Below are 56,471 nucleotides of genomic sequence, written 5' to 3' on the forward strand. Positions count from 1 at the left end.
CGACCGTCTCGCCTACCGTCTCATCGACGGTTTCGCTCACCGTCTCCTCGACTGTTTCACCCACCGTCTCTTCGACCGTTTTCTCGACCGTCTCGTCGACCGTCTCGCTCACCGTCTCCTCGACGGTTTCACCCACAGTCTCTTCCACCGTTTTCTCGACAGTCTCGCCAACCGTCTCATCGACCGTCTCGCTCACGGTTTGTTCGACAGTCTCGCCAACCGTCTCGTCGACCGTCTTCTCGAGCGTCTCGCCGACGGTCTTTTCGACAGTCTCGCCGACGGTCTTCTCAACCGTCTCTCCAACCGTCTCGTCAACGGTTTGTTCGACCGTCTCACCGACAGTTTTCTCGACCGTTTCGTCGACCGTCTCGCCAACCGTCTTCTCGACGGACTCCTCGACGGCTCTGGTCATCCAGTCGGGATCGAACCGAGCCATCTTCCAGACCACGTGGACGACGTACGAGGCAAAGACCCCCAGCCCGAACGCCAGTCCGGTCTGGCTATCGAGCACCATAATCAAGCCGATCGAGATAAAGATCAACGCACCATACGCGAAGTCAGTAATCGCGTCGACACGAGCCGGTCTCATCGGTGGTCGATAGCGATCTCTCTGCCGGTTAGCGTACTTTGCGACAACCCACTGGTGTTCGAGAGACGGCGCGTCCATCGACTCGAGGACATACGTATCGACATGTTATCTTATCGTAGGAGGCCGGCGGGCGAAGTTCTTTGGCATTTCGTGCTAGACGAATGCCGCCAAAAACAGTGACCCACGACGCAAACGGACAGCGATCGCCGAGTGGCGTCAGCCGGTCATCGACGTATCCTACATGAACCGAAATACACGCGCTTTTACGACTTGCCCCTGTGAGTACTACTTGTGACGGAAGTACTGCTCATCGTGGGGATCCTGGTCGCAATGTTCGTCGGGTATAACATCGGTGGGGCGACGACCGGTCCCGCGTTCGGCCCGGCCGTCGGTGCGAACGTCATCACGAAACTGATGGCCGCCGCGCTGATGTCGGTTTTCTTCTTCATCGGCGCGATTACGATCGGTCCACAGGTCGTCGACACGCTGGGGACGGAGCTCGTTCATGACCCCGGAATCTTCACCATGCGATCGAACGTCGCCGTCCTCTTCTTTATCGGTGGCGCGCTGTTCGTCGGGAACTACGCCGGCGTTCCAGCATCGACATCGATGACCGCCGTCGGGGCGATCGCCGCACTCGGCTTCGCAACCGGCGAACTCAATTTCGCAGTCCTCGGCGAAATCGTCGTCTGGTGGATCGTTGCGCCGATCATCGGCTTCTGGGTCGCCGGGGTCGTCGGTCGGTACTTCTATCCGCAGATCAACGCGTGGGTCGCCATCGAAGAGAGCGACGGCGACCAACCGATGGTATCGGTGAACCGCTCGGGACTCATTCCGCGGCTCCAGTTCGGTGAGAACGCCGATCGGCGGGAGATCACCGGCGCGCTGGTCGTCGTCGCCATCGGCTGTCTCATGGCCTTCTCCTCGGGAACGAGCAACATCGCGAACGCCATCGCCCCGATCTACGGCACCGGCGACGTGGACATGATTACGCTGATCCTGATCGGTTCGGTCGCGGTAACGATCGGCTGTTTCACGATCGCTCGTCGAACCCTCGACACGCTCGGCAACGACATCACGAACCTGCCGCTGACGGCCGCCATCGTCGTCGCCGTCATCAGTTCGGGGATCGTCATCGGGCTCTCGTGGATCGGGATTCCCGCCAGTTTCGTCGTCATCGCGACGATGAGCATCGTCGGCCTCGGCTGGGGACGAGCCACCCGAACGACCAAACTCTCTGACGCTGCCCGCGGTGAGAAGGAAACCCGCGTCTCCGTCGGCGCGCTGACCGCCGAAGAGGAAGGCGAGCGATCGCCGAAGATCGGTGAAGAGGAGCCGACGGACATCCCCAAGGCGTCCGACCTGTTCGATCCCTCGACGACGGCTCGAGTCATCCTCATGCAGAACGTCGTCCCCATCATCTCGACGGTCGGCGCCTTCCTCACGTTCCGGTTCGTCCCGATCTTCGGCTTCTGAACCGCACTTCGGCATCGACTCGAGTTCCGGATCGACCGGCCGTCGAACGCTCGAGATCTCGAACCGAGACGTCGAACGCACGTCCCCACAGTCGATCGACGCGTACTCACAACCGATCCTCGAGACGACTACGGTGTCACATCCGCTGTCGGCCACGATGGGGTTGTGATGTTTCGTTTTCTCCTCGCTTCCCCGACCCGTTATTCGACGGATGACGATATTCTTTGCTTCGAATTGGTCAATTCCGATTGAAAGACAATTTAGGACTGAACAGCAAGCTATACCAGTGCGGGACGTGAACCGTGAAACGATGCCCACGGTAGAATACCTCAACTACGAAGTGCTGGACGACCAGGGATGGGAGATGGACGACGACGACCTCTTCGACAAGGCCGCCGACGCCGGGTTCGACGAGGAGGACTACGGCTCCCTCGACGTCGCCGAAGGTGAGTACATCCTCGAGGCCGCCGAGGCCCAGGGCTACGACTGGCCCTTCTCCTGCCGTGCAGGCGCCTGTGCGAACTGTGCGGCCATCGTCTACGAGGGCGAGATCGAGATGGACATGCAGCAGATCCTCTCGGACGAGGAAGTCGAGGACAAGAACGTCCGTCTGACCTGCATCGGCTCCGCAGAGACCGACGAGGTGCAGATCGTCTACAACGCAAAGCACCTCGACTACCTGCAGAACCGCGTCATTTAAACGACAACGCACAGTTCGACGGATGCACCCCAGTTCGGGGCCGCATTTTCATCAGTCGCCGCGAGAGCGACGGAGAGCCGCCGCTCTGAAACGGAGCCACGGCACCGTCGCTGCCGGCTGACCCGGGTCGAGAGCCACCACCGATACCGCATACGACAACAGTTTGATCCGCAGGGGCGATCGAAATCGACCGCTCGCTCGAGCGCTACCGCGGAGCCTAACGGGTAGCAACTCGCAACCAGTCCGAACTGAGCCGAAAGGATAACACTCCCCCGCTTCGCACGAAACCCTGTGACACTCGCTGGTGCCGTCGCGACGACCCCGGATCTCCTGCGGCTCGTCGCCGTTCCCGTCTTCGCCTGGGTCGCCGTTCGCGACATCAAGACCAGACGCGTCTCGAGCACCGTCTGGATCCCCCTCTCCCTCCTCGGCGCCGTTCTGCTGGTCTGGGACGGCTGGCTCGCCTGGAACGCCGGCGGCTACGCCTGGACCCACGAGTTCCTGCTTCCGGCCGCGGTGAGTATCGGCTTCGTCGTGCCTATCGCCTACCTGTTCTGGTGGTTCGGCGGCTTCGGCGGTGCCGACGCGAAGGCGTTGCTCGTGTTGGCGTTGTTGTTTCCGACCTTTCCGCAGTACGCCGTGGGTTCGTCGACGTTCCCCCTGACGACCACGCCGATCGAAACGTTCTCGTTTACGATCCTGACGAACGCCGTCATCATCGGCGTCGCCATCCCGGTCATCCTCGCGCTCCGAAACGCCGCCGCCGGCCGGATCAACAGCGTGATGGTCATCGGTTGGCCCGTCTCGTGGGACAGCGTTCCCGACACCCACGGTCGACTCCTCGAGACCCCCGAGGGCCGCTCTCGAGGCGGCCTCGATCTCGACGCCCTGCGGATGTACCTCCGCTGGCGCGGGCTGACGTTGGCCGACGTCCGCGACGCTCCCGACCGCTATCGCGATCCGGCGACGCTTCCCGACGAGCCGAACCCGCCGACCGACGGCGCGGTGACGGCAGCGGTTCGAAGCGACGGTGGGACGGCACTCGAGGACGACTCCGACGGCGACAGCCCCGAGACCAATACAGAAACGACACCCACCGCCATTCCCGAGTACGACGATCCGTGGGGTGCAGAGGCGTTCCTCGCGGACATCGACGGCACGGCCTACGGCACCTCGCCCGAGGAGTTGCGGGAGGGGCTCGAGGTGCTCGCTACGAAAGAGACGGTCTGGATCTCGCCGGGGACGCCGTTTCTCGTGCCGGTGTTTCTCGGACTGGCGATCGCGTTGGTCTACGGCGACCTGCTCGTCGGAACGCTCATTTGAGACGGGGCCGGAGAATCACAGTCCGGTCTCGTTGCCGAATCGAGTCAGTGAACGGCGGCTCTATCGTCGTGATACGCTTCGGCGTACGCGACGAAGTTCTCGAGGAGCCGGAGTCCGATCGGGCCGCTCTTTTCGGGGTGAAACTGCGTCCCCATCACGTTGCCCGCCTCGTTCGTCGCGATGGCCGCGGAGTCGAATCCGTAGTCACAGGACGCGACGGTGTGGCTATCGACGGTCGATGCGTAGGAGTGGACGAAGTAGACGTACGCGCCGTCGTCGACGGATGCGACCGTTCGTCGCGTCGCCGACGCAGCGCCGTCGATACCCGCGACGATCGGATGCTCCCGCTCGATCGTGAGCTGATTCCAGCCCATGTGTGGCACTTTGACCGCGGTGGTCGGGAGGCGTTCGACCCGCCCCGGAATGAGATCGAGCCCGTCGATCGTTTCGCCGTCCGGGACGCCCTCGGTACTCTCGGTAAACAGGAGCTGAAGTCCCACACAGATACCGAGAATCGGCGTATCCTCGGCCGCCTCGACGAGAACGTCGTGGAACGGTCTGGAGTTGCGAACGCACTCCCCGAACGCGCCCACGCCGGGAAGGACGAGCGCCTCGGCCGTGGCAATCTGCTGTGGATCGTCCGAGATCTCTACCGTGGCGTCGGCCTGCTCCAGACCGCGCCGGAGACTCCGGAGGTTACCAACCCCGTAGTCGATGATCGTTACCTTCACGACCCGAGTTCGAAGCGCACTCACAAATGGGTACGCTTCCGTGCCGATTTCGCGAACGGTCGAACGACGACGTCCGCTACGCGTACAAAAATCGTTCGTACAACGGCACCAGCGCCGTCCAGAAGACGACGAACGCAGCCCCGATTCCGACGAGAACGAGCCACGGGTCGCCCCGGCCGGTCGGCGGGCCGCTCGAGAGCAGCGCGAGCGTCCCCACGAACAGCAGGAGACAGACGACGACGCTGCCGAGTTCGAGGACCGTGGCGACGGGGTGGGCTCGGAACTGGGCGACGAGACCGGCGAGCATACCCGAGGCTCACGCGCAAGTGAGAAAAGTGTCACGGCGCGTCGTCGCGCCAAGGGTCGGCCTCCAAAACCGCTGAATCGACGCCGAGAGTACTCAGGCTCGAGACTCGATATCGGCCGCGATGTCGTCGAGTTCGTCGTCCGCGAGCTCCGGCCGGTCACCGGCAATGGCGTGTATCGGGCCGCCGCCGTCGCCCTCGAAGCGAGGGACGATGTGGCAGTGGACGTGGGGGACCTCCTGGCCGGCCTCTTCGCCGTTGTTGAACGCGACGGTGGACGCATCGGCGTCGACGCTCTCCTCGACGGCGGGGATCAGTCGGTGGATCGTCGCGTACAGATCCGTCGCGACGTCGTCCGGGATATCGTTCAGCCGTTCGTACTCGTCTTTCGGGATGACCAGCGTGTGGCCCGGGGCCAGCGGGTTGGCGTCCAGGAAGGCCATCGTCGTCTCGTCTTCGTACACGACTCGGGCGGGAATCTCTCCCTCCACGATCTGGCTGAAGATCGTACTCATACGCGAGTGTGTGTTGGCCCACTGTAAGAAGCTTACCCGCCCGAACGCTGCGAGACGGCGAAGGTGTGTGAAATCGAAACAGTACCGGATCGGCGATCGTCACGCCCGAGACACCGATTAAACTGGGATAAAGTCAGGAAAAGTGGGAGAGACGGTCACGGCCCTTCAATAGCGACGCCGGCCTCGAGTCGATTGCCCACCTGGGCGCGGTGTCGTATCGCACCTGTACCACGTCACGTATCCTGACCAACCACCACTTCCACCACCGTCGCTTTTCTGTCGGTGGTGGGTTTCAACCGACGAGTAGCGTCGAGCATCGGCACGGTTCGCTCGAGCCACGTCGCGACTCGGCGACCGGCGCGGAGTCGAGACGGTTAACACGGTGCACTGAGTAGCCTCATCGAAGCGATGAGTGATTCAGGACCCGACGGGGGACTCGTTCGCGCACTGTTGCGCGCCGAGCAGCGACTCCACGAGACGGCACCGATCAAGGAGAGCCACAGCAAACTCCTCGTGAGATCGGTCTTCTGGTTTCTGCTCTTTTCAGGGGTTTATACCGTCGTTTCGTCGGTTCTGTAGGTCGCTCGAGGCCGAAATCGTCGACTCGACCGGACAGCCAGGAGACGGCACTCAGCGACGGACGGTTACGCACCGGAAGCTACGGACCGATGGGCCGGCAGCGACGGACGGTTACGCACCGACCGTCTTGCAGCAGTCGTCGAGCGTCTCCCGAATCGCCTCGAGATATTCCTCGGGTTCGTAGCCCAGCCGACCGATCCAGACATCCTGATACGATGGGTGAAGGATCGGGACGAGCTGCGTCTCGAGGCGATCACACCGAACGGGCGTCAGGACGCTATCGATGAAGCCGTCGATCTCGCGGTTCTCCGCCGCGAGCACTGACTTCGTCGCGTGTTTTCCGGTCGCGAGAACGACGTCGGGATCGACCGTCTCGACTTCGTTAACGAGGTGGCCCCGACAGTTCGTGCGCTCATCGTCGGTGGGTTCGCGGTTGGTCGTGGGGTCGTCGGGATCCGGTGGAAAACACTTCACCGCGTTCGTGTAGTACGCTTCGTCACCGTAGCCGATTTCAGCGAGCATGCGACGGATCCGTCGTCCCGAATGTCTCGAGGTGTAGGCCATTCCGGTCCAGTTACCGCCCTGCCAGCGGTCGGCGTCGGGGTTGCCCGCACCGGGGGCTTCGCCGACGACCAGGACGGTCGCGTCGAGCGGGCCGGTGCCCCACGAGATGCACTCGCGGTGCTTGGTGAGGGCCGGGCAGCGCTCGCAGCCGGGTTCGATAACGTTTCGCGTGGTCGGGTAGGCGGGATCTCGATCGGCGGCGGGCACACTCGAGTCGAGGGTCCGGAGCGGTTATATCCCGACCGGTTCGGTAGGTCACGAGAGCCGACCGATTGGGAGGTTTATCACTGTGTTCGTGGCCAGTTGCACCGATGTCAACGAGTAAGCAACAGACAGAACGAGTTGCAGTCATCGGTGCCTCGATGACCCAGTTCGGCCAACGCGAGGGCTGGATCCTGGATCTCCTCGCCGAGGCCGGACTCGAGTGTCTCGAGGATGCAGCGGTCGATGCGACGGACGTCGATCATCTGTACGTCTCGAACATGGCCAGCGGCGAGTTCGAAGGAATGACCGGCGTGATGAACGCGCTGGTACACGACCTGGGCATGATGCCGGCGTACACTCAACGCGTCGATCAGACGAGTTCCAGCGGCGGCGCGGGGATCTACGCCGCCTGGCAATCGATCGCCAGCGGCGCCAGTGACATGACGCTGCTCGTCGGCGGCGAGAAGATGAGCCACCGGTCGACGCCCGAGACGACCGACATCATCGCCTCGGTTACCCACCCAGTCGAGTACAAGACGGGCGTGACGCTGCCCTCGTTTGCCGGACTCACGGCACGACACTACCTCGAGCGCTTCGATGCTCCCCGCGAAAGTCTCGGGAAGGTGGCCGCCAAGAACCACGAGAACGGCGTCGACAATCCGAACGCTCAGTTCCAGAAAGCCGTCGATCTCGAGACGATCCTCGAGTCGCCGATCGTCGCCGACCCGCTGCGGCTGTACGACTTCTGTCCGATTTCGGACGGCTCGGCCGCGTTGCTGTTCTGTCCCGAAGACGTCGCCCGGGAGTACGCGGACGAGTACGCCGTTATCGCGGGCGTCGACGGCGCGACGGACACACACGTCGTCCACGAGCGCGAGGATCCCACGGTCATGGACGGCGTCGTCGAGAGCGGAAAGGGAGCCTACGAGATGAGCGGCTACGAACCCGACGACATCGACGTCGCGGAACTCCACGACATGTTCACGATACTCGAGTTTCTGCAGATGGAAGGACTCGGGTTCGCAGCGCAGGGCGAAGCCTGGGAGTTAGTCGAGGAGGGCTATACCGAGCGCGACACCGGCGAACTACCGGTCAACACGTCGGGTGGGCTCAAATCGAAGGGGCACCCACTCGGTGCGAGCGGCGTCGCTCAGGGCGTCGAAATCTACGAACAACTCGTCGGTGAAGCCGGTCCGCGTCAGGTCGACGCTGACGTCGGACTCGCCTGTAACGTCGGCGGCTTCGGCAACTGCGTTATCACGACCATCATGGAGGCGGCACGATGACGATGGACGCGACGCAGTACGAAGACGGATCGATCAGCTATCCCGGCCATCCGCGCGGTCCCGACGGCGCGAAACCGGTGGGGACGATTGATCTGAGCGAGTACACGGCGGAAGTGATTACGTGGACGACGAGCACGGCGACGCCGCCCGGCGTGCGCGAACCGAACACGCTCGCGATCCTCGAGTTCGATGTTGAGGGCGAGACGGTACGCGCAATCGGACAGGTGACGACTGACGACGTCGAAACCGGCGACGAGGTCGAGCCAGTTCCCGTCGAGGAACTGCGCGAACCCGGGGCCGGCATCCGCGAACCCGAGAGCCAAGACTGGGACGGCTATCGGTTCGAACCGGTCTGATCTGTCGCGAACACTCGTGAGCGACAGACGCAGACGTGAAGCCGGTTCGAATCAGGGAGGAGCGTCGCTCCGACCGTGGTTCGAACCGGTATAGGATGAAACGGACGACGGAATCGGTCCCGTTACCCCTCTGACGGACCCGTTCGCGACGCTAGAACCGTTGGAAAACTCGCGACCCGTGCGAGGGGATAGGTTTACCTTCGTCGGGTGGCTCTCCACTGGCAATGGGATCGGCAACCCCGGAACTCCTCGCAGAACTGCTCCCGCTGGTCGTCTACACCGTTCTCGCCGGCGTGTTGACGGCGGGCGGTATCGCCGCGGAATACGCGAGTCTCCAGTACCTCGGCTCGGGCGAGACGATGGTCGCGCTCTGGCTGGCCGCGATCGGCTGTGTGATGCTCTACGCGGGCGTCTACGGCATCGCCTATCAGAAAGTACTCGCACGGGTACTCGTCGCGAGACAGTAAGACGCCCGCAGTCGTCCTCCAGCCCACCCGCGCCGACGCCGGCGTCCGCAATACCGATTCCCCTTTACTCTCGGAGTGAGATTGGACCCACATGAGCAGGTTCGGCGAGGTCGACGACCAGTACGATCCCCACGCCCTCGAGCAACGGGTGTTCGACTACTGGGACGACGTCGACGCCTACCAGCAGACGGTCGAGCACCGCGAGGACGGCGAATCGTTCTTCTTCGTCGACGGCCCGCCGTACACGTCGGGCTCGGCGCACATGGGAACCACCTGGAACAAGTCCCTGAAGGACGTCTACATCCGATTCATGCGGATGCAGGGGTACGACGTGACCGACCGCCCGGGCTACGACATGCACGGGCTCCCCATCGAGACGAAAGTCGAGGAGAAACTCGGTTTCGAGAACAAGAAGGACATCGAGGAGTTCGGCGAGGAGAACTTCATTCAGGAGTGTAAGGACTACGCCGACGAGCAACTCGAGGGACTTCAAGACGACTTCAAGTCCTTCGGCGTCTGGATGGACTGGGACAACCCCTATCGAACTGTGAGTCCCGAGTACATGGAGGCCGCCTGGTGGGGCTTTTCGAAGGCCGCCGAACGCGGACTCGTCGAGAAAGGCCACCGATCCATCTCGCAGTGTCCGCGCTGTGAGACCGCCATCGCGAACAACGAGGTCGAGTACGAGGACGTCGAGGACCCCTCGATCTACGTCAAATTCGACCTGACCGATCGCAAAGGCAAACTCGTCATCTGGACGACCACGCCGTGGACGGTCCCCGCGAACACGTTCACCGCCGTCGACGAGGAGGGCGACTACGTCGGCGTCCGGGCCGAGAAGGACGGCGAGGAAGAACTGCTGTACCTCGCCGACGCCAAGCACGAAGAGGTCCTCAAGGAAGGGCGCTACGAGGAGTACGAGGTCGTCGAAGAGCTCACCGGCGAGGAGTTGATCGGCTGGTCGTACGAACATCCGCTCGCCGAGGAGGTTCCGGACCACGTCGACGCCGACGGCGTTTTCGAGGTGTACGCCGCGGACTACGTCGACACCCACGGCGACGGCACCGGGCTCGTCCACTCCGCGCCCGGACACGGTGAGGTCGACTTCGAGCGCGGCCGCGAACTCGGCTTCCCCATCTTCTGTCCCGTCGGCGGCGACGGCGTCTACACCGAGGAAGCGGGCAAGTACGAGGGCCAGTTCGTCAAGGAGGCCGATCCGGAGATCACGGCCGACCTCGAGGACAACGGCGCGCTCCTCGCGTCGGGGAGTGTCCACCACAGTTACGGCCACTGTTGGCGCTGTGATACGGGTATCCTCCAGATCGTCACCGACCAGTGGTTCATCACGATCACGGACGTCAAAGACGAGTTGCTCGACAACATCGAGGACAGCGAGTGGTACCCCGGTTGGGCTCGCGACAACCGCTTCCGCGACTTCGTCGAGGAGGCCCCCGACTGGAACGTCTCCCGACAGCGCTACTGGGGCATCCCGCTGCCCGTCTGGACCCCCGAGGATCGCGACGACGACGAGGATCGAATCGTCATCAGCGACCGCGAGGAGCTCGCCGAGCGCGTCGATCAGGAGATCGACCCCGAAGATGTCGACCTCCACAAGGACACCGTCGACGACCTCACCATCACCGAGGACGGGACCACCTACACGCGCGTCCCCGACGTCTTCGACGTCTGGCTCGACTCCTCGGTCGCCTCGTGGGGCACCCTCGACTTCCCCTCCGACGACAGCCGGTTCGACGAACTCTGGCCCGCCGACTTCATCCTCGAGGCCCACGACCAGACGCGGGGCTGGTTCTGGTCCCAACTCGGGATGGGCACCGCCGCGATGGGCGAGGTGCCCTACGACAAGGTGCTCATGCACGGCCACGCCCTGGACGAGGACGGCCGCAAGATGTCCAAATCCGTCGGCAACGTCGTCGAACCCGACGAGGCCATCGAGCGCCACGGCTCCGACGCGATGCGGATGTTCCTGCTCTCGGCGAACCCGCAGGGCGACGACATGCGCTTCTCGTGGGACGAGATGGGCACGATGGAGAACCACCTCCGGACGCTCTGGAACGTGTTCCGGTTCCCGCTACCGTACATGCGCCTCGATGGATTCGATCCGGAGGAGGCGACGCTCGAGGACGTCGATTCGGACCTCGAGCTGATCGACGAGTGGATCCTCGCCCGCCTGCAGTCCACGAAAGCCGAGATGACCGAGCATCTCGAGGAGTTCCGTCAGGACCGCGCGCTCGAAGCGCTCATCGAGTTCGTCGTCGAGGACGTCTCGCGGTTCTACATTCAGGCCGTCCGCGAGCGGATGTGGGACGAGACGGACAGCGGGTCCAAAGACGCGGCGTACGCGACGATCTACCGCGTCCTCCGCGAGAGCGTCGCGCTCCTCGCACCCTACGCACCGTTCGTCAGCGAGGAGATCTACGGCACGCTCACCGGCGACGCCGGCCACGACACCGTTCACATGGAAGACTGGCCCGCCGTCGAGGAGTACTGGGCCGACGAACAGCTCGAGGAGGACGTCGCCATCCTCCGTGCGATCGAGGAAGCCGGCGCGAACGCGCGCCAGCAGGCCGGTCGCAAGCTCCGCTGGCCCGTCCCGCGAGTCGTCGTCGCGGCCGACGACGGACGCGTCGTCGAGGCCGTCGAGCGCCACACCGAACTGCTCGAGGATCGACTCAACGCCCGCGACATCGAACTCGTCTCGCCCGACGACCGCTGGGGCGAACTGAACTACAGCGCCGAGGCCGACATGAGCGAACTCGGCCCGGCCTTCGGCGACCGCGCCGGGCAGGTCATGAACGCGCTCAACGAGGCTCGAATCGACGAGCCGGGGCTCGAGGCGATCGAAGCAGCTGTCGCGGAGGTGCTCGAGGACGACGAGGAGATCACCGAGGAGATGGTCTCGTTCGTCACCCAGACGCCCGACGGCGTCGCCGGCACCGCCTTCTCCCTCGACGGCGACGACCGCGGCGTCGCCTACGTCGACGCCTCGCTGACCGACGATATCGAGAGCGAGGGCTACGCCCGCGAGGTCATCCGCCGCGTCCAGGAGATGCGAAAGGACCTCGAGCTCGACGTCGAAGAACGGATCGCGCTGGACCTCGAGATCGACGACGACCGCGTCGCCTCGCTGGTCGACGAGCGTACGGACCTCATCCGCGAAGAGGTCCGTGCGGACGAAATCGGGGCTCTCGAGGTCGACAACGGCAACCGAAAGGAGTGGGAGGTTGAAGGCGTGACGATGGAGATCGCGGTCGAGCCGTTGGCGGCCGCTGAGGCGTCGGACTAGCACCGCAAATCCCCGAGCGGGAGGCGAAGCCGACCGTCCGGTCTTTTTTGGTCCAGATTTTTTGCGTGAGAGGTGACGACCGGAGGGAGTCACCCGAACGGAAAAAAGGTGGATGCCGAGATCGCGATCGAGCCGTTGGCGGCCGCTGAGGCGTCCGACTGAGGTGGGTTGAACGACTCGACGCGTATCTCTCGAGTCTCCGTTCTGCAGTAATTCTCGTCGAAGGGACAGTATCTGCGCCACAAAAGTCTTAATCTCGGACTTGCCAGAGAGGGGTAGTGAACTCTCGGCTCGCCGTCTGTGTTATCGTTCTCCTCCTGATAGCGAGCCTCCCAGCCGGTATCGCCGGGGCGGGCGGATTTTCGTCCGCACCCGACACGTTCGGAGCCTCCGATCCGGCAATCGCGAGCGGTGTGAGCGACGGGTCACCGGGTTCGATGGCCAACGAAGACGACGTGCTCCACCAGCGAACCGAACTGCGCCACCTCCCGGAACGACCGGGCGAGTTCGAAGTCGAGACAACCTTCGAACCGCCGGAGCCGCTGCGCGGGCTCGAGGTCGATCTCTCGGACGACGCAGTTGTCGCGTCCCTCGAGGGCTTCGAGGAGACCGGCGACGGGACGTACCGCTGGGACGAGGCGACCGGGGAGCCGTCGATCCGATACGAGATGCCGGCCGATCGAACGGGTACCGTCCGTCACGACCACGACGATCGAGACGGCTACACGTTCGTCGACACAGGCGAGTGGGGTGTCGTTCAGGTCCCCTCGGTCGGGCTCTCCCTCCGAACGCCGCAATCAGTCACGTTGGGCATCGAGGAGACGGTCGCCGTCGACGGCGAGGGCGCGGCCGGCGACGATATCGCCTTCTTCGGCCCGGTCGAGGAGTACGAACGAACCGTCGACGGCGAGACGATCAGGCTGGTCGTCCCCGAAGCGGCCGACCTGGCGGAGACGCCCGACGACATCCTCGAGTCGATCGCGGCGGCCAGCGAGCGACTCGACGTCGGCTCGAGCAGCGACGAGGTGTTCGTCGTCGCGGTCCCGACCGACGTCGACTGGGGACCGCGGGGCGTCCAGTACGGCGACGCGGACGCGTGGGTCGCCGCCGACGCCGAACTCGACGTTGCAGCGAACGTCTGGCTCCACGAGTACGTCCACGTTCGCCAGGGGTTCGCCAGCGGCGAGACGACGGCCGACGCACGGTGGCTCGTCGAAGCGCAAGCGGAGTACTACGCCGCCTTGCTGGGCTACGAGGAAGGGGCGATCCGCTTCGGCGAGTTCGGTGACCACCTGGAACGGGGCGAGCGCTCGCCGTACGCGGACGGCACGCTTAACGACCCCTCGAGCTGGGCCGATAGCGACACGGACTACGTGAAAGGGCCGCTGGTCTACGGCGAGATCGATCGACAGCTCCGACTGGCGACCGACGGCGACCGGACGCTCGAGGACGTCTTCCGACAGTTGAACGCCCAAGACGGCGCGGTGAGCGAGGCCGACTTCCTGACGGCACTCGAGGACGCCGGCGGGAGCGAGGTCCGAAGCATCGCCGAGCGGTACACACAGACCGACGAAACGCCCGAGATGTGGAACCGCTGGGACCACGGCGACGCGTTCGACCAGCCGTCAGCGACCGTCGAGTACCGACTCGGCTCGGAGCCGGTCGAGGTCGCGGGCCAGTCCTGGGAGCGCTGGGACTCGAGCGACCTGGACGGCGTGGAAACCCGCAACGACGCCGGCACCGACGGCGGAGACGTGATGGCCGTGCCGGCCGGCGAAACCGTCACCGTTCCGGTCGCGATGGCGAATGTCGACGACCGGGCCGGCACCGCCGACGCGACCCTCGAGGCGAACGGCGAGATCGTCGCGATCGAACAGCGCTCCCTCGAGCCCGGCGAGCGGGCGACGACGCGCCTTTCGTGGGAGCCGACGTCACCCGGCGTCTACGACCTGCGCGTCGGGGACGACCGGCTGACGGTGTTCGTTCGCTCGAGTCCGAGCCTGACCGTCACCGACCTGCGGGTCGACCCCGATAGCGTCGATCCCGGCGAGACGGTGACGGCGACCGCGACGGTCACCGCGGGTGGCACACTTCCCGCCGCGGGGACGCTACCGTTCCAGAGCGCGAACGGAGTCGTGACTGCCGATCCGGTCGCGCTTGCGTCCGGTGAGACGGGAACCACGGCGGTCGACCTGACGTTCGACGACGACGGACGCTACGAGGTGACGGCCGGCGAGCAGTCGACGACGGTTACCGTCGGCGGCGGTCTCTCGACGGTCGTCTCGGCCGTCGATTCGATAGCTGGCTTCGGCAGCGTCGCCGGAATCGTCGCGCTGACCGTCGCGCTCACGATTGCGATGCTCGGTCGGCGGCGGTGAGACCTCTCCCCGTCGAGCGGCTATCGGCAAAAAAACCGTTTTAGGGGCGTTCCACCAGGAACACGCACGCCCCCTCGCCGTCGTCGACGCAGCGCTGTTCCGTGACGGTCGCGTCGGCATCGAAGGACCGAGTGATCCCCTCGAGAATCCCGTGAGCCAGCCCGCAGTAGGTCGGCTCCCGATGGGTTCGATACGTCACGCGCACGCTACCGTCCCCGTCGCGGGTACCCGAAACCGACGGGAGCGCGGTGTCGTCGGTCGCCGCGTCGACGTCGTTGACGATCGTCTCGAGGCGCTCGAGGAGATCGAACAGGTCGTCCTCGCGCACGTGAGCGTTGAACGTCGACAGGAGTTCGGGCGCGAGCGTTCGGCCGAAGTCGCGTTCGATCTGGCGTCTGTTCTGGGTCGCCATCGACGCCAGCGTCGAGAGGATAGCGTCGATCTCGTGATCGTCGTAGGTCGAGACGGGGAGGTACAGCGCCGGCTCGAGGTCGGCGCGGCCGAGAATCGTCTCCCATGTCTCCTCGTCGGTTCGGTCGACGACGTACTCCTTGAGCGTCTTGTGAACGATTCCGTGCATCTGAGGTGGGTGGTAACTCGGTGGCTCGCGGTCGAGGGCGAACCGCCCGCGACCTGTACGAATTCCGACTAGCTAAGTCACGGGATGGTATCTACTTAACAGTTATAGTACGGGTCGCAGGTGGGAGACTCTGCACACTACATCGACGGCGGTTCGTCCCGTTTCGCGTCCGACTACGACTCCTCCATCTCCACGTCCTCCAGCACGGCCGTATCGTCGCTCATGATGCGGAGTTTGCCGTCTCCGCACGTACAGCCGGACCCCTGTCCGGTCCCGATCGGTCGAATCTTTCCGTCGGGGCCGAGACGGACCGCGTGGGCAGTTCCGCAGTTATCACACACTGCCGCCGCCCGCTGGTTGTCGTCTTCCCCGGCCATCTCTACTGAACAGTGTGTGATGATACGGGTTAATGGGTATCCAACCGGAGAGAGAGTTACTCCTCGCACGATCTATTCGCGACTTGAACTCGAGCGCGTGAGTCGCCACGTGACGGACATGCACCACCGGTTTCCGGGTGTTCGTGGGTCAGGTGGAACCGATTACAGCTCCGCCGCGAGCGCCGGCGCGACCGAGACCGCACTCGCCCCCCGCTCGATCGTGTCGGTGCCGTAGATCGCCTCGACCCCCGCTCGAGAGAGCTTCGTCACGGCGTTTCGCGCGAGCAGCGGGTGGACGCAGGTGACGAACACGCGGCCGACGCCGCGGTTTCGGAGGACGCCGACGGCCTCGCTCATCGTCGATCCCGTCGCGATAATATCGTCGGTGACGACGACGTCGCGGCCGGCCACGTCGACGTCGCTGGGCGTGATTTCGACCTCCGTCCCGGAGTGGCGAGTCTTCTCGAAGTAGTCCGTCTCGCCGTCGCCGTAGGCGTCGCGGACCGTCTCGGCGAGGTCGATCGCGCCCGCGTCGGGAGAGAGAAAGACCGGGTCCTCGAGATCGGCTGGGAGGGGTTCGGCCAGTCGGCCGGCCGCGTCGACGGGCGTCGCCGTGGGCTCGAAGAACTCACAGACCGCTTTCTCGTGCGGGTTGACCGTAAGCACGCGATCGGTGCCGGTCGAGACGGCGCGGGCGACCGCCCGCGCGGAGACGGGGTGGCCCGCCTCGAAGGCCGCGTCCTGCCGGCCGTAGCCCATGTAGGGCAGGACGGTGACGACCTCCTCGGCGCCGGCCTCGCGGACGGCGTCCTGCAGCTGCAGCAGTTCGAGGTGGGCGTCGCTCGAGACCGTCGAGGCGACGACGATAGCGCGGTCGTCGTCGAAGTCGGGGACGCCGGCGAGCAGTTCGCCGTCCGGAAAGCGGTCGTACTCGACGGTGGCGAGCGGTTTCTCGAGTTCGCGTGCGAGGGCAGCGGCCAGCGTCTGCGACGCGGACCCGCTGACGATCGTGGTCATACTCGAGTGGACAGGACGGGGGCTAAACCCGTTTTCGTTCTCCCGCGGCACGAGCGTTCGAACTCGGCGGCGTTCCCATCGCGACCGAAAACGGAAGACGGCTCGGCGGAACCGATGCGGCCGACCAGACGGCCAAGTGACGCTCAGCGGGGTGCTACGTGTCGACGTCCTCGCCGTTGTCGCCGTCGTCCTCGCGATCCTCGGCGCCGCCGCAGTCGCCATCGGTGGCGTTGCTCGAGTACGTCATGCTGTCGCCGCCCGTGATCCGGACGAAGATGCTGAGGCAGTCGGCAGCGTTCCAGTTCGACGGCGTGATGTCGACCGGTTCGCCCTCGTTGAGCCGGGCCGTGACGCGGAACTGGCCGGCGTCGGCCGCCCAGTCGCGTTCGATCGAGGCGGTCCGGCCGGCCTCGATCGTCTCCGTCTCCCAGACGGCGATTCCGTCGTCGAGCTGGACCAGCAGGTCGATCTGCTGGTCGCTATCCGAGAGGTTGTCGACGATGATCGCCCCGGAAACCGAATCCGAGGAGTCGGTCGAGCTGTCGGTCTCTTCCTCCTCGGGCGTCTCCTCGTCTTCAGTACTGTCGTCGTCCCCGTTCTCGTCATCGGCGCTGCCTGAGCAGCCGGCGATGGCCCCGGCGAGACCAACCCCGGTCGCGCCCAGTAATCGGCGGCGTGATATCCCACTCATATTGGAAGGGGAAAGTATCGAAGATAGTTAAATCTCCGTCAGACGATCCGTTCGTCGAGAACGAGAGTTGGGAACGAGACCACCCTGAAGCCGGCGGGGGATCGCGGTTCGCCTCCGAGCGAGACGGGTCGTTACTCGTCTCGAGGAACGGCGAGTCCCGTCACGTCCCCGACACCGATCGTTTGCGAACGCCACGGGCCGCCACTATCGTCGGGCGTCGCCGAGAGAAACGTTCCCCGTTCCGTGACGGCGTAGACCGTCTCCCCGTAGCCGATACCGACGATCGATCTCCGAGAGCGATCGTACTCCCGCCACGTCTCCGCGTCGGCGCCGTAGGCGTAGACGGCGTCTCCCGAGACGGCGTGAGCGCGCGTGAGACGACCCGGATCGGTGTGCGGATCCGCCGCGACGGTCTCGAACGATCCCTCGAGCGCCTCCATCCAGCCGTTCCCGAGTTTGTAGAGGCCGTCGGCGGTCGCAGCGAGCGGGACGCCAGCCGCGGAGACGTCCCGAACGTCCGAGAGGCCGGCGTGATCGAGTTCACCCTCGTGGACGCGGTAGACGCCGCTGTCGGTGCCGACGAGGTCGCCGTCGATCGCGCGAACCGTCGCGACGCCGTTGTGCTCGAGGAACTCCCACTCGCGGGGGTCCGAGTTCGCGTCGGCCCCGCCCGACAGCCGCGCCACGTCACCGTCGGGACTGGCGGCGATCAGGTCCGAACCGTGGGTGCCGACGGCGACGGCGGGGCCGAAGCCGGTGTCGACGAACGTCTCCTCGGACTCGTTCGCATCGGCTTCCGCTGCGCGGGCCTCCCGATCCCCGCGCTCGAGCCCGAGCACCTGCACGTCCTCGTCGGTCGCGATAGCAACGGTCTCGCCGGTCGCGGCGATGTCGCGAGCGGGAGTGCGGTCACAGAGCCCGAACTCGCCGACGGTGTCGCCGGCGACGCGGACGCGAACGACGCCGATGGCACTCGCCACGTAGACCTCGAGCGCCCCCTCGCGGCCGCCGTAGACGCGTTTCTCCTCGATAGCATCCATACGTGGACGGTCGTGGCCGCGCGCCGAAAGCGTTCTGTCTGCTTCGGAATCCCTTTGGGGAGTCCGCCCCGACTAGGACCCATGCAAGTATTCGGATCGAGCGGGACACGCGGCGTCGCCAACGAGGAGCTGACGCCCGCGTTCGTCCTCCGCGTCGCGAAAGCGGCGGGGACGGCCTGGGGAGCCGAGCGGGTTGCTATCGCGCGGGACACGCGCTACACCGGGCGGATGCTGGCCGACGCGGCCGCGAGCGGACTCGCCAGCACGGGAACGGACGTCGATCGCCTCGGGGTGCTACCGACGCCGGGCGCACAGTTTTACGCCGAACGGGAGGGGGTCCCCGTCATCGTGATCACGGCTTCACACAACCCGCCGCAGTACAACGGCGTCAAACTCGTCGGCCGCGACGGGATCGAACTCGTCGTCTCGGACTTAGAGGACATCGAACAGGTGTTGCTCGCCGAGTCGGCCACCGTCGCTCCCTGGGACGAGACAGGCCGCGTTCGCGAGATCGAGGGGATCACTCGAGAGTACGTCGAGGAACTGCTCGCCGCCTCCGACCGGGAGACTATCGCCGACGCCGAGTTGACGGTCGCGCTGGATCCCGGTCACGGCTCCGGGACTCTCACGAGCCCCGAGTTCTTCCGCGAACTCGGCTGCCGCGTCGTCACCGTCAACGGCCAGCCGGACGGCCACTTCCCCGGCCGCGATCCCGAACCGGTGCCCGACAACTTAGAGGACCTCGGCCAACTCGTCCGGGCCACCGACGCCGACGTCGGCATCGCTCACGACGGCGACGCCGATCGCGCCATCTTCTTCGACGAGAACGGCGAGTACGTTTCGGGCGACGCCACGCTCGCCGCGCTCGCGGCGGCCGAACTCGAGGCCGGCGATACGACCGTCTCCGCGGTCAACGTCTCCCAGCGGCTGGTCGACGTCGTCAACGACGTCGGTGCCGATCTCGAGCTGACGCCCATCGGCTCGACGAACATCATCACCCGGATCGAGGAACTCGAGGAGAAGGGCAAGCGCGTCCCGATCGCGGGCGAGGGCAACGGCGGGATCTTCTTCCCCGCCTTCCGGCTCTCCCGGGACGGGGCGTTCACCGCGGCCCGGTTCCTCGAACTCGTCGCCGAGCGACCCGTCAGCGAGATCGTCGCGCCCTACGACGACTACGCGAACGTCCGCTACAACATCGAGTACGAGTCGACGGCCGAGCGCGACGCGATGATCGACGCCGCGGCGAACCACGCCCAGGCCTCCGACGCCGAACTCAACACGCGCGACGGCTACCGACTGGATCACGGCGACGCGTGGGTGCTCGCACGACCCTCGGGCACCGAACCGCTCGTTCGGATCTACGCCGAAGCCCGCGACAGCGATCGCGCGAACGAACTGGCAGAAGAGATGTACGAAACGCTCGCCGACGCGAAAACCGACGCCTAATCGCTCGATTTCGACCGATCGCGACGCCTGTCCGTTCTCCGTCGAAACTGATGGTGAAGACTGACCGACGATGGCGCTCGCAGTTCGGGAGAATCAGACCGACTCGAGTCGTCACGACCGAAACTGCTCCTCGTACCGGGCTCCGACTCGCTCCGTCGCGAGCAGGAGCTGGTGGGCGGCGACGAGCACCACGACGGTAACGACGATCAACGCCCCCTCGAGGAGCGTCGACAGCAGCCCGAGCGAGACGATCAGCGTCGTCGCACACGCCGGTGGATGGCGCGTATCGGTGAAGAGCATGCCGGCCACGGTCAGCATCGTCGCCAGCACGCTACTCGCAGCGAGTCGAAGGCCCTCGAACGTTCCGGGATCGGCGACGGTCGTCATGGTGACGCTGGCCCCGAACAGGTGGTACGCGAAGAGGCCGGCCGCGACACCGATCGCGTGGCCGCCGATCACCCGTCGCGGAGCGGTCGCGTCGCTGTCCTGAAACAGTGCAAGCACGAACGCGGACGGGCCGAGACTCGGAAAGAGCAGCGGGAGACCGGACAGCCACGCCATCGCGGCCGTCGTCGAGATGAGGAGGCCGGTGTGCAGCGTCGTCCCCACTCGATCGTCCATAGCCGTCCCTACGTTTCTCGCACGAAAAACCCCGGTGATTCGACGGCTGTCAACTTCTCGAGCCGGGTTTGGATCGCATCTGGACGACCGTGCTATTCGGACCGACGGCTACGGCACGATCGTCACCGGCACCGACGACTGTCGTGTCACCGCCTCCGCGATGCTGCCGAGCAGCATTCGTGAGACGCCCGATCGGCCCTGACTCCCCATCACGATCTGATCGACGTCGTGCTCGCGGGCGTACTCGAGGATCGCGTCGGCCGAGGTTCCCTCGATAACGGTCGTCTCGACCGTTCTGTCGTGTGCGGCCGCGATCGAGCGCACGTCCTCGAAGAAGTCAGGGTCCTCGTCGTCCACGCGCTTCTCGCCCCCGGTCGTCACCGGTGGCCGACCGCCTCCGTAGCCCGCCTCGAGGTCGTCGACCACGTGGAGCACCGTCACCTCGTCGTCCGGGAAGAGCGAGACGGCGTGTTCGAGGGCCGCTCGAGCCCGTTCGGAGTCGTCCATCGGAACGAGCAGGTGTCTGGTCATACTGGTCGTAGGACGGCCGTCGCCTTCAGTCATCGTCCCGGCTGCTCGACGGAGCTTGTGGAGTCGTTGGGTGAGACAGTCTCACCAGTAAGTATATTCGGTCTCGACGGCTACACTCTACGTAGATGACCACGAGAACGGGCATCCATCCTCGTGAGGGACGTCGCCAGCGGTGAGGTCGACGACGCGAACGGCAGGAGTTGTACTGATCGTTCTGGGAGCGGTCGTGCTCGCGGGACCGACATTCGGGTTCACGACGGTCAGTTCGGATCGCGGTATCGACGTATCGACGGCCGACTCGTCCGCAGCGATGCTGTCGATACAGCAGGAGGAGGTGGTAGTCGTCGACCAAAACGATCCGAGTGGAATTCTCACCATTACCAACAACGTCGACGAGAGCCTCGCACTCGAGGTCGACGTCGAGTTCGGCGAATCGGGACTCGTAGAAGCAGACGGATTCGCGACCGAACTCTCACCCGGGTCCCAGACCACGTACGCCGTTACGTGTGAACCCGGCACCGGTGCGGGTGAGACGACCGTCGACGTCACCGTCCACTCGGCGACCGGTGATCGGATCAGTATCGAGCAGGTGACCGAATCGTACGAAATCGAACGGGACTGTCCAGGGCAAGGGCCCCCTCCAGAACCCGGCAACGGTCTGTTCGAGATCAGTCACGAACACTGGCTCGACGACCGGGAGTTCATCTTCGAAATCGTTGGAGACGGCGTCTCGAGCGCCGACTGGGAGTTCGGCGACGGGACCACGGGCTCCGGACACTATATCCGCCACACGTACGAGGAAGCCGGGACGTACGACATCACACTCACCGCAACAGTTAACGGCGAAACGCAGACGGTCACCGAGACGCTGCTCGTCAGTGACGAACCGGAAGAAGGCGACGACAAACCGCCCGCAGAGGACGTCTACGATATTCGACAAGAAGCGTGGCTCGACGACGGCGAGTACATCTTCGAAATCGTCGGGAACGTCTGGAGCGTCGACTGGGAGTTCGGCGACGGAACCACGGGCTCCGGACACTACGTCCGTCACACGTACGAGGAAGCCGGAACGTACGACATCACGGTCGTTGCGACGATCGACGGGCAGCAATACACATACACCGACACGGTGGTCGTCAACGGCTGAGTCGAACTATCGATGCGGGTCGCGCCGCCCCGAGATCGACGATGCACCCAGTCGGTTCAATCGGGACGGCGGAGACTATCGACCGCCCCTTCACCCGGCTGTCGGTTCTTCGACTCCTGGTTCTCCTCGGGCAGCGTGAAGCGAAACGTCGATCCCACGCCCGGTTCGGACTCCACCCAGATCTCGCCGCCGACGGACTCACTTCGTTCGTCCGTCGAGTCCGGTCTCACACTGTTCGCTCGGACGCCGTGGCGCTCGACGATCCGCTTGCACACCGCCAGCCCGATACCCGAGCCGCTCTGTTCGTCGATCGAGTGGAGCCGTTGAAAGATGTTGAAGATGCGGTCACGATCGTCGGGGTCGATACCGACTCCCTCGTCGCGGACGGCGATCGTCCACTCCGTCCCCGCGGTCCCCGGGGCCGTACCGTCCTCTCGCGACGGTTCGGCCGAAACGTGAATTCGCGGCGGTTCGTCGCCGCTGTAGTCGATCGCGTTCGAGAGGAGATTCTGGAACACCTGTCGCAACTGATTCTCGTCGCCGTCGACGGTGGGTAACGGTTCGCGGGTGAGTTCGGCGTCGTGCTCCTCGATTTTGAACTGCAAATCGGTGCAGACGTCGTCGAGTACAGCGTCGAGGTCGACGGGTTCGAACTGCTCGCCCTCCGTTTCGACCCGCGAGTACTCGAGCAGGCCGTCGATCATCGCACGCATCCGGTCGGCGCCGTCGACGGCATACTCGATGAACTCCTCGGCGTCCTCGTCGAGGTCGTCACCGTACCGGCGCTCGAGGAGTTCGAGGTAGCTCGTCACCATGCGAAGCGGCTCCTGTAAGTCGTGGGAAACGGCGTACGCGAACTCCTCTAAGCGCTCGTTCGAGGATTCGAGCTCCGAGACCGCCTCCTCGAGACGCTGTTCCGTCTGCCGCAGTCGCTCGTTCTGTCGCTCGAGTTCGTACTTCTGCTCCAGTTCGGCGTTTTTTCGCTCGAGCGCTTTCGCCTGCGTGAGGGTGCGTGCGTTCTGAACGCCGGCCAGGAGTCCGGTGACCGACCCGATCGACAGCAGGATCAGGTGCGTCCCGACCGTCAGATCGAGGTCGATACCGGGGTGGAGTTCACGCAGGCCGACGGCGAGCGTTATCGCGGCGACGCCGCCGGCGGTCCACGCGGCGATCCGAGAATAGAGTTCGGGCGGAATCGTCGTGGTCGGCAACCAGACGCCGACGTACACCATCACGGCTCCAGGGAACCCGATCAGAACCGCGTCGATGACGACCTCCAACAGAGCCACTTCCGGCCGGTCCCCGTTGATGACGAGCGTATACAGTATCGACCCGCCTGCACTAGCGAGAATGAGGACGCCCAGTACGGTGAAGAGGCGGTTCCAGTAACTCATCGCCACCCGATAGGATATCGCTGTACATTAACAGAGTGGTGTCAACTTAGGACTACTTTTCGGACAGTCAGCCGCGCCGATCGATTCCGATCCAGAGTAACCGATGAGAGCCCGGAACCCGCTTTGGGGCCTCGAACGAGCGTAGCCGTCACTCGAACCGGCGATCCACCGCCGGTAGCGACACGGAGAACGTCGAGCCCTCGCCGGGCGTCGAGTCGACTCGGATCTCCCCGCCGTGGCGCTCGAGGATTCGCTGACAGAGCGCCAGTCCGATCCCCGTTCCCGGGTGTTCGTCGCGACTGTGCAAGCGCTGGAACACCTCGAAGATGCGGTGGGTCTCCGCGGGATCCATGCCGATCCCGTCGTCGCTGACCGAAACGGTCCACATCCCTCCGTTGCGTTCGCTCTCGATTCGGACCCGCGGCTCGTCGTCGCTGTACTCGAGCGCGTTCGAGAGGAGGTTCTGGAACACCTGCCGAAGCTGGTTGGCGTCGCCACGAACTCGCGGCAGCGACTCGACCGTGATCTCGGCGCGTTCCTCGTCGATCCGCAGCTGGAGGTCCTCGAGTGCGTCCGCGACGACGGTCTCGAGGTCGATCGGCTCGAGCGGATCGCCCTGCGTATCGACGCGTGAGTAGGCGAGTAGGCCGTCGATCATCTCGCGCATCCGGTCGGCGCCGTCGATCGCGAAGGCGAGAAACTCCTCGCCGTCGTCGTCGAGGTCGTCGCCGTACCGGCGCTCGACGAGCTGGAGGTAGCTCGAGACCATCCGTAACGGTTCCTGGAGGTCGTGGCTGGCGGCGTAGGCGAACTGTTCGAGCCGTTCGTTCGACGTCTCGAGTTTCGAGACCGTCTCCTCGAGTTTTCGCTGGTACTCCCGGCGTTCGGTGATCTCCGTCTGGGTGACGACACCGCGACTGATCTCGCCGTTCGCGTCGCGGACCGGCATCCCGTGGATCATGACGATCCGTTCCTCGCCGTCGGCGGCCTCGATCTCGAAGATATCAGGATCCGTGACGACCTCTCCCTCGAGGACGCGAGACATCGTCCACTCCCCGGGTTCGACCGACTCACCCGTCTCGGCCCACCGTGCGGTGTACTGCTCGTACTCCTCGACCGACGCCGCATCGAAGACGTCTCCGCCCCAGATCTCCTTGGCAGCGTCGTTAGCCTCGACGAGTTGGCCGTCGGCGTTCGCGACCACGACGCCGACGGGGAGGAGTTCGAACAGCGTCTGGAGCTGTTTCTGGCTCTTCTCGAGGGCAATTTCGGCGCGTTTTCGGTCCGTAATATCCGTGATCGCGCCGGGGAACGTCTCGGGAGTTCCCGTCTCGTCGGTCTCGACGTAGCCGCGAGCGACGACCCACCGGAGTTTCCCGTCGGCGTTCCAGACGCGGTACTCCTCCTCGTACTCGCCACAGGAGGCGACGGCGTCGGTGATCGCCGTTTCGACGCGCTCGCGATCCGCCTCGTGGACCGACGAGATGATCCGCTCGAGGGGAACGCCCTCCCGAGCGGCGTCGGGATCGAGGCCGAACGTGCGGGCGAACGACGCGCCGGTGACGAACCGATCCGTCTGAATCTGCCACTCCCAGGTGCCGACTGCGCCGGCCTCGGTCGCCGCCTCGAGCTGGGCTTTCGCGTCCTCGAGGTAGCGCTCGTAGGCTTTCTGTTCCGTGATATCCTGCGACATCGTCATTCCGGCAAAGACGTCGCCCCGCTCGTCCGTGATCGGAATCGCTCGCACGCGCCACTCGCGGTCCGCGTACTCCATCTCGGCCGCGGCTTCCTCTCCCTCGAGTGCGGCCCGAAAGATCGGCTCGAGCGCGTCGGCGGTGTCGTCGGGCCAGGCGTCTACGACGGTTTTCCCCTCGATATCGTCGGGTTCGACGGGGATACGATCGAACCCCTGTCCCGCAGCCAACGTGTACCGGAGATCGTGGTCGAACAGGGTCACGAGACCGCCGGGGAAGTAGTCGACCAACGTCCGATAGCGCTGTTCGGACTCCTCGAGAATCCGTTCGCGCTCCTTGCGCTCGGTGATGTCGCGGGTGACGCCGACGCGAACGTCTTCGTCCTCGAGAAGGGCGAATCGGCTCTCGACCGTGAGTTCCTCGCCCGTCGCCGTTCGGATCGTTTCTTCGAAGGTCGGGTTCGCGTCGGTCTCGTCCGTAGTCGATCGTTCCACTTCGACCGCGTCGAACTCGTCGCCGAAGACGACGGACGCGTGCGCGCCGAGCAGCCGGTCTCGGGAGAAGCCGGTCATCGCGAGGAAGCCGTCGTTGACCAGCGTGAACGTCCGGTCCGCGTCGAGCGCGTACACGCCGTCGTCGATCGTCTCGACGAGGGTCTCGTAGCGGTCGCGCTCTCGCTCGCGCACCTTCTGCTCTGAGACGTCGCGGAAGTAGATCGAAAGCCCCGTTTCGGAGGGGTAGACGTAGTCTTTGAACCAGGTGTCGAGCGCCGGATAGTACTCCGTGATGGAGGTCGACTCCTGGCTCTCCATCGCCTCACGGTAACACGTTTCGAACGGCGATCCGATCAGCTCCGGGAAGACGTCCCAGAGCGTCTCGCCGAGGAGATTCGCCCGTTCGATCCCGAGAATCTCTTCCCCTCGATCGTTGACGTGGGTGAATATCCAGTCCTCGTCGAGCGCGATGAGTCCGTCCGTGATCCGACCGTACACTTCGCTCAACTCCGCCGAAAGCTCGTCCGTGCGGCGCTCGAGTCGGCGTTCGCGCTCTTTGAGATCGGTGACGTCCTCGGCGGAGGCGACGACGCGGTCGATCTCGCCGTCCTCGGATCGCAACGGCGCGGTGCTCGTCGAGAGCCACCGGTCGTCGCCGCCGGGCCGTTCGATTCGAAGCACGCGATCGGAGACCGGTTCGCCCGTTGCCAGCGTCTGTGCGAACGGGTAGTCGTCGACCGAGAGTCGGGTTCCGGCTTCGTCGTAGACGACGCTGTCCGACGGCTCGTACGTGGCGGCCGTCTCCTGTGAGACGTCGAGAATCTCTCTGAGCCGTTCGTTCATCCGAGTGATCTCGCCGTCGGTGTCGAGCACCTGAATGCCGACGGGACTGGTCTCGAGGATCCGATCCGTCAGGTTGCGTTCGCGCTGGAGTTTCCGTTCGCGTTCGCGACGGTCGGTCATATCCCGCGTGACCTTCGCGTAGCCCTGGAGCGATCCGTCGTCGTCTCTGACAGTGGTGATGCGGACGTTCGCCCAGAACTCCGTCCCGTCTTTTCTGCGGCGCCACCCCTCGTCTTCGGTCGACCCCGAGTCGGCAGCGGCGTCGAGGTTCCTCGCTGGAACTCCCGCGTCCCGATCCGCGTCGGTGTAGAACCGCGAGAAGTGTTCGCCCAGAATCTCCTCGCGCTCGTAGCCTTTGATCTGTCTGGCCCCCTCGTTCCACGTGACGACGTAGCCCTCGGGATCGAGCATGAAAATCGCGTACTCCTCGACAGCGTCGACGAGCGAGCGGAACTGCTGCTCGCTCTCCTGGAGTTGCTGATCCCGACGTTCGGTCATGTATAGTACAGACGGCAGGGAAAGAAAAAGCCTCGCTCGTCTTCGCTACCGCGGTCCGGAACGTCCCAAACAGCTTCGCGACGATCGTCTCGAGTTCGTCCCTAGACGGGATCGTCGATCTCGAGCGTCGCTTCGAGCCGTTCCCGTTCAGTGCGCAGGGCCTCGAGTTCGTCCGCGACGCGGCCGTCGGCCAGCCGCTCGCGTTCGGCCGGGCTGAGCTGGGCGACCGCCTGGGCCGCCGTCTGCAGCCGGTCGTAATCGAACGCGGGATCGGTCGTGAGTCGACGGATCGAGCGGAGGTTCGCGACGCACTCCTCGTCCGCGACGCGGGCGACGAACGGGCGCATTTCGCGCGTCCGTCGCCGGAGGACCCCCGCCTCGTCCGGCGGCCACTCGATCGTCAGCGGCTCGGCGTCGATCCCGTCGAGGAACGTCTGCTGGGTCGCGACCCGCCGCTTGAGTTCGTCCGCGCTCGCGACGTAGTGGTCGAGTTTCGAGTGCGAGTAGTTCGCGTACTCGAGCAGTTCGGGGATCGTGTACTCGCCGGCCGGATCGTCTCGAACGTAGGCCGCCAGATCGTCCGGCGGCTGCTGGTAGTCGACGAAGGGGTACCAGCGACTCCGATCGAGCAGGGCGAACACGTCGCGGGCCGACGCCTCGAGTCGGAACGCCTGAAACGCCGCGTCGATCGCCTCGTTGTAGCTCTCGATCGGCTCGCGAAGCTCCTCGACTGGTGCCTCGAGATCCGCGTTCGCGAGTTCGAGCAGTCGCTCGTGATCCGCGATCTCGTCGTCGAGTCGTCGGTAGCGTTTCCCGGCCGCCGTCCGCGCGTCGTCGATCGCCTCGCGGGCGGCCTCGCGTTCTTCGAGCAGGTCGGCGTACTGGGCCGCCGGCTCTAAGGCGTCGTGTGCCCGCTCGAAATCCGACTCGCTGAGTCGCCGCTTGTCGATCGCGTCGAGGGCCGCCTCGAACGCCTCTCGGCCCTTCAGATCGTCGGGGAGACTCGTGACCAGCGAGTCGAACTTCCCCTCTAACTGGACGTAGGCCTGGAAGTTCTCTCGGCCGGTACCCGTCGCCCGATCGACGTAGTTCTCGAGGAGATCCGTCGCGTCCCGATACGCCTCGGCCGCGTCGGTGACGGCCTCGCCGCCGTGGTCCTCGATTCGCGCTTCGGCCCGCTCGAAGCGTTCGCGGGCCGCCTCGAGCGCCTCGAGCGGCGTCTGTTCGTCTGGGCTCGCATCCGCGCCGGAGTGGTGGACGCGTTCGCTCATGGGCGATTAGTCGTCGTAGACGGCGTCGGGATCGAACACTCGTTCGCCGACGTTCTCGCCCTCGACCGTGCGGTAGAAGCACGACCGGTGGCCGGTGTGGCAGGCGCCGCCCTCCTGGTCGACCAGGTAGAGCAACGTGTCGGCGTCGCAGTCGACGCGGACCTCGTCGACGGCCTGGGTGTGGCCGCTCGTCTTCCCCTTCTGCCACAACTCGTCACGGCTCCGGGAGTAGTAGTGGGCCATCCCGGTCTCACGCGTGCGCTCGAGCGCCTCGGGGGAGACGTAGGCCAGCATCAGCACCTCGCCCGTCTCGGCGTCCTGTGCGACGGCGGGGACGAGTCCGTCCTCGCCGAAGTCGACCGCAACGTCGTCGTCCATAGACGAGGGATGGTTTGGGAGGCCGATAGGTCTTTTGTCACCGTGTCACGTCTCGGCCGTCGCCCTCGGCTCATCGACATCCTCGCCGGGTTGGAACGCGACCGTCTCGAGTCGCGGACGGGTTCGAAAAATCGTCAGTTCGCCTGTCGCTTCTCGCTCCGGTCGTCGTCCTCGGACGGCAGCGCGAACAGGATCACGACGAGCGCCAACGCGACGAGCCAGAGTCCGAGAGCGAGCGGCCCGGCATCCGACGGCACGACGATCAGCCCGGACAGCACCTCGAGCCCGATCGTCAACAGGAGCAGGCCGAAGATCGAGATGACGGCGAGACCGAGCCCCTTGCGCAGCATCCACCGACCCTCCGCTGCGTCGGCGGTGGAACTCGGAGTCGATCGGGGTTCGGATGGGTGGGATGCGAGTGACATTGGGTTCGCCTCTCCGAGAACTACGCTCCCGATGGGGATAACCTCGCGTGCTGTGGATCGGACCTGTCGAGAGCCCAGCGGACGGTCGCAGTCTCGAGACCGGTGCGTCCCGTTCGGGCTTGCAAACGTCAGCGCACCCGATATTGGCCTCGAGACCGGAGCGTCGGCGATGGGTTCCAACACGCAGATCGATCAGCCGGTCAGATGCCGCGCCTGCGGAACGACGAACGATCACTACTACACCTACTGCCGGAACTGTCTCCAGACGCTGCCCGCGAAGCCCGACGCGAAACGGTGACCGCGAGGCCTCCGTCGCGAATACCGAGACGATACGCGCTCGATTCCGTGGACAGCCATCGCTCGCCGTGTATCGATTACACATCGGTCACGCGGCGGAACAGGTAGACGACCGCGATTGCGGTAAACAGATACCCGACCATCCGTCCGACGAACGGAATGAGCAGCAAGAGGACGACCGTGACGAGTGCAAAAACGACGACGAGTTCGACCGTTTCGGCGGCGGGGAGTGGGATCGAGCCGAGCATTCGGTCGCATCGTCACGCCCGACATACATTATTGTGGCAGAAATTCACTCTCGGAGATAAGACATCGCTCGGCCCGTTACGGAATCGACAGCGACCGAACCGTTCCTACGCCTGTCCGTTCAGCGTGATGTAGTTGATGCCGATGATCCGGTCGTCTTCCTCGAGTTCCTCCTTCGCTTCGTCGGGGACCTGACTGTCGACGTTGTACACCGTCAGCGCCTCGCCGCCGATGGTCTCGCGGGCGTTGAACATGCCGGCGATGTTGACGTCGTGTTTGCCCATCACGGAGCCGATGAGGCCGATGACGCCGGGTTCGTCGGTGTTGCGCGTGACGACCATCTTTCCGTGGGGGATGGCGTCGACGCGGTAGCCGTCGACGCGGACAATTCGCGGGTCGTCGCCCGCGAAGAGGGTACCGTCGACCGAGACCTCGTCGTCGTCGTTGCCGACGGTCACCGAGATCAGGCTCTGGAAGTCCGCGGCCTGCCGCGTTTTCGATTCCGTCACGTCGACGCCGCGGTCCTTCGCGATCTGCGGTGCGTTGACGGCGTTGACCTGCCACTCGAGCGGTTCGAAGACGCCTTTCAGGGCGCTGGCGGTGACGAACTCGACGTCCTCGTCGGCGATGTCGCCCTCGTAGGAGATTTCGATGTCCTCGATGCGGCCCTCGAGGAGTTGGGCGGCGACCTTGCCGGCCGTCTCGGCGATATCGATGTACGGCTCGAGGCGGGGGAACGCGGCTTCGTCGATCGACGGCGCGTTGAGCGCGTTCGCGACGGGGTCCCCGACGAGTGCGGCGCTGACCTGCTCGGCCGTCGAGGTCGCGACGTTCTCCTGGGCGGCCTCGGTCGACGCGCCGAGGTGGGGCGTGACGATGATGTCCTCGTGCTCGAGCAGCGGCGAGTCCGCCGAGAGCGGTTCCTCGGCGAAAACGTCCAGCGCCGCGCCGGCGAGCGTGCCGTCCTCGACTTTCGCTGCGAGAGCGTCCTCCTGAATGATGCCGCCGCGGCCGACGTTGACGATGTAGCCGCCCTCGAGCAAGTCGAGTTCGTCCTCGCCGATCATCCCCTCCGTCTCGGGGGTCAGCGGCGTGTGGATCGTCAGGAAGTCGGCGCGCTCGAGGCACGGTTCGAAGTCGACGAGTTCGGCGCCGAGACGGTCGGCGCGCTCCTCGGAGATGTAGGGATCGAAGGCGACGATGTCCATGCCCAGCGAGTCGAGTTTCTTGGCGACCTCCTGGCCGACGCGGCCGAGGCCGACGACGCCGAGCGTCTTCGTGTCGAGTTCGGCGCCGAGATACTCGCTTTTCGCCCACTCGCCGTTCTTCAGGCGGATGTGGGCCTGCGGGATCGAGCGCGCGGCCGCGAACGTCATCGCGACGGTGTGTTCGGAAGCCGCGCGAACGTTCCCCTCGGGAGCGTTGGCGACGATAACGCCTTCGTCCGTCGCAGCCTCGATATCGATGTTGTCGACGCCGATGCCGGCGCGGCCGACGATGACGAGTTCCTCGGCCGCCTCGAGGACCTCGTCGGTGACTTCGGTGCCCGAGCGGACGATCAGTCCGTGGGCGTCCGACACCGCCTCGAGGAGGGCCGCACCCTCGAGTTCGTAGCCTGTCTCGACCTCGTGGCCGGCATCTCTGAGTACGTCCAGACCCGCATCAGCGATCGGATCCGTGACGAGAACCTTCATGCGCGAGACAATCGTGTGGAGCAGGTAAACCCTTCCGTTGTTGGGAAGCGTGGCAAAAATTGTCCGCAGTGGGCTCACGGCCGATTCGAGGTGCGTCAGTAGTTGCCACGGCCTTCTCCCGTCGGTCCCCCACACGCGATCCGCTCGATCCGTCCCTCGAGCGAGGTCCTGGCCGTCCTGGCTTACGACGGTCCGACGATCCGGCTACCGACATGCCAGCTTCCACAGCCCCGCCGGCACGAGCATGAGAAACGGCGCGTACACCAGCGCGTCGAGACGAGCGTCCATGGAGACGCCGGGCGCGACGAGAAACGCGGCAGCCAAGAGAACGATACCGATGGCGAGGAGGACGGCACCGGCCGCGAGCGGACGGTTAACCGGCTCGAGATCGGTCGTCGCGACCGGGAGTTCGAAGACGTCGACCAGCCGTTCGGGGTCGGCGACCGGGCCGAGGCGGCGCTCGGTCTCCGTCGATCGGATCCCGGTGGTCACTAACGGAGGTAGCCCGCGATCAGCGCCGCCCGGACGACGCGTTCGGAGTGCTCCTCGAGCCGCCGAAAGCTGGATCACGGGACGGCGAGTCGACGAATCGGTTCAGTTCTCCAACGTGTTCTGCCGCGGCAGCGAGATCGTCACGCGACTCCCGTTCGCCGAACGGGAGTCGTACGCTAGCGAGCCGCCGTAATCGTCGAGGATCAACTCGGCGAGCCACAGACCCAGCCCGCTGCCGTGGTCGGTCTGAGTCACCGGCTCCTCGTTGAAGATACCGGTCTGTTCCGTTTCGGGAATTCCGGGACCGTCGTCGGTAACGGAAACGTCGACCGTCTCGGCGTCGGCGGTGACGCCGAGTTTCGCGACCGGGTGTCGCTGATCGGCGTGTTCGATCGCGTTCTCGATGACCTCGCGAAACACGGTCGCCAGCCGCTCGTCGGCGGTAACCAGCAGGTCGCCGTCGTCGGGGCGGACGATCGTGCTCTCGGGGTAGGTGTCACGGAGTTCGTCGACGACCGCGGACAGCACCGGTTGCAGGGCGACGGGATACTGTCGCGTGTGGCGCTCGAGCGTCGAGTCGGCTAGCTTCTTGGCGGTCTCGGTCGTGTCGATCAGTTCGGCGGCGGTCGCAGCGATCTCGGCCGCGTACGTCCGGAATTCGTCGTCGTCGACGTCCGACGCGAGCATCTCCGCGTAGCCGCTGATGACGTTGAGATCGTTGCGGAGGTTGTGCCGAAGCAGCCGGTGGAGGACGTGTAAGTGTTGTTCCCGGGTTCTGTGACCGGTGATATCCCGGCCCTCGGGGAGCAGCCAGCGGATCTCGCCGCGATGGTCCGTCACCGGACGGACGGAGAAGTCGATGATTGCCGTTCGGTCGCCCCCCTGGACGCGAACCTCCTCCCGAAAGAACTCCCCCTCCCTGGCGCACTCGACACCGTCACGGGCGATACGGCGCGCCCGGTCGGTCGACCGAAACCAGAACGAGTCCCAAAGCGGCGTTCCCACGAGGTCGTCGCGCTCGAGTCCGGTCGCGGAGAGCGTCGTCTCGTTGACCTCGAGCAGCGTTCCCTCGCGGTCGAGCAAGCCGGTGAACTGGTAGGTGTTGTTGAAGACGGCCTCGAACCGCCGTTCCCGAAGTTTCCGTTCGGAGATGTCCCGGAAGAGCCCGGTGAACAGCCGCGGATCCTCGCTTCGTGGATGCTCCCAGAGGCTGATCGACACAGGGACCTCGTGTCCGTCCTTGTGTACCGCCGGGAGTTCGACGCCGTCCCAGTCGATGTGTTTGTCGCCGGTTCGGATGTACGCCTCTAGTCCGGCGACGTGGGCCTGCTGGAGTCGCTCCGGAATCACGGTCAGCTTCGACTTGCCGACGAGTTCCTCGGGCGCGTAGCCGAGAACGTCTTCGATCGCCGGGTTCGCGAACACGATCGTGTGATCCTCGGCGATCGTGAGCACCCCCTCAGTGGTGTTTGCCACTAACTGACGGAAAAAAGAGCCCTCGTCGTGCGTCGCGAGGGGGTCCGGCAACGAATCAACGGTCCCGTCGCCACTCGATCCGGACCGGTCCCCCGCCCACTCGTCCGGATTTGACACAGCAGTGAGGAATAGTCGAGACAGTAAATACTCTGTGGGTCTCGAAGCTGCTGCATCGTCGGTATCCACTCGTAACGGATCGCGTGCGCGACGAAACCTGAACTGGTTTATCCGGGGCCGCACAACCGGCGGACGATGACAGTCGTCGCTTTCGACTTCGACGGGACGCTTTCCGACTCCGAGATGACCGTACTGCTCGGCGACCGGTGCGGGGTCGCCGACGACATGGCCGAAATCACCGAGGCCTCGATGAACGATGAGATCGACTACGCCGAAAGCCTGCGCAAGCGCGCGGCCCTGCTCGAGGGCCTTCCCGCTGACGACGCCCAGGCCGCCTTCGACGAGGTCGAACTCCGTGAGGGCGCGGCGGACCTGATCGCCGAACTGAACGAGGCCGGCGTCACGACCGCGATTCTGACGGGCGGGTTTGAACGCGGCGTCGCAACCGCACTCGAGCGCGAGGGCGTCTCGGTCGACCACATCGTCTCGAACCATCTGCCGATGAACGACGCGGAAACGGAACTAACCGGCGACGTAACGGGCTCGCTGATCGAGGGGACTAAAGACACCGCGCTCGAGAACCTCGCGAGCGACGTCGGCGCCGGCCTCGACGACTGCGTCGCGATCGGCGACGGCGCGAACGACCTGCCGATGCTGAAGGTTGCGGGCCTCGCGATCGGCTTCGAGCCGAAACCGGCCGTCGAACCCCACTGCGACGTCGTGGTCACCTCGATGGCCGAGGCCCGCGACGAACTGGTCGCGGACGGCGTGCTCGAGGAGCGCTAACAGTAGTTGATAATACGGTTTGTTTATTCAGAATCGGCTGTGAATTCGCGGACTGTATAGAGCGTCTACTTATCGTGTCTTGTTTGCTGATACTGTCCTTGAGTGACGGTGTAGCGGTGATGGTCTGCGATTTCGTCACCGATTGGCGTCCAATTTCGTAGGACACCATCGTATTGCCCTCCAACGGTATTGATGAACTTCTCGACGGCCCGCTTCGACCGCTCATTTCCTTCCTCATAGCCAATAGCCACCAGTTCGAGGTCAAGTTGGTCGAATGCGAGTTCAGTTAGTGCCGTTGCACACTCGCCTGCATACCCCTGTCCCCAGTACGGCTTGGCGAGAATGAACCCAATATTTCCCGTTTGACGTTCCCACTCGATTGATAGCACGGCGTAGCCAGCGAGGTTATTGTCGGAAGTATATACAGCATATTGTGCGGTCTCGGCCTCCTCCCACGCGGTTTCTGCCTTGATCAATTGGTCGCGGGCTTCCTTCACCGACGCGTACGGCTCCTGGGGAACGTACTCAAATACGTCTGCAACACCGTCACTTTCCTCCCCAAAGAGGTCATACAAGTCGAATACATCTACATACTCCTCGCGCAATGGGTTCAGGGTGAGAGAGTCCGTTTCGATGGTTTCGGGAAACATGAGAGAGACTATGAGACAGATTACTAAAATATTTGGAACGATAGATACGCATGTGTAGTGACCAAACGCCCCGATTCAGTTTCAGGTTCGATTCAAAATAAAGAAATCGCGCTACTATCTACTGCTAACGCGAGCGCGACAACGACGTGGCGCAGCGAGGTGGGCAGTTGGGATATGCCAACGGGACGTTGATACCGCCGTACCACGTTGGGATTCGTATGCGCGAATTCGCTTTTACGATCACCTACGATCGGGGTGCGGACCACCTGATGGACGCCTTTATCGACCATCCGGGACTCTACGCGCGGACCGTTTCGTGTCACGCGACCGCGGAGACGATGTGGCGACTCGACGAGGTGACGGGGCCGCACGACGCGCTTTCCGTCTACGATGACCGATTGGCGAATCTCACCCGCTGCTCGAGCGTGCGCGGGATGGGCGGCTGTCCGATCGACTGGACCTACGAAACCCTCGCCGAGCGGCCTACACGTCGGCTCATCTACTCCCGACAATCGGAGGGCAACGGCTGCCGATCGGTCCCCTACCTCGCCGCAACACACCTCGAGGACGGCGTCCTCTGTCGGGCCGAACAGCACGGTCACGAGTACAAGTGGCGCATTCTCGCCGAAGACGACGCCGCCGTTCGTCCCATCTACGACGAACTCGAGGGCAACCTGCGCGAAGGGCTCAGCCTCGAGTTCGAACGCGTCAGCGGCGCACGCGAGTGGCCAGACGAGAGTGCAACGCAGGCGGAGTTGCCCTACAAACAGCGCGAGGCCCTCGAGTTGGCCGTCGAGTACGGCTACTACGACAGTCCGCGACGCCACTCGATTCAGGAGATCGCCGAGATCGAGGCGATTCCGACCTCGACGCTGCAGTACCGACTGACTCAGGCCGAATCCTGGCTCGCGACGACGTTCGTCTCGAGCGAGACGGGCGACCCGATCGTGCAGGCGATGCAGCTGACGGCCGGCGATTGATCGGTGAGATTGGACACTAATTCAGCCAACCTTTTGCTCTGCGCTCCCTCGCTGCCGCTCGGTCGCTCGGCAAAACGTTGATGAAAAGCACTCCTCCCTCCCCTACAGGTCGGTCGTCGGCCCGCTCGCTCACTTCGTTCGCTCGCGGTGAGCGCACAGTCCTTCACCTGTACTGATCGATTAAAAGATTGCAATCCGGACAACCACCTGTGCAAGCGTGCTCTGTATTCGCACTACGTCTGAAAACTGTCACTGAGTACTGGTTTGACAGAATCAGCTACTCACTACTCGAGAGGACAAACACCGTCCAGGCAAGCGCCAGCACGCCGTAGACCAGATCAGCGCCGTACGCGGGTGGGACGAACGCAATCCAGAGCGCGCCACCAACAACGACACCAAGCAGTCCTGCCACGAGCGAGTAGCCCGACAACCGAGGGTGAAAGAAACCGCGTCCACTGTCAGTTGAATTTCTCCAGAACAGCACGCCCGAGCCGATGCCTGCGATCACGAGGACTGGCGTCACCCACGTGAACGTCGGTACGACGACTCCGGACTGCGTTCCGCCGAGCAGCAATACGGCAGAGAGGACAGCGAGGGCGAGCGCCTCGAGTGCGAATCGAACGGGAGACGAGCGGGCAGCGTACGCGGTCATCGTCGACACATGTAAATGAGTTGTATTTTTCACATAATCGTTTCGGTCGTCGGACCGGATAGAATTCGGTCGCTCGAGGGGTCTGTCACGAACCCGCCACGAGTTGGAATATACCGAACGAAATTCCAACTCCGATCGGACGGTACAATCGGGTGATGAACGCAGACGACAACGGAACCGACTCGAGCGTCTCGCGCCGGAACTACCTCGGACTCAGCGGCGGCGCACTGGCAGCGCTTTCCTTCGTCGGTCTCGGCAGCGCACACGAGGGCAAGCCCGGTCGCGGACGCGGCCGTGGACAGGGACCGGGCCACGGCGGCCTCGAGAACGGACGCCTCCTGATCGAAAACGGCACGATCGTCACCGTCGACGAGGAGTACGGCATTCTCGAGAACGCGGATCTGCTGGTTGAAGACGGCCGAATCGAGGAGATCGGGCACGACGTTCAGGCTCCGAACGCGGAGACTATCGACGCGAGCAACGCCATCGTCTTCCCCGGCTTCGTCAACGCTCACCACCACACCTGGCAGGCGGGCGTCCGCGGCGTCGCCGGCGACTGGTCGTTCATGGAGTATCTCGAGACGATGCTCGGCGAGATCAGCAGCCACTACACGCCCAACGACGTCTACCTGGGCAACCTCTTCGGCGCACTCGAGCAACTGAACGCGGGGACGACGACGGTGATGGACTGGTTCCACGTCGCCAACTCGCCCGGCCACACGAACCGAGCGATCGACGGACTCGAGGACGCGGGCATCCGCGCCGTCTTCGCCCACGGAACGCCCGGCGACGACAACGAGACGTGGTGGGACGAGAGCACGGAGCCCCACCCGGACGATATCCGTCGAGTACACGACGAGCGATTCGCCGACAGCGACGAGGACGACCTGCTCACGCTCGCGATGGGGATTCGCGGCCCCGACTACTCGAGCGACGAGGTCGTCACCCACGACATCGAACTCGCGCGCGAACTCGACATCCCGGCCTCGATGCACATCGGCTCGCTCGGTCCGGGCGGCGTCGAAACGCTCGCGGAACTCGACCTCCTGGGCGACGATCTGAACTACGTCCACGGCAACCGCTTGACTGACGAGGAGTTCGAACGCATCGGCGACTCCGGCGGCTCCGTCTCGATCACGCCGGAAGTCGAGATGCAGATGGGAATGGGGATGCCGCCGCTCCGAGAAACGCTCGAGGGCGGCGCGATTCCCTCGATCGGCGTCGACATCGTCTCGAACGTCAGCGGCGACATGTTCACCCAGACCCGAACCGCGCTCCAGACCCAGCGCGCACTCGACAACCAGCCGACCGTCGAGGCCGGCGAACAGGTCGTGGAGCTCTCGCTCACCGCCCACGACGCCCTCGAGTTCGCGACGATCGAGGGCGCACGCGCACTCGGCCTCGAAGACGAGGTCGGCTCGCTAACGCCCGGAAAACGCGCGGATATCGCCATGATTCGAACGGACGACATCAACACGGTGCCATCGCACAACCCGGTCGAAACGATCGTCTTCCAGTCCGGCGTCGAGAACGTCGATACCGTCCTCGTCGACGGGGACATCGTCAAACGCGACGGCGACCTCTACAACCAGACCGGTCGCCGACACCAGCACCAGCTCGTCCAGTCCGGTCGCCGCGTCCTCGAGCAAAGCGGTCTCCTCGAGGAATAAGTAGCCACTGACAGTCGGTGCACACCCAATCGCACGACAGCCGTGCGATTGGTGTGTAAACAGGTTCAGTTGGTACTGTAACGGACGCCCACCAGACGCGCCGAACGATCAGACCGTGGGCACGGGATCTGTCCGGCGCGTCGGAGACAGCACCCTCCGGACCGACCGTTCGAGACGCCGGCTTCCGTCGCATTCGAATCAACTGGTCGATCGTCGAACTGGTCGCACACAGCGAATATACTGCCGCAGAACCGATTTCGAGACCGAGAACGTTATTAACTCGACGTCGAGTAACTAGTTCCATGATGTGGCAAGACCTAATCTTCATGATCGGCAGCGGCCTTTCGATCGTCTTTCTCGCGCCGACGCTGCGCGACGCGACGGCCCGCGTCCCGCTCGGCACGAGCCTGCCGTCGATGGGAATCGGATTCGTCTACGGGGCGACGTTCTTCACCCTCGGCATGACCTTCTCCGCCGCCGGCTCGCTCGCGGCGGGGACGATGTGGGCCCTGATCGCGATGATACGGTCGCCGACCGGGATGGGCATCTCGGCGCGGTTTTTCCGCCTCGAGAGTCCCGCCTTGCTCGCGGCCGACCTTCGGCGCTGGATCGCCCAACAGCGCGCCGAGCACTCGCGAGCCGAGCAGTTCGTCTCGTCCGACTACGGCTACTAACTGCGTCTCGCTACGACACGCGGTTTCGACGCCGATTCAGCCGCTATTACTGATACACGACGGCTCCAACTGAGTCGGGGCTTCGGGATACAAGTCATCTTGGATGAAAATCTTATCAGAAAGGATAAATAATAGACATGAGTGTCGTCGACCATGTCAGATTCGAACATCGAAGCAGAGGGAAACCCCACAGGCGACGCAGACAGCCCCGGTCAGGGACAGCCCGTACAGCCGGCCGCAGACGAGGAGTCGGTCACCGACCTGCTCACGGAGCCGCTCACGCAGGCGTACGTCAAGGCGATCGTCGCGCTCTATGCGCTCCTGGGTGCCGGAATGGGACTGATGGTCATCGCCGCCGACGTCATCGATCAAGATTTCCTCGACATTTCCGGCGCCAGCAACCTCAACGTTTCCGGTAGCGCCACGCTCGTCGATGCCGGATTCGCCGAAATTCCGATTGTCGGTGCACCGTACATCGCGGCGGTGCTCGCACTGCTCGTTGGGGGTTATCTCGCTGTTCGAATGACGGCCGAGGACAGGCAAGTGATGATCACGGGTGCCGCAGGTGCCGTTGCAGGTACGTTCGTTCTGTGGACCCTCTCCTCGTTCCTCGCGGCATCGCAAGTCGACAACGCCAGCATCGACATCGGTGGACTGCTCGTCAACGGGATCTTCCTCGGCCTCTTCGTCGGCACGATCGCCGCGGGAACCGTCTACATTGTGCGCAACCTCGTTCCCGACGTCGAATCGCCGGCCGTCTGATCGGTTCGACTACCGGGTAACGAAGATTGCATCGAACGAGGAACGACGGGACGGGCGATTGCACCGCCTACAACGATTTTCGAGACCGCGTTAGACTCACTCCGAAAAGAGACTCGTGTGGACCGGCGCGAACGATTCCGGCTCTTCGGGCTCCGACTCGGTGTCGGTGATCGTCCGTCCGGCGAGTCCGGCCTCGAGCAACTCCGAGAGCGGCGGACCAACTTTTTCGGGTTCGACGAGGAAGGCGTCGTGGCCGTGGTCGGACTCGACGACGTGGTGGGCGACGTCGACGTCGGCTTCGCGACAGGCGTCGGCCAACGCTTCGGACTGCTCGACGGTGAAGTGCCAGTCGCCGGTAAACGAGAGCAAGAGCAGTTCGCCCTCGAAGGCGGCCAGCGCGTCGGCGTCGGACTCGTACCCCGCCGAGAGATCGAAGTCGTCCATCGCCCGCGTCATGTAGAGGTAGCTGTTCGCGTCGAACCGATCGGTGAACTTGTCTGCCTGATAGTCGAGATAGGACTCGACCTCCCGATACGGGAAGAAGGCCGCCGCGGGATCCGGCGGCGTCTCGCGGACGGCCTCCCGGCCCGCCGACCGGCGGCCGAACTTCCGGGACATCGAGGCCTTCGAGAGGTACATGATGTGACCGATCTGGCGCGCTCGAGCCAGTCCGTCGTCGGGTCCCGGCCCGTCGTAGTAGTGGCCGCCGTTCCAGTTCGGATCGCTGGTGATCGCCCGACGGGCGACCGTGTCGAGCGCGAGACACTGCGGGTCGAGTCTGGCCGCCGTGGCGACGCCGGCGGCGCGCTCGACGTCGTCGGGGTAGCGCCGCAGCCAGTCGAGGACGTTCATGCCGCCGACGCTGCCGCCGACGACCGCGTGGAGGCGGCCGACGCCGAGTTCGTCCAGCAGTTGCCGTTGGGCGCGGGTCCAGTCGCCGACCGTGACGGGCGGGAAGTCGGTACCGTAGGGTTCGCCCGTCTCGGGGTTCTCGCTCGAGGGGCCGGTCGTGCCGTAACACGATCCCGGCGCGTTCGCACAGACGACGTAGTACTCGCTGGTGTCGATCGCCTTCCCGGGACCGACGACGTCGCCCCACCAGGCGCGGGCCTGTCCCGCCGTGTCGCCGCCGGCGTCGGGCCGGCGGGCGACGTGGGAACTGCCGGTCAGCGCGTGACAGACGAGCACCGCATTGTCGCCGGTGAACTCGCCGTACGTCTCGTAGGCCACCTCGAGGGACGGAATCGTCTCGCCCGAGAGGAACTGGAACTCGCCGAGGTCGATGGTGTTCTTGGTCGTCATCGGTATCTGGGTTCAGTCGCCACCTGCGTCGGCCGCCGCTCGGGTCGCCGCGTCGATGGCCTGTTCGAGGTCGGCCAGGATGTCTTCGGGATCCTCGATCCCGACGGACATTCGGACGAGGTCGTTCGTTACGCCCGCCTCTTCCCGTTCTTCGGGCGTCAACTGGCCGTGCGTCGTGCTCGCCGGGTGGATCACGAGCGTCTTCGCGTCGCCGATGTTCGCGAGGAACTGGGCGACCTCGACGTTCTCGCAGAAGGCCTTGCCCGCATCGTATCCGCCCTCGAGTCCGAAGGCGACCATCCCGCCGAAATCCGCGAGATACCGCGAGGCGTTGTCGTGGGTCGGGTGGTCCTCGAGACCCGGCTGGGTAACCCAGGCGACGTCCTCGTGGTCCACCAGGTAGTCCGCGACGATGGACGCGTTCTCGCAGTGTTTCGCGACGCGCAAGGGCAGCGACTCGAGTCCCTGTAGCGTCTGCCAGGCGTCGAAGGGGGATTGCTGGTTGCCGAGGCTTCGGAGGGAACGGAATCGTACCGTCTCGGCGAAGGGGGCGTCGGGGAAGTCCCGCGAGAAGTCTACGTCGTGGTAGGCGTGGTTCGGGCCGGCGACCTCGTCGTAGCCGTGCTCGCCCCACGGGAACGTGCCGCCGTCGACGAGGATGCCGCCGACAGTCGTCCCAGAGCCGTGGAGCCACTTGGTCGTCGACTCCCAGACGATGTCGGCGCCGTGCTCCAAGGGACGACAGAGCGCCGGCGTCGCGAAGGTGTTGTCCACGACGAGCGGGACGCCGTTGTCGTGGGCGATTTCGGCGACGCGCTCGAAGTCCGGCGTCACGAGCGAGGGGTTGCCGATCGTCTCGACGTGGACGAAGGCGGTGTCCTCGTCGATCGCTTCCTCGTAGGCGTCGTACTCGAGGGTCGGAACGAACGTCGTCTCGATGTTTCGCCGAGAGGCGGTCTTCGAGAAGTAAGCCGTCGTCCCGCCGTAGGTGTCTGTCGAACAGACCACGTTGTCGCCCGCCTCCGCGAGGACGAGCACCGCGGAGTCCAGCGCGGCCATCCCGCTGGCCGTCGCGACCGCGCCCGCACCGCCCTCGAGCGAGGCGAGGCGGTCCTCGAGGGTCGTGACGGTGGGGTTGGCGATGCGAGAGTAGATGTAGCCCTCGGCCTCGAGGGCGTAGAGGTCGGCGGCGGCGTCGGCGTCGTCGAAGACGTAGGAGGTGGTCTGGTAGATCGGCGGAGCCATCGCGCCCGTCTCGGGGTCGGGCGATTGGCCGGCGTGTACGCTACGTGTCCCGAGACCGCGCTCGGGACAGGGTCGCTCAGTCCCGTCGCTCGCGTCGTCGCTCATGTTTAGTATGCATACTACTGCACGTTCTTATGCGTCTCAGTAACGGCAAAAACCGCAGCCGATTCGGTGGGATTGACACGCAGAGTGGGGATAGATTCGACGGCCGCCGCCCGTTTGCCGCGCGAGCGATTCGCTTCGGCAGGTCGGTCGCCGATCGGTTATATCACCGCTCGCGGAGTACGTCGGCGGGAGGAGATTCCGATGTCGTCATTACCCGTGCTACTAAAAACGGCGGTGTTCACCGTCGTCGTTCCGGGAACCGTCGTCGAAGGCATTCCCCGAGTGCTCGCTCGATACGATCGCGAGTCGCCGACGCTCGACTCCCGCGGAGCTAGGGTCGTCGGAGCCGTCTCGTTCGTCGCCGGCGCGTTGCTGTACCTTCACACCGCGTTGCGGTTCTCGAGCGAGGGCAACGGAACGCCCGCCCCGAGGGACGAACCGGACGAACTCGTCACCGGCGGCGTCTATCGCTACTCGCGAAATCCGATGTACGTCGGCGTACTGTTGCTCATCGTTGGACAGGCCGTCCGGTACAAGTCGATTCACGTGCTGTGGTGGGGAGTCGTCTGCTGGCTCGGCTTTCACCGACGGATCGTCGAGTTCGAAGAACCACACCTGCGCAAGAAACACGGCGAGACCTACGAGGCGTACTGTGAACGCGTACCTCGATGGCTTCCGACCGGACGGTCGCAGGCGGAAACTAACTTGCAGACCGGGTAAACCGGCCGCAATCACGCCGCACGACGTCCCGAACGAACCGCGGGGTGCTCGAGCGGTCGACCACTCGTCGTGACCGCTACCGTTGCAAGCCCAACCACTACGCCAGCGTACGGCGGAGCCACGACCGTGCAGACAGTTTTCCACCTCATCGCGGCCGAACCGGACCAGCAACGGACGGCGCTTACCATCGCCGAAAACCTCACGAAGGACGACTCCGTCGACGTGGACGACGTCGCCGTCGTCGCACAGGCCGACGGAATCGAGCCCCTGACCGCGGGCGGCGAGGGCAGCGAGACGGTCGAGTCGATGCTCGAGCGCGGAATTTCGTTCAAGGCCTGTAGCAACACGCTCGATCTGAAGGACCTCACGGAGTCGGATCTCGTCGACGGCGTCGAGACCGTCTCCTCCGGCGGCGGCGAACTGACGCGGCTGCAGGACGACGGCTACGCTTACATCCGTCCGTAGGTCGATTCATCGCCCCCTTGTGGACTCCCTCACTCGTGTTCGAGACGCTCGAGCAGCGTGCGAACCGCACCCGACTCGGTCTCGAACCCGTGTACCTGCGGGTAGACCGCGACGCCGATCACAAAGTCGTCGCCGTGGGAGACGGGTTCGGTGAGTTGCACGTAGACGTCGATCGTGGTCGCGGCGGGGATCAGCCTCGCTGCGGCAGTGTACCGGACGAGTGTCGTCTCCGTTCCCAGTATCGACACCGACGACTCGTCGACGCGGTCGACGTCCTCGAGTTCGTCGTAGCGGTCCTGCATCATCTCCACGAGTTCGTCCGTCGAGAACTCGCCGACGGGGTTGAACGTCCGCCCGAGAAAGGACACCTGCGGCGTCGTCAGGACGGAGACGACCGCCGCCTGCACGCGCGACAAGCCCGGGAGACCCAGCGAGAGCGACCGATCGTACTCGGCGTACCAGTTGGTCACCGAGATCGAACGCTTGAAACCGAACCGACTGATGGTTCGCTCGACGACGACCTCCTCGACGGCGTGTTCGCTGTATCCCGTCTCCTCGAGTGCCGACGGGGAGACGACCGCTGGCATCGACGAGAGGGAGTCCTCGAGCGCACCGGAACAGCCGGCGAGCGCTCCTGCACCGGCGGTCGCTCCCGCAACGAGCACGTCCCGGCGTGTGACTGTCATCGACTCATTCAGGTCAGCACCGAACGAAAGCGTATCGGTTCTCGGCGAACGCTATCGGAGGAGCGATTCGACAGTATTGTCGTCGCGAAAACGGATCGGGAGAGCCGTGCAGGGCGACGTGCTCGAACCCGAAGGCGGCGATACGCACGAACCCGCAAGCGGCGACGTATTCGCTCCATCCGAGACGAACGACTTCATAGTCCCGTAGTATCAAGGGTGAGGCGTGCACTCGAGTGACCGTGACCGGGTCGTCCTCGCTACCGTCGTCTTCGCCGTGCTGTTCTCGCAGTTGTTGCTCTACCCGGGCGTCGGCACGCTCGTCGAGGTGCTGGGGGCCGACGAGACGACGTCGGCGTTCGCGGCGACCGAACTCGACGCGAGCATGTGGTTTCTCGTCGCGGAGTTCGCCGCGTACGTCGCCTTCGTCGGCGTCTGGGGCCTCGCGAGCGACGTGACGGGGCGACGAACGCCGTTCATCGTCGCCGGGGCGCTGGCGGGGGCCGTCGGCTACGCCGCGCTGGCCGCCGTTCCCGCGATCGGATCGATCCCGTTCGAGGGCGTTCTCGCCCTGCGAGTCTTCCAGGGCGCGATGACGATCGGGGCGTTCTCGCTGACGATGACCATGCTGATGGATCTCGAGGGCGGCCACGGCCGAAACATGGGCGCGGCCGGAATCGCGATCGGACTCGGCGCGGCCCTCGGCGCGCCGATCGGCGGTCAGCTCACCGAACTCGACCCGCTCGCGCCGCTGCTGGGCGCCGCCGTCTTGCTCGTCTGCGTCGGCGCGCTCGTCACCCGCGTCGACGATCGCACGCCGGATAGTCGGCGAACCGCTCGAGCGCTCCTCGAGGGCGTTCGAACGCGACCGACGCTCTCGATCCCCTACGCCTTTGGCTTCGTCGACCGACTGACGGCGGGCTTTTTCGCGCTGGTCGGGACGCTCTACTTCCAGGAGGCGTTCGGCATCGGTCCCGCCGTGACCGGACTCTTGCTGGCCTGCTTTTTCGCACCGTTCGCGCTGCTGCAGTACCCCATGGGCGCGCTCTCGGATCGCATCGGCCGGACGGTCCCGATCGTCGTCGGCTCGCTGTGTTACGGGCTCGGCATCCTCGCGGTCGGCGCCGCCCCGTCGGTCGCGACGGTCGCCGTCGCGATGGTCGCCGTCGGCGTTCTCGGCGCGCTGGTTTCGCCGGCCACGATGGCGCTCGTCACCGATATCGCCGCCGAGAGCGAACGTGGGGTCGCGATGGCCGGCTTCAACATCGCCGGCAGTCTGGGCTTTCTCGGCGGCTTTCTGATCGGCGGTACCGTCGCGAGCACCTACGGCTACGATCTCGCCTTCCTCGTCGTCGGCAGCCTCGAGATCGTGATCGCACTGATCGCCGTCCCGGTGTTCCTCCGCTGGTCGCTCGGGCGCAACGACCACCTCGATCACGGTCGTATCTGATCGCCGTTACGTTCTTTCCGATCAGTCGCTGGCCGAGAACTACCAGGAGGATCACTGGTATGTAACCGCATGACAGCGTCACGATAGAGGGTATCAATTTTTATGTGCTCAACCCTAACCTTCGGTTGATGACGCGAGACAACGCAATTTCACGGCGAACCGCGCTGAAGCTCACCGGTGCGGCCGCAGCGACCGCGCTGGTCGCCGGCTGTGGTGACGACGACGACGATGACAACGGGAACGGCAACGGCGACGATGGCTTCGAGATCGAGCCCGGCACGGAGATCACCTTCGACGGCCAGCAGAGCGGCTGGGAAGGACTCTCACCGGACGAGATCGACGGCGAAGTGAACCCGACGCTCATCCTCCAGGAGGGTGAAACGTACGATATCGGCTGGACCGAAGGCGACGGCATCGCACACAACATCGAGATCTGGGACGAAAACGACGACCTCGTCGAGGACTACGAGACCGACCAGGTCGAAGAGCCCGACGACGACCAGATGCTCGAGATCGAAGTCACCGACGAGATGGCCTACTACGTCTGCGAACCGCACGACGGTTCGATGCGCGGCGAGATCGTCGTCGAGGAGGGTGACGGCGGAAACGGTGACGACGAGAACGGTGAAGACGAAAACGGTGAGGACGAGAACGGAAACGGCGACGACAACGGCAACGGCGACGACGAGTAACGACGGCGTGACTCGCGCCGCGTTCCGACGGCGTCAAACCGTTGCATCACCCGGTATTTGTCTCGACTTTTTCGGCTCTGCGGGTCGCTTTTTTGCGCAACTGACGGCGAGACTACAGTCCGCGATAGCCTGACAACCAGCCGATCGAGAGACGACAACGCGGCGGGGTGAGGGCTGCAGCAGTCGAACCGGTGGCGACTCACCGGTCAGTCTCTCCGCTGCCGCCTCGAGTGAACGGTTGGTTTTATGAAGTTTGTCGGGAAGGAGTACACATGCCAACTGCCGATTTGGTTACACGTCGGACGCTGCTTTACGCCGTCGGTGCTGGGGCCGGGGCCGGAACGCTCGCGGGCTGTGTCGACCAGGCGGAGACCGACGAGACCGGCACTACGGACGACGATGATGACGGCGATACCGACGACGGGTCGACCGACGACGCCGACCCCGGAGCGGAACCCGACGCCGACGAGAGCAACGCTGACGACGAGACGACCGACTCCACACTCGAGCCCGGGACGCAGATTCGATTCGACGGCCAGACCAGTGGCTGGGTCGGTCTCGGACCCTCGACGATCGAAAACGAAGAGAACCCGACGCTCACCCTCGAGGTTGGCGAGACGTACGAGATCGGGTGGACTCGTGGCAACGGACAGGCCCACAACATCGAGCTCCGGGATCGGAACGACGAGGTCGTCGACGACTATCGGACCGATCTGACCGACGCCGAGGAGCCCGACGACCAGCGACTCGAGTTCGAAGCGAGCGAGGAACTGGCGTACTACGTCTGTGACCCCCACGCCGCCTCGATGCGCGGCGAAATTCGGATCGACGGAACCGAGCCGTCCGCGGACGATCGCGGCCGTCACGATGACGACAGCGACGGCGGGACCGAAACCGGCGACGCATTCAGTATCGATCCCGGGACGACCATCGTCTTCGACGGCCAGACGGCCGCCTGGGAGGGGCTCGAGCCGGCGGTGATCGGCGGCGAAGAAAACCCGACGCTTGCCCTCGAGGAAGGCGAAACCTACCGGATCGGCTGGGAGGGAAGCGACGGCCTCCACCATAACATCGAGCTGTGGGATCGAGACGACGAGGTCGTCGACGACTACCGAACCGACGTCACGGACGAGCCCGGCGACGACCAGTTTCTCGAGTTCGAAGCGAGCGATGAACTGGCGTACTACGTCTGTGCGCCCCACGCCGCGTCGATGCGCGGCGAGATTCTGCTCGAGTGATCGATAGCGGAAAGATGCGGCGAGAACTGCCGAGTGACTGCGGCATCAAAAGTACCATACCGTCTCGCGACCCAGTAGCTCGTATCAGGTGGCTTTCGTGACCGAAAAACGCGAGTACAAAGACGAGTACCCCGACAAGACGCTGTATATTCCGGGTCCGACCGAGGTCCGCGAGGACGTCGTCGAGGCGATGTGCGAGCCGATGTTCGGCCATCGCATGGACCGAATGACGGACCTCTATACGACCATCGTCGAGGACACGAAGGAGTTCCTCGGCACCGAGAACGAGGTCGTCATCCTCACGGGTTCGGGAACCGAGTTCTGGGAGGCGTCGACGCTGAACCTCGTCGACGAGAACATCCTCGTTCCGACCTGTGGCAGCTTCAGCGAACGCCACGCCAACGTCGCCGAGCGACTTGGCAAAAACGTCGACCGCCTCGAGTACGAGTGGGGGCGGGCGATCAAGCCCGAGGACATCCGCGAGGAACTCGAGACGAGCGACAAACACTACGACGTGGTCGCGACCGTGATGAACGAGAGTTCGACGGGCGTCCGCAACCCCATCGAAGAGATCGGCGACGTCGTCGCGGAGTACCCGGACACGTACTTCGTCGTCGACGCGGTCTCCGCGCTCGGCGGCGATTACGTCGATATCGACGAACACAACATCGACGTCATCTTCGCCTCGAGTCAGAAGGCGTTCGCCATGCCGCCCGGACTCGCGATCTGTGTCGTCAGCGACGAGGCCTACGAGCGCGAACTGCAGAAGGAGTCCGCGTCGTGGTACGGCGGCTTCCAGCGCACGATCGACTACTACGACCGAAAGGGCCAGACCCACTCCACGCCGGCGATTCCGATCATGCTGGCGTACCACAAACAGATGAAGTACATGCTGGAGGAGGGCCACGAGGGCCGCAGCGAGCGGCACCGCGAGATGGCCGAGTACGTCCGCGAGTGGGCCGACGAACACTTCGACATGTTCCCCGAGGAGGGCTACGAGTCCCAGACGGTGGCCTGTATCGAGAACACCCAGGGGATCGACGTCGCCGAAACCATCGAGACCGTCGACGAGGAGTACGGGATGGTCTTTTCGAACGGCTACGGCTCACAGCTCGGCGAGAAAACGTTCCGCATCGGCCACATGGGCGAACACGACCTCGAGTCGATCAAGGAGTTGACCGACGCCATCGAGGACGTCGCCGGACTGTAGTCGACGGTCCAAGCATGTAGCACACCGGTCAGAAAAGCGTTTTTCGTCGGTCACTCCGGTCGTACCGCAACGACGGCTACGAAAACAGCCGCCGGAGCCAATCGAAGAAGCTCGCGAGCAGGTCCGCTAGCCGCTCGACCACGGACCGGAGTCCGTCGAAGAACCCGCCGGCCCGATCCGTGTCCTGACTGCCACCGTCGGTCGCGCGCTCGTCGCCGACCGCCGCGCGGGCGTCCACGAGCCCGTCGCCCTCCGCACACGTTCCGAGCACTTCTTCGGCCGATTCGGCGAGGATCTCCCTGACCGACTCGTTCGGTCCCGGGCCGGACTCCTCGCGGGTCTCCCAGACCAGCGCCGCGACGCCGGTGACGAACGGGCAGGCGACGCTCGTTCCGCTCGCCTGCGCGTACTGGTTGTCGACGGTGGTCGAATTGACGTCCGTCCCTGGCGCCAGTAGATCGACGGCCGAACCGACGCTGCTGTAGGACGCTAACGTGTCGTTCTCGTTCATCGCGGTCACCGCGACGACGTCGTCGTGCATCGCCGGATGAGTCATCGTCTCCTCGTCACAGGAGTCACCGCCGTTGTTCCCTTCGTTACCGGCCGCACAGAGCAGGAGGTGTCCCGCCGAATGTGCGGCGTCGATCGCGTCGTCCAGCGTGGAACTCGATTCTTCGCCGCCGAGGCTCATCGAGATCAGTTCGATATCGTTCGACATGCACCAGTCGATCCCGGCGATCAGTTCGCTGTACCGACCGGAGCCGTCGTCGCCGAGCACCTTCACCGCGTACAGGTTCGCCTCGGGGGCCACGCCCACGACGCCGAGGTCATTGTCCGACGCGCCCGCGACGCCGGCGACGTGCGTCCCGTGGCCGTGGCGGTCCTCGTAGTCGGTCGATACCCCGTCGCTGGTGAAGTTCCGTCCGCCGGCGACCGACAGGCTGCAGTGGTCCGACGCGATGCCCGTGTCGAGAATCCCCACGTCGACGCCCGACCCGTCCGGATCGACCTCGTTGGCACCGATGCGCTCGACGCCCCAGGACGGTCGTTGGTCGGGGTGGGTCGAACAGTCGGAGCCGTCCGGCGGATTCAGAATGTCCGAGAGGGAGGGCGACCAATCCGAGGGGATCTCCGTCTCGTCGTCCTCTTCGACGAACGAGACGCGACGGTCGCCGCGCAGCTCGTCTAAGCTGTTCGACGGCACCTCCGCGACCACGAACTCGAAGTTGTCGTACTCGAGGAGCGGCGTCCCGCCGATGGCCTCGACCACGCCGAACAACTCACCCAGTAGTCCGTCTCGCGGGTGAACGAACACCCTCCGAGTAGCGGATGCTGAGGAGGACGCAGACGCCGACGCAGATCCCGAGAGTCCGATCAGTCCCGCGGAGACGCCGACTCCGACACCCTGCAGGAGCTGACGTCGACTGAGAGTCATGCATACGTGAATGTAAATCGGAGAGATAAGCTTTCTGTACGATGCTGGTAGTTATGTCGAACGAGGCGAAGTCGATGGCCGTGAGTCCGCTCCGAGTGCTGCGAGGAGCGGACGAACCGGGGGAGGGCAGGCTGCTGCGCAGAGAATTTGCGGTACAGCCGGTGAGACATCCACCATTTCACTGTCGGCGAGTGAGCGGTTCGGAGAACCCGAACGATGCCGTTCACCGCGAACGAACGTAGTGAGTGAGCGGGCCGACGACTGATGTGAGTGAGCGAAGCGAACGAACCGAAGGAGGAGTGCTTTTGATCGAAACTGAGCGGAGCAAAGCTCCGCGATGTCCAAAAGAGCGCGAGCGCTCTTTTGAAGATTTTACCGAGTGACAGCGGCTGTGCGACAGCTACGCTGTCGTCAGGCCGCAAGAACGCAGCGTAAAATTTCGTTTTACTGGATATGACCTTCCCGCCGGAGCTGGTCGGCCTCGCTCTTCTCGTAGCGCCAGGTGATGTCGGCCTTCTCGTCCTGCCAGTCCCACGGCTCGACGAGGACGACGTCGTCCTCGCGGATCCAGATGCGCTTTTGCATCTTGCCGGGGATCCGCGCAGTGCGTTCCTGACCGTCGGCACACCGTACTTTCACCCGATTCGCCCCGAGCATGTTGGTGACGGTCGCGAACACCTCGTCGTCCTCCGGCATCCGGAGATTCTTCCGACCGCCCTCACCGTCGTCGCTCATACGTCGTCGTTCGGAGCCGAGCGGTTTAATGTTTTATCGATTTTGCGAGGGCGTCTGCGCGCCGGCAGTGACTCTCGAGGCCGGAAAACCACGCCGTTTATTTTCCTCCGCTCGGCACTCCTGCGTATGTTGCAGAATCTCGGACCGCTGGGAATCGTCGGTCTCGTTATCATGCTCGCCGGAATCGGACTCATCGCCTACGAAAGTCTCCTGATCGCCGCCGGAATGGCGATGGTCCTCGCTGGGCTCGGACTGGTCGTCAAGGCGCTGATCTCGGGAATGCTCCAGAGCTTCGGGATGTTCTAATAAACGAGACGCGAAAACGAGAGCCGACGCTGCGATTGCGCTCCGAACTATTTTGTCGGTTCGCTGCCTCCACAATGGCATGGGATACACGCTCCACTACTACGATCTGGTGTTGGTCTGTATCGCCGCGAGCCTCGGCCTCGGAGCGGGAATCGGCTACGCGACGCCGGTCGCGATCGAGCTCTCGATCGCCGCGCTGGGGGTCGTCGCGATCGGCTTCATCGCCCACGCGCTGTTCGTCAACGGGCCGGTCGACGAACCCGAGGATCTGACAGACGAGGTCGCGGTCGAAGAGGTGCCGCGGGTGCTCTCACCGGTCAACACGGCGGACTGAGCGGTGAGCTGAGAGACCACGGCTGCGATATCAGACTTCGTTGTCTCCGGCTCGGTGTTCGCTGATGAGTTGGTCGACCATCGACGCCTTGCGGTCGCGCTCGCGTTCTTCGGCTCGCTCGTGCCAGTCGTCGATGACCGCCTCGACGTCGTCCTCGCGGGCGACGGCCAGTTCGTCGACCTCCTGCATGGCGACGTCGTCGGCCGGGCCGACCGGAATCTCCTCGTCGAAGAGGATCTCGTCGGCGATTTCGGAGAGCCCGCCCTGCTTCAGGACGACTCTCGGCTCGAAGCCCGCGAGGAGGTCGGCCGTCGACTTCCCGGCCCCGCTCGCGTCCCGCACGAAGACGACGTCACCAGCGGCGATGCCGTACTGCTCGTCGGCCTCGCGGATCGCCCCCTTCGTGAACTTCTCGATCACCTTGACGGGAACCAACCCCTCCTTCTTCGCCGAGACGTCACTGAAGTTCGAGTGATCGAGCTTCCAGAGCGCCTTCATCCGTTCGACTTTGCCCTCCAAGTCCTCGACCGCCTCGCGGGCCTCGTCGCGCTCGCGTTCGAGACGGTTCGCCTTCCGCTCGAGCCGATTCACCTCCCGGTCCTTCCGAACCTGCGTGCGCTCCTCCCGGCGGGCGAGGCTGAGCTTCGATTCGAGTTCGTCGATCCGATCGTCGCGGTCTTCGATACGGCCCTCGAGCGTCCCCACGTGTGACTGGAGCCGGTCGACCTGTCGCTCGAGATCCTTGATCCGTCGTTCCTCCTCGGTGAGTTCGCGGGGTTCGTGTTCCGCGGACTCCTCCTCGGGTTCCTCGTCGTCGTCGAGATCCCGGAGGACCGCCTCGACGCTCTCCTCGCCCGCGACGACGCGGGCGGTCACCTCGCCGCGGTCGAGCCCCGGCGGGAGTTTCTCGGCGATGCGCTCGAACTGATCCTCGTGGGCGTCGACGGCGTACAGCGCGGCGGCCATCGCGTCGCGCTGGTGGTCGTCGTCGTACGGCTCCTCGCGCGTTCGATGCTGCTTCTCGTCGATCGGCAGATCGCTCGTCGGCGTCCAGCCCGCGGCGTCGAAGCTCCGGCGGAACTTCTCGACGGTTTCGGGCATCGGCGTCACGTCCGCCGCGACGATGATCGGCCGGCCGCGTTCGACGATCCACTCGATTACGTCGGCGGTGTCGCTGGTCCGGGAACTCCAGACGTCCAGCACCTCGCCCTCGAGCGAGACGATTGCCGCCGCGGTCGTCGTGCCGGGATCGATCCCGACGACGACGTGGTCCCGGCGTTTGACGAGCGGCTGAAACTCGATGCCGTCCCGCCGTTCGCGTTCGATTTCGACGCGGACGTCGCCTGAACGATTGCGCGAGACGGGGATGTCCTGCGGCCGGGCCTGGACGGTGAAGACGGCGTTCGCGAAGCCGCCGTAGGCCTCGCGGGCGTCTCGCTCGTACTCGAGGTTTTCGTCCTCGAGTGCGGATTCGACCTCGCGGGCTCGTTTCCTGACCGAGCCGTGAATGCGGCGGGTGTAGCGGTCTTCGCTCCAGCCCCCGCTGCCGGTCGAGCGGCCCCTCGAGACCTTGACTTCCGTGGTATCCGTAAAGGCCGACACTTCGTGGCCGACGTTGTGGGCGGCCAGTCGGGCCGCAGCCTCGGCTTCCTGCATCGGATCCTTCCCGTAGGGGATGCCGTGGCGTTTCGCGACCCGGGAGAGCGGTTCGGGCTGTTCGGCGCCCGTCACCTGCACCAGCTTGGTTCCGGACGGAAGCGAGCCCAGAAAGTGGATGAGCTGATCCTTGTCGGCCGCCAGCTCGTACATGTTGTCCGTCGCGATGATCGCCGGCTCCTCGTCTTCGATCAGTCGCCTGAGCTTGCGGTGGGAGACGACGTCCCTGGTAACGTCCTCGCCGTCGTAGACGACGAGCGCGTAGGAGGGGGCGTCGCCCCGCACGTCACCGCTTTGGATATCGACGCCGAAGACGACCGCATCGAGGGCACTCGTTCGCGTACTCACGGCCGGCCTTAGGGGCGAGTCGGTGATAAATCCGGCGCGGGTTCGTGCCGGCTAGCGACCAAACCGCTAAGGAGCAAGCGGTCACGACAGTCGTATGGACAATCGGGATAACCAGACAGAAGGCGACGAGCGGATCGATCGAGACGGTGGAACGTCGAAACGGGGCGACGAACCGGAACGCGGACGGCGGGACGATCAGGGCGGAGCGTCAGTCATCGATCTCGCACAGCAGCCGATCGTCGCGGCGTGGACGACGTACCTAACGTTGCTGCTCGCACTGGTCGCCGTCGGTTACGGCCTGTTCGGCATCCTCACCGACGCAGTCGACGAGGACATCGCCGAGGCGGAAGACGGCATCGCAGGCTTCGACGCTGCGTTCGAAGCGGCGTTTTCGATCCCGCTCATGGGCACTCCGTATCTGGCGATCCTCCTCGCCGCCTTCGTCGGCGCATTTCTCGGCTGGCGACTCGAGCGCGATCGATCGACGGCCTACGTGGCGGCCGGTCTCGCCACCGGCGTCGCGACGGTGGTCTTCTGGACCCTGGCGGCGCTGTTCGGGACGATCCCGCTCGCGGTCTCGGTCGATATCGGCGGCTTGCTCGTCAACGCGCTCCTCGCCGGCATCAGCGCCGGACTCGTCGCCGCGGGTGGCGTCTGGGCGACGCGCACGCGAGCGCCGGTGACCCTTGCAATAGAGGAGCCATCTCGCAATGCGGCAGGCGGGACCCGAGGGCGTCGCACCGACCGGGAGACTCCCGAGACTCGAGCGTTCGACGACGATCGAGAGAGCCGGGACGCTCGAGACAGACGGAGTGATCCCGACAACGCCAGTGCTCGAGACGCCCGAAACGAACGCGAGTAGGGACTCGAACGCGGTCGGTCGTGCGAGACGACCGGACCACAAAAGATTTGACAGCTGCTTATCCTTCTTCGATGAACGACACGATCCGGTCGACGAGAGTATGTCAGACAGAATCACCACCGAAGACCCGAACTCGAGGCCGTCCAGACGCCAGCTACTCCAGCGCATGGGTGCCGTCACTGCCGGCAGCACCGCCGTCGGGCTATCTGGCTGTCTCGCGGGACTCGGTATCGGCGCGGAGGAGTGTAACGGTCACACGATCGAGTCCGAAGCCGATCTCGAGGGTGCGGATCTGTCGGGCTGTGATCTGTCGAGTGCCGACCTCTCGAAGGCGACGCTGACGAACGCGAACCTCCGCGATGCGGATCTCAGGGAGGCGAATCTCTTTCTCGCGAATTTCGAGGGTGCGGATCTCACGGGAGCCGACCTCAGAGACGCGACGGTCTTGATCGGCGCGCTCACGAAGGCGAACATCACCGGCGTGAACCTCTCCGGTCTCGATCTCTCGAGCGCGACGCTCTCCGGCGAGGAGCTCGCCGACGTGAGCCTCGTCGACGCCGATCTCACGGGAGCCGACCTCTCGGAGGCGAATCTCGCCGGGGCCGACCTGTCGGGTGCGACGGGAGTCGATGCGGACCTCGAGGACGCCGACCTCTCCGAGGCGAACCTGTCCGGTGCGGATCTGACCGATGCAACCCTCCCGAATGCCGACCTCTCCGACGCGGACCTCTCCGATGTGAATCTGACGGACGCCATCTTCCCGACCGTCGATCTCTCGGGCGCGGACCTCACGGGAGCCGACCTGACGAGTTCGTACCCGGTCGGTGCGGATCTCACTGACGCCGACCTCACCGGCGCAACGTGGCTCGACGGCACCGAGTGCGAGAACGCGGACTGTGGCGGCTATGTCGACCGGCTCTGACCGATACCGGTGGCCTCCAAACGGAGTGAGAGCCCCTCTCGAGGGGATATTCGCCACTCGAGATCCGCAGTCGACGAGTGGGGAGCAGCGACGAGCGATGACCGAAATCGAACCGCCCTCGAAATGACGGCCCAACCCATTTTACCGTCTCGCGCGACGTCTACGTATGCGCGGCACGTACCGATGCGACTCCTGCAACGCCCACTTCAAAGCGTCCCGAAAGCAGTGCAGCGTGTGCGGGACGGCCGGCATCGAGACGGATCGCGATCGGTGTCCGAGCTGCGGGGTGAGTTTCGACGACTCAAGCTATCAGCAGTGCCAGCGGTGCGGATCGGACGAAGTCGAACGAATCGAAGCGGGATAGTCGGAAACCGGCTTACGTCGCGGGAGTCGCGTCGTCGGTCTCAGTAGGCCCTTCGATCTCGGCTCCGCCGGTCGTCACGAACCGAACCTGCACCTCGGTCTCGCCGGCCGTGTGCGCGTTGATCCGTTCGTCGAGGCGCTCGATCACCTCGGCGTCGTAGACGCCGGGTGGCCCGCCGACCTCGATGATCACGGCGTCGATCTGGTGGGTGGCGTCGAGCGACGCGTCGAGCGGGAACCCGTCCTGGTGGACTTCGACCTCGACGTCGAGCAGGTGCATCTCGTCGTACGCGGCGAGCACGTCCTCGGTCTCCTCGGTGGCCGTCCCCTCGAACTCCGAGACCTGGTAGGACGAGTAGGTGATCCCCGTCAGAAACAGCGAGAGGACGAGGATGACGCAGACGAAGATGGCGGCCTGTTTGACGAACTGCCAGTTGGCCGTCGGAACCTCGAACCCGCTGCCGGGGCGGTAGCCGATGTATCGGAGCGTCAGGAGCCCCGCGAGGTTGACCCCGAGGAGATTCACCAACACGAGCACCGTCGACCCGAGCGCGGCGACGGGCAAGCCGTAAGCGAGGGCGATGCCGGCGGCGGCCATCGGCGGGACCAGCGCCGCGGCGATCATCACGCCGACGATCGCGATCGAAAAGCCGGTCGCGAGGCTGAGGATTCCCGCGGCA

The 56,471-nt window shown here is 64.7% G+C and carries 57 protein-coding genes (1 of these 57 running past the window's edge); 27 read left to right on the forward strand and 30 right to left on the reverse strand.

Going from position 1 to position 56,471, the window contains the following annotated elements; genetic code table 11:
• A partial coding sequence (locus tag BLT08_RS21480) for a hypothetical protein (protein WP_090312176.1) occupies positions 1–589 on the reverse strand: 589 nt, incomplete at its 3' end.
• A gap of 291 nt (positions 590–880) precedes the next feature.
• Here BLT08_RS21480 and BLT08_RS21485 point away from each other — a divergent pair.
• The 3 genes from BLT08_RS21485 to BLT08_RS21495 all read left to right on the forward strand — a co-directional run bounded on the left by BLT08_RS21485 (position 881) and on the right by BLT08_RS21495 (position 4,088).
• Positions 881–2,065: an inorganic phosphate transporter gene (locus BLT08_RS21485; RefSeq protein WP_090312177.1), complete on the forward strand. Its 1,185-nt coding sequence runs from the start codon at positions 881–883 to the stop codon at positions 2,063–2,065.
• 310 nt (positions 2,066–2,375) lie between these two features.
• A complete protein-coding gene (gene fer / locus BLT08_RS21490; protein ID WP_090312178.1) occupies positions 2,376–2,765 on the forward strand; it encodes a ferredoxin Fer in 390 nt (129 codons plus the stop codon).
• 291 nt (positions 2,766–3,056) lie between these two features.
• Positions 3,057–4,088, forward strand: coding sequence for an A24 family peptidase C-terminal domain-containing protein (locus BLT08_RS21495; RefSeq protein WP_090312179.1), 1,032 nt, complete (start codon positions 3,057–3,059; stop codon positions 4,086–4,088).
• Between the two features lie 44 nt (positions 4,089–4,132).
• On the opposite strand, the gene hisH is transcribed toward BLT08_RS21495, so the two are convergent.
• From hisH to BLT08_RS21510, 3 genes are all read right to left on the reverse strand, one after another.
• Positions 4,133–4,819, reverse strand: coding sequence for an imidazole glycerol phosphate synthase subunit HisH (gene hisH / locus BLT08_RS21500; protein ID WP_090312343.1), 687 nt, complete (start codon positions 4,817–4,819; stop codon positions 4,133–4,135).
• Between the two features lie 76 nt (positions 4,820–4,895).
• Positions 4,896–5,126 (reverse strand): hypothetical protein, encoded by a 231-nt coding sequence (locus tag BLT08_RS21505; RefSeq protein ID WP_090312180.1) that lies wholly within the window; start codon positions 5,124–5,126, stop codon positions 4,896–4,898.
• Positions 5,127–5,219: 93 nt separating this feature from the next.
• Complete coding sequence (locus tag BLT08_RS21510; protein ID WP_090312181.1) at positions 5,220–5,639, reverse strand: HIT family protein; 420 nt, start codon at positions 5,637–5,639, stop codon at positions 5,220–5,222.
• Between the two features lie 408 nt (positions 5,640–6,047).
• Between BLT08_RS21510 and BLT08_RS23235 the strand changes: the two genes are divergently transcribed.
• Complete coding sequence (locus tag BLT08_RS23235) at positions 6,048–6,218, forward strand: hypothetical protein (RefSeq protein WP_175529409.1); 171 nt, start codon at positions 6,048–6,050, stop codon at positions 6,216–6,218.
• Positions 6,219–6,329: 111 nt separating this feature from the next.
• Here the strand turns inward: BLT08_RS23235 and BLT08_RS21515 are convergent, their stop codons facing one another.
• On the reverse strand, positions 6,330–6,989 hold the full coding sequence (locus BLT08_RS21515; protein ID WP_090312182.1) for a uracil-DNA glycosylase: 660 nt from the start codon (positions 6,987–6,989) through the stop codon (positions 6,330–6,332).
• Between the two features lie 104 nt (positions 6,990–7,093).
• Here BLT08_RS21515 and BLT08_RS21520 point away from each other — a divergent pair, with 104 nt between their 5' ends.
• From BLT08_RS21520 to BLT08_RS21540, 5 genes are all read left to right on the forward strand, one after another.
• Complete coding sequence (locus tag BLT08_RS21520; RefSeq protein ID WP_090312183.1) at positions 7,094–8,272, forward strand: thiolase family protein; 1,179 nt, start codon at positions 7,094–7,096, stop codon at positions 8,270–8,272.
• Positions 8,269–8,628 carry a nucleic acid-binding protein gene (locus tag BLT08_RS21525; RefSeq protein ID WP_090312184.1) on the forward strand — a complete coding sequence of 120 codons (360 nt, stop codon included), beginning with the start codon at positions 8,269–8,271 and terminating at the stop codon, positions 8,626–8,628. The genes BLT08_RS21520 and BLT08_RS21525 overlap by 4 nt, the downstream gene beginning before the upstream one ends.
• A gap of 224 nt (positions 8,629–8,852) precedes the next feature.
• Positions 8,853–9,095 (forward strand): DUF8151 family protein, encoded by a 243-nt coding sequence (locus BLT08_RS21530; protein ID WP_090312185.1) that lies wholly within the window; start codon positions 8,853–8,855, stop codon positions 9,093–9,095.
• A 91-nt stretch (positions 9,096–9,186) separates the two neighbouring features.
• Positions 9,187–12,399, forward strand: coding sequence for an isoleucine--tRNA ligase (ileS, locus tag BLT08_RS21535; RefSeq protein ID WP_090312186.1), 3,213 nt, complete (start codon positions 9,187–9,189; stop codon positions 12,397–12,399).
• A gap of 278 nt (positions 12,400–12,677) precedes the next feature.
• Positions 12,678–14,777, forward strand: a complete 2,100-nt coding sequence (locus BLT08_RS21540) for a M1 aminopeptidase family protein (protein ID WP_090312187.1) — start codon at positions 12,678–12,680, stop codon at positions 14,775–14,777.
• Between the two features lie 40 nt (positions 14,778–14,817).
• Here the strand turns inward: BLT08_RS21540 and BLT08_RS21545 are convergent, their stop codons facing one another.
• The 5 genes from BLT08_RS21545 to BLT08_RS21565 form a co-directional block, all read right to left on the reverse strand.
• Positions 14,818–15,357 (reverse strand): heme NO-binding domain-containing protein, encoded by a 540-nt coding sequence (locus BLT08_RS21545; protein WP_090312188.1) that lies wholly within the window; start codon positions 15,355–15,357, stop codon positions 14,818–14,820.
• A 173-nt stretch (positions 15,358–15,530) separates the two neighbouring features.
• The gene (locus BLT08_RS21550) at positions 15,531–15,734 is read right to left on the reverse strand and encodes a hypothetical protein (protein WP_090312189.1); all 204 of its coding nucleotides are present in this window, start codon (positions 15,732–15,734) and stop codon (positions 15,531–15,533) included.
• A gap of 162 nt (positions 15,735–15,896) precedes the next feature.
• On the reverse strand, positions 15,897–16,751 hold the full coding sequence (locus BLT08_RS21555; protein ID WP_090312190.1) for a ribose-phosphate diphosphokinase: 855 nt from the start codon (positions 16,749–16,751) through the stop codon (positions 15,897–15,899).
• 154 nt (positions 16,752–16,905) lie between these two features.
• Complete coding sequence (locus BLT08_RS21560) at positions 16,906–17,442, reverse strand: hypothetical protein (RefSeq protein ID WP_090312191.1); 537 nt, start codon at positions 17,440–17,442, stop codon at positions 16,906–16,908.
• Positions 17,443–17,573: 131 nt separating this feature from the next.
• A complete protein-coding gene (locus tag BLT08_RS21565; RefSeq protein WP_090312192.1) occupies positions 17,574–18,482 on the reverse strand; it encodes an HVO_0234 family beta-propeller protein in 909 nt (302 codons plus the stop codon).
• Between the two features lie 81 nt (positions 18,483–18,563).
• Between BLT08_RS21565 and glmM the strand changes: the two genes are divergently transcribed.
• Positions 18,564–19,928, forward strand: coding sequence for a phosphoglucosamine mutase (gene glmM, locus BLT08_RS21570; protein ID WP_090312193.1), 1,365 nt, complete (start codon positions 18,564–18,566; stop codon positions 19,926–19,928).
• A 111-nt stretch (positions 19,929–20,039) separates the two neighbouring features.
• Here the strand turns inward: glmM and BLT08_RS21575 are convergent, their stop codons facing one another.
• Positions 20,040–20,549, reverse strand: a complete 510-nt coding sequence (locus tag BLT08_RS21575; RefSeq protein ID WP_090312194.1) for an HPP family protein — start codon at positions 20,547–20,549, stop codon at positions 20,040–20,042.
• A gap of 108 nt (positions 20,550–20,657) precedes the next feature.
• Positions 20,658–21,080 (reverse strand): universal stress protein, encoded by a 423-nt coding sequence (locus BLT08_RS21580; RefSeq protein ID WP_090312195.1) that lies wholly within the window; start codon positions 21,078–21,080, stop codon positions 20,658–20,660.
• Positions 21,081–21,390: 310 nt separating this feature from the next.
• Between BLT08_RS21580 and BLT08_RS21585 the strand changes: the two genes are divergently transcribed.
• The gene (locus BLT08_RS21585) at positions 21,391–22,227 is read left to right on the forward strand and encodes a PKD domain-containing protein (protein ID WP_139171348.1); all 837 of its coding nucleotides are present in this window, start codon (positions 21,391–21,393) and stop codon (positions 22,225–22,227) included.
• A gap of 56 nt (positions 22,228–22,283) precedes the next feature.
• Here BLT08_RS21585 and BLT08_RS21590 read toward each other — a convergent pair whose 3' ends face one another.
• The 5 genes from BLT08_RS21590 to BLT08_RS21610 all read right to left on the reverse strand — a co-directional run bounded on the left by BLT08_RS21590 (position 22,284) and on the right by BLT08_RS21610 (position 29,224).
• A complete protein-coding gene (locus BLT08_RS21590; RefSeq protein ID WP_090312199.1) occupies positions 22,284–23,621 on the reverse strand; it encodes a sensor histidine kinase in 1,338 nt (445 codons plus the stop codon).
• Positions 23,622–23,769: 148 nt separating this feature from the next.
• Positions 23,770–27,150 (reverse strand): PAS domain S-box protein, encoded by a 3,381-nt coding sequence (locus BLT08_RS21595; protein WP_090312201.1) that lies wholly within the window; start codon positions 27,148–27,150, stop codon positions 23,770–23,772.
• A 101-nt stretch (positions 27,151–27,251) separates the two neighbouring features.
• Positions 27,252–28,421: a DUF7118 family protein gene (locus tag BLT08_RS21600; RefSeq protein WP_090312203.1), complete on the reverse strand. Its 1,170-nt coding sequence runs from the start codon at positions 28,419–28,421 to the stop codon at positions 27,252–27,254.
• Between the two features lie 6 nt (positions 28,422–28,427).
• Positions 28,428–28,799 carry a phosphoribosyl-AMP cyclohydrolase gene (gene hisI / locus BLT08_RS21605; protein WP_090312206.1) on the reverse strand — a complete coding sequence of 124 codons (372 nt, stop codon included), beginning with the start codon at positions 28,797–28,799 and terminating at the stop codon, positions 28,428–28,430.
• A gap of 134 nt (positions 28,800–28,933) precedes the next feature.
• Positions 28,934–29,224: a hypothetical protein gene (locus BLT08_RS21610; RefSeq protein ID WP_090312208.1), complete on the reverse strand. Its 291-nt coding sequence runs from the start codon at positions 29,222–29,224 to the stop codon at positions 28,934–28,936.
• Between the two features lie 169 nt (positions 29,225–29,393).
• On the opposite strand from BLT08_RS21610, the gene BLT08_RS23675 reads away from it, so the two are divergent.
• Positions 29,394–29,522 (forward strand): DUF7577 domain-containing protein, encoded by a 129-nt coding sequence (locus BLT08_RS23675; RefSeq protein WP_281245283.1) that lies wholly within the window; start codon positions 29,394–29,396, stop codon positions 29,520–29,522.
• 76 nt (positions 29,523–29,598) lie between these two features.
• On the opposite strand, the gene BLT08_RS23240 is transcribed toward BLT08_RS23675, so the two are convergent.
• The 4 genes from BLT08_RS23240 to BLT08_RS21625 all read right to left on the reverse strand — a co-directional run bounded on the left by BLT08_RS23240 (position 29,599) and on the right by BLT08_RS21625 (position 33,546).
• Positions 29,599–29,769, reverse strand: a complete 171-nt coding sequence (locus BLT08_RS23240) for a hypothetical protein (protein ID WP_175529410.1) — start codon at positions 29,767–29,769, stop codon at positions 29,599–29,601.
• A gap of 105 nt (positions 29,770–29,874) precedes the next feature.
• Positions 29,875–31,461 carry a phosphoglycerate dehydrogenase gene (serA, locus tag BLT08_RS21615; RefSeq protein WP_090312210.1) on the reverse strand — a complete coding sequence of 529 codons (1,587 nt, stop codon included), beginning with the start codon at positions 31,459–31,461 and terminating at the stop codon, positions 29,875–29,877.
• 204 nt (positions 31,462–31,665) lie between these two features.
• On the reverse strand, positions 31,666–31,953 hold the full coding sequence (locus tag BLT08_RS21620) for a hypothetical protein (RefSeq protein ID WP_245724311.1): 288 nt from the start codon (positions 31,951–31,953) through the stop codon (positions 31,666–31,668).
• A gap of 102 nt (positions 31,954–32,055) precedes the next feature.
• Positions 32,056–33,546, reverse strand: a complete 1,491-nt coding sequence (locus BLT08_RS21625; RefSeq protein ID WP_090312212.1) for a PAS domain S-box protein — start codon at positions 33,544–33,546, stop codon at positions 32,056–32,058.
• Between the two features lie 135 nt (positions 33,547–33,681).
• Between BLT08_RS21625 and serB the strand changes: the two genes are divergently transcribed.
• Complete coding sequence (gene serB / locus BLT08_RS21630) at positions 33,682–34,332, forward strand: phosphoserine phosphatase SerB (protein WP_090312216.1); 651 nt, start codon at positions 33,682–33,684, stop codon at positions 34,330–34,332.
• Positions 34,333–34,397: 65 nt separating this feature from the next.
• Here serB and BLT08_RS21635 read toward each other — a convergent pair whose 3' ends face one another.
• Entirely contained in the window at positions 34,398–34,982 is a 585-nt protein-coding gene (locus tag BLT08_RS21635) for a GNAT family N-acetyltransferase (protein WP_090312218.1), read from the reverse strand.
• Positions 34,983–35,200: 218 nt separating this feature from the next.
• On the opposite strand from BLT08_RS21635, the gene BLT08_RS21640 reads away from it, so the two are divergent.
• Entirely contained in the window at positions 35,201–35,962 is a 762-nt protein-coding gene (locus tag BLT08_RS21640) for a helix-turn-helix domain-containing protein (protein ID WP_090312219.1), read from the forward strand.
• Positions 35,963–36,239: 277 nt separating this feature from the next.
• On the opposite strand, the gene BLT08_RS21645 is transcribed toward BLT08_RS21640, so the two are convergent.
• A complete protein-coding gene (locus tag BLT08_RS21645; protein WP_090312221.1) occupies positions 36,240–36,614 on the reverse strand; it encodes a hypothetical protein in 375 nt (124 codons plus the stop codon).
• A 155-nt stretch (positions 36,615–36,769) separates the two neighbouring features.
• Between BLT08_RS21645 and BLT08_RS21650 the strand changes: the two genes are divergently transcribed.
• From BLT08_RS21650 to BLT08_RS21660, 3 genes are all read left to right on the forward strand, one after another.
• Positions 36,770–38,284: an amidohydrolase family protein gene (locus tag BLT08_RS21650; RefSeq protein ID WP_090312223.1), complete on the forward strand. Its 1,515-nt coding sequence runs from the start codon at positions 36,770–36,772 to the stop codon at positions 38,282–38,284.
• Between the two features lie 302 nt (positions 38,285–38,586).
• Positions 38,587–38,958 carry a hypothetical protein gene (locus BLT08_RS21655; protein WP_090312224.1) on the forward strand — a complete coding sequence of 124 codons (372 nt, stop codon included), beginning with the start codon at positions 38,587–38,589 and terminating at the stop codon, positions 38,956–38,958.
• Between the two features lie 153 nt (positions 38,959–39,111).
• Entirely contained in the window at positions 39,112–39,720 is a 609-nt protein-coding gene (locus BLT08_RS21660) for a hypothetical protein (protein WP_090312226.1), read from the forward strand.
• 96 nt (positions 39,721–39,816) lie between these two features.
• Here the strand turns inward: BLT08_RS21660 and metX are convergent, their stop codons facing one another.
• Together metX and BLT08_RS21670 are read right to left on the reverse strand one after the other, a co-directional pair.
• A complete protein-coding gene (gene metX, locus BLT08_RS21665; RefSeq protein WP_090312228.1) occupies positions 39,817–41,022 on the reverse strand; it encodes a homoserine O-acetyltransferase MetX in 1,206 nt (401 codons plus the stop codon).
• A 12-nt stretch (positions 41,023–41,034) separates the two neighbouring features.
• On the reverse strand, positions 41,035–42,372 hold the full coding sequence (locus BLT08_RS21670) for an O-acetylhomoserine aminocarboxypropyltransferase/cysteine synthase family protein (protein WP_090312230.1): 1,338 nt from the start codon (positions 42,370–42,372) through the stop codon (positions 41,035–41,037).
• Between the two features lie 201 nt (positions 42,373–42,573).
• Here BLT08_RS21670 and BLT08_RS21675 point away from each other — a divergent pair, with 201 nt between their 5' ends.
• Together BLT08_RS21675 and BLT08_RS21680 are read left to right on the forward strand one after the other, a co-directional pair.
• Positions 42,574–43,092 (forward strand): methyltransferase family protein, encoded by a 519-nt coding sequence (locus BLT08_RS21675; protein ID WP_090312232.1) that lies wholly within the window; start codon positions 42,574–42,576, stop codon positions 43,090–43,092.
• 126 nt (positions 43,093–43,218) lie between these two features.
• Positions 43,219–43,557, forward strand: a complete 339-nt coding sequence (locus BLT08_RS21680) for a DsrE family protein (RefSeq protein ID WP_006092750.1) — start codon at positions 43,219–43,221, stop codon at positions 43,555–43,557.
• Positions 43,558–43,586: 29 nt separating this feature from the next.
• Here BLT08_RS21680 and BLT08_RS21685 read toward each other — a convergent pair whose 3' ends face one another.
• Positions 43,587–44,243, reverse strand: a complete 657-nt coding sequence (locus tag BLT08_RS21685; RefSeq protein ID WP_090312235.1) for a DUF6517 family protein — start codon at positions 44,241–44,243, stop codon at positions 43,587–43,589.
• A 223-nt stretch (positions 44,244–44,466) separates the two neighbouring features.
• On the opposite strand from BLT08_RS21685, the gene BLT08_RS21695 reads away from it, so the two are divergent.
• From BLT08_RS21695 to BLT08_RS21710, 4 genes are all read left to right on the forward strand, one after another.
• Complete coding sequence (locus BLT08_RS21695) at positions 44,467–45,690, forward strand: MFS transporter (RefSeq protein WP_090312239.1); 1,224 nt, start codon at positions 44,467–44,469, stop codon at positions 45,688–45,690.
• A 128-nt stretch (positions 45,691–45,818) separates the two neighbouring features.
• Positions 45,819–46,382 (forward strand): plastocyanin/azurin family copper-binding protein, encoded by a 564-nt coding sequence (locus tag BLT08_RS21700; protein ID WP_090312241.1) that lies wholly within the window; start codon positions 45,819–45,821, stop codon positions 46,380–46,382.
• Between the two features lie 272 nt (positions 46,383–46,654).
• The gene (locus BLT08_RS21705) at positions 46,655–47,620 is read left to right on the forward strand and encodes a plastocyanin/azurin family copper-binding protein (RefSeq protein WP_090312242.1); all 966 of its coding nucleotides are present in this window, start codon (positions 46,655–46,657) and stop codon (positions 47,618–47,620) included.
• 97 nt (positions 47,621–47,717) lie between these two features.
• Complete coding sequence (locus BLT08_RS21710) at positions 47,718–48,830, forward strand: pyridoxal-phosphate-dependent aminotransferase family protein (RefSeq protein WP_090312346.1); 1,113 nt, start codon at positions 47,718–47,720, stop codon at positions 48,828–48,830.
• Between the two features lie 76 nt (positions 48,831–48,906).
• Here the strand turns inward: BLT08_RS21710 and BLT08_RS21715 are convergent, their stop codons facing one another.
• Together BLT08_RS21715 and eif1A are read right to left on the reverse strand one after the other, a co-directional pair.
• The gene (locus tag BLT08_RS21715; protein WP_175529411.1) at positions 48,907–50,265 is read right to left on the reverse strand and encodes a S8 family peptidase; all 1,359 of its coding nucleotides are present in this window, start codon (positions 50,263–50,265) and stop codon (positions 48,907–48,909) included.
• A gap of 444 nt (positions 50,266–50,709) precedes the next feature.
• The gene (gene eif1A, locus BLT08_RS21720; protein ID WP_006065309.1) at positions 50,710–51,000 is read right to left on the reverse strand and encodes a translation initiation factor eIF-1A; all 291 of its coding nucleotides are present in this window, start codon (positions 50,998–51,000) and stop codon (positions 50,710–50,712) included.
• A gap of 126 nt (positions 51,001–51,126) precedes the next feature.
• Here eif1A and BLT08_RS21725 point away from each other — a divergent pair, with 126 nt between their 5' ends.
• Both BLT08_RS21725 and BLT08_RS21730 read left to right on the forward strand, forming a co-directional pair.
• On the forward strand, positions 51,127–51,306 hold the full coding sequence (locus tag BLT08_RS21725; RefSeq protein ID WP_090312244.1) for a DUF7470 family protein: 180 nt from the start codon (positions 51,127–51,129) through the stop codon (positions 51,304–51,306).
• A gap of 79 nt (positions 51,307–51,385) precedes the next feature.
• Positions 51,386–51,640, forward strand: a complete 255-nt coding sequence (locus tag BLT08_RS21730) for a DUF8015 family protein (RefSeq protein ID WP_090312246.1) — start codon at positions 51,386–51,388, stop codon at positions 51,638–51,640.
• 30 nt (positions 51,641–51,670) lie between these two features.
• On the opposite strand, the gene BLT08_RS21735 is transcribed toward BLT08_RS21730, so the two are convergent.
• Positions 51,671–53,644: a DUF460 domain-containing protein gene (locus BLT08_RS21735; RefSeq protein ID WP_090312249.1), complete on the reverse strand. Its 1,974-nt coding sequence runs from the start codon at positions 53,642–53,644 to the stop codon at positions 51,671–51,673.
• 94 nt (positions 53,645–53,738) lie between these two features.
• Between BLT08_RS21735 and BLT08_RS21740 the strand changes: the two genes are divergently transcribed.
• Entirely contained in the window at positions 53,739–54,506 is a 768-nt protein-coding gene (locus tag BLT08_RS21740; protein WP_090312251.1) for an ABC transporter permease, read from the forward strand.
• Positions 54,507–54,606: 100 nt separating this feature from the next.
• Positions 54,607–55,428 (forward strand): pentapeptide repeat-containing protein, encoded by an 822-nt coding sequence (locus BLT08_RS21745; protein ID WP_090312350.1) that lies wholly within the window; start codon positions 54,607–54,609, stop codon positions 55,426–55,428.
• A 376-nt stretch (positions 55,429–55,804) separates the two neighbouring features.
• On the opposite strand, the gene BLT08_RS21755 is transcribed toward BLT08_RS21745, so the two are convergent.
• A protein-coding gene (locus BLT08_RS21755; RefSeq protein WP_090312255.1) for a TIGR00341 family protein crosses the window boundary here: on the reverse strand, positions 55,805–56,471 show its 3' portion. Its footprint extends 689 nt past the window's final position; 667 of the gene's 1,356 nt are visible here — the last part of the coding sequence; the start codon falls outside the window, past its right edge; it ends in the stop codon at positions 55,805–55,807.

This window comes from Natronorubrum texcoconense, assembly GCF_900100335.1.
In the GTDB taxonomy this organism is placed as follows: Archaea; Halobacteriota; Halobacteria; order Halobacteriales; family Natrialbaceae; genus Natronorubrum; species Natronorubrum texcoconense.

Bases quoted from the DNA above. Each gene is read 5' to 3' on its own strand.
- fer (WP_090312178.1), top strand. From the start codon at position 2,376: ATGCCCACGGTAGAATACCTCAACTACGAAGTGCTGGACGACCAGGGA.
- BLT08_RS21505 (WP_090312180.1), bottom strand. From the start codon at position 5,126: ATGCTCGCCGGTCTCGTCGCCCAGTTCCGAGCCCACCCCGTCGCCACG.
- BLT08_RS21510 (WP_090312181.1), bottom strand. From the start codon at position 5,639: ATGAGTACGATCTTCAGCCAGATCGTGGAGGGAGAGATTCCCGCCCGA.
- BLT08_RS23235 (WP_175529409.1), top strand. From the start codon at position 6,048: ATGAGTGATTCAGGACCCGACGGGGGACTCGTTCGCGCACTGTTGCGC.
- BLT08_RS21520 (WP_090312183.1), top strand. From the start codon at position 7,094: ATGTCAACGAGTAAGCAACAGACAGAACGAGTTGCAGTCATCGGTGCC.
- BLT08_RS21525 (WP_090312184.1), top strand. From the start codon at position 8,269: ATGACGATGGACGCGACGCAGTACGAAGACGGATCGATCAGCTATCCC.
- BLT08_RS21530 (WP_090312185.1), top strand. From the start codon at position 8,853: ATGGGATCGGCAACCCCGGAACTCCTCGCAGAACTGCTCCCGCTGGTC.
- ileS (WP_090312186.1), top strand. From the start codon at position 9,187: ATGAGCAGGTTCGGCGAGGTCGACGACCAGTACGATCCCCACGCCCTC.
- BLT08_RS21545 (WP_090312188.1), bottom strand. From the start codon at position 15,357: ATGCACGGAATCGTTCACAAGACGCTCAAGGAGTACGTCGTCGACCGA.
- BLT08_RS21550 (WP_090312189.1), bottom strand. From the start codon at position 15,734: ATGGCCGGGGAAGACGACAACCAGCGGGCGGCGGCAGTGTGTGATAAC.
- BLT08_RS21555 (WP_090312190.1), bottom strand. From the start codon at position 16,751: ATGACCACGATCGTCAGCGGGTCCGCGTCGCAGACGCTGGCCGCTGCC.
- BLT08_RS21560 (WP_090312191.1), bottom strand. From the start codon at position 17,442: ATGAGTGGGATATCACGCCGCCGATTACTGGGCGCGACCGGGGTTGGT.
- BLT08_RS21565 (WP_090312192.1), bottom strand. From the start codon at position 18,482: ATGGATGCTATCGAGGAGAAACGCGTCTACGGCGGCCGCGAGGGGGCG.
- glmM (WP_090312193.1), top strand. From the start codon at position 18,564: ATGCAAGTATTCGGATCGAGCGGGACACGCGGCGTCGCCAACGAGGAG.
- BLT08_RS21575 (WP_090312194.1), bottom strand. From the start codon at position 20,549: ATGGACGATCGAGTGGGGACGACGCTGCACACCGGCCTCCTCATCTCG.
- BLT08_RS21580 (WP_090312195.1), bottom strand. From the start codon at position 21,080: ATGACCAGACACCTGCTCGTTCCGATGGACGACTCCGAACGGGCTCGA.
- BLT08_RS21585 (WP_139171348.1), top strand. From the start codon at position 21,391: ATGCTGTCGATACAGCAGGAGGAGGTGGTAGTCGTCGACCAAAACGAT.
- BLT08_RS21590 (WP_090312199.1), bottom strand. From the start codon at position 23,621: ATGAGTTACTGGAACCGCCTCTTCACCGTACTGGGCGTCCTCATTCTC.
- BLT08_RS21595 (WP_090312201.1), bottom strand. From the start codon at position 27,150: ATGACCGAACGTCGGGATCAGCAACTCCAGGAGAGCGAGCAGCAGTTC.
- BLT08_RS21600 (WP_090312203.1), bottom strand. From the start codon at position 28,421: ATGAGCGAACGCGTCCACCACTCCGGCGCGGATGCGAGCCCAGACGAA.
- hisI (WP_090312206.1), bottom strand. From the start codon at position 28,799: ATGGACGACGACGTTGCGGTCGACTTCGGCGAGGACGGACTCGTCCCC.
- BLT08_RS21610 (WP_090312208.1), bottom strand. From the start codon at position 29,224: ATGTCACTCGCATCCCACCCATCCGAACCCCGATCGACTCCGAGTTCC.
- BLT08_RS23675 (WP_281245283.1), top strand. From the start codon at position 29,394: ATGGGTTCCAACACGCAGATCGATCAGCCGGTCAGATGCCGCGCCTGC.
- BLT08_RS23240 (WP_175529410.1), bottom strand. From the start codon at position 29,769: ATGCTCGGCTCGATCCCACTCCCCGCCGCCGAAACGGTCGAACTCGTC.
- serA (WP_090312210.1), bottom strand. From the start codon at position 31,461: ATGAAGGTTCTCGTCACGGATCCGATCGCTGATGCGGGTCTGGACGTA.
- serB (WP_090312216.1), top strand. From the start codon at position 33,682: ATGACAGTCGTCGCTTTCGACTTCGACGGGACGCTTTCCGACTCCGAG.
- BLT08_RS21635 (WP_090312218.1), bottom strand. From the start codon at position 34,982: ATGTTTCCCGAAACCATCGAAACGGACTCTCTCACCCTGAACCCATTG.
- BLT08_RS21640 (WP_090312219.1), top strand. From the start codon at position 35,201: ATGCGCGAATTCGCTTTTACGATCACCTACGATCGGGGTGCGGACCAC.
- BLT08_RS21645 (WP_090312221.1), bottom strand. From the start codon at position 36,614: ATGACCGCGTACGCTGCCCGCTCGTCTCCCGTTCGATTCGCACTCGAG.
- BLT08_RS21650 (WP_090312223.1), top strand. From the start codon at position 36,770: ATGAACGCAGACGACAACGGAACCGACTCGAGCGTCTCGCGCCGGAAC.
- BLT08_RS21655 (WP_090312224.1), top strand. From the start codon at position 38,587: ATGATGTGGCAAGACCTAATCTTCATGATCGGCAGCGGCCTTTCGATC.
- BLT08_RS21660 (WP_090312226.1), top strand. From the start codon at position 39,112: ATGTCAGATTCGAACATCGAAGCAGAGGGAAACCCCACAGGCGACGCA.
- metX (WP_090312228.1), bottom strand. From the start codon at position 41,022: ATGACGACCAAGAACACCATCGACCTCGGCGAGTTCCAGTTCCTCTCG.
- BLT08_RS21670 (WP_090312230.1), bottom strand. From the start codon at position 42,372: ATGAGCGACGACGCGAGCGACGGGACTGAGCGACCCTGTCCCGAGCGC.
- BLT08_RS21675 (WP_090312232.1), top strand. From the start codon at position 42,574: ATGTCGTCATTACCCGTGCTACTAAAAACGGCGGTGTTCACCGTCGTC.
- BLT08_RS21685 (WP_090312235.1), bottom strand. From the start codon at position 44,243: ATGACAGTCACACGCCGGGACGTGCTCGTTGCGGGAGCGACCGCCGGT.
- BLT08_RS21700 (WP_090312241.1), top strand. From the start codon at position 45,819: ATGACGCGAGACAACGCAATTTCACGGCGAACCGCGCTGAAGCTCACC.
- BLT08_RS21705 (WP_090312242.1), top strand. From the start codon at position 46,655: ATGCCAACTGCCGATTTGGTTACACGTCGGACGCTGCTTTACGCCGTC.
- BLT08_RS21715 (WP_175529411.1), bottom strand. From the start codon at position 50,265: ATGACTCTCAGTCGACGTCAGCTCCTGCAGGGTGTCGGAGTCGGCGTC.
- eif1A (WP_006065309.1), bottom strand. From the start codon at position 51,000: ATGAGCGACGACGGTGAGGGCGGTCGGAAGAATCTCCGGATGCCGGAG.
- BLT08_RS21725 (WP_090312244.1), top strand. From the start codon at position 51,127: ATGTTGCAGAATCTCGGACCGCTGGGAATCGTCGGTCTCGTTATCATG.
- BLT08_RS21730 (WP_090312246.1), top strand. From the start codon at position 51,386: ATGGGATACACGCTCCACTACTACGATCTGGTGTTGGTCTGTATCGCC.
- BLT08_RS21740 (WP_090312251.1), top strand. From the start codon at position 53,739: ATGGACAATCGGGATAACCAGACAGAAGGCGACGAGCGGATCGATCGA.
- BLT08_RS21745 (WP_090312350.1), top strand. From the start codon at position 54,607: ATGTCAGACAGAATCACCACCGAAGACCCGAACTCGAGGCCGTCCAGA.